General features: G+C 72.4%; 50 protein-coding genes and 1 pseudogene (2 of these 51 only partly in view). 36 read left to right on the top strand and 15 right to left on the bottom strand.

What is annotated here, in order from left to right; all coding sequences use genetic code 11:
• Positions 1–389: the end of a 4-hydroxy-3-methylbut-2-enyl diphosphate reductase gene (locus tag P3T27_RS09735; protein WP_280676446.1), read on the top strand. The gene continues 586 nt to the left of window position 1, outside the view; 389 of the gene's 975 nt are visible here — the last part of the coding sequence; the start codon falls outside the window, past its left edge; the stop codon is at positions 387–389.
• 131 nt (positions 390–520) lie between these two features.
• Positions 521–1,267 carry a polyphosphate--glucose phosphotransferase gene (gene ppgK / locus P3T27_RS09730; protein ID WP_280676443.1) on the top strand — a complete coding sequence of 249 codons (747 nt, stop codon included), beginning with the start codon at positions 521–523 and terminating at the stop codon, positions 1,265–1,267.
• Positions 1,268–1,289: 22 nt separating this feature from the next.
• Here ppgK and P3T27_RS09725 read toward each other — a convergent pair whose 3' ends face one another.
• Positions 1,290–1,916, bottom strand: coding sequence for a DUF6542 domain-containing protein (locus P3T27_RS09725; RefSeq protein WP_280676442.1), 627 nt, complete (start codon positions 1,914–1,916; stop codon positions 1,290–1,292).
• Between the two features lie 161 nt (positions 1,917–2,077).
• Here P3T27_RS09725 and P3T27_RS09720 point away from each other — a divergent pair, with 161 nt between their 5' ends.
• The 4 genes from P3T27_RS09720 (at position 2,078) to P3T27_RS09705 (ending at position 4,348) form a co-directional block, all read left to right on the top strand.
• A complete protein-coding gene (locus P3T27_RS09720) occupies positions 2,078–2,470 on the top strand; it encodes a VOC family protein (RefSeq protein WP_280676440.1) in 393 nt (130 codons plus the stop codon).
• 75 nt (positions 2,471–2,545) lie between these two features.
• A complete protein-coding gene (ychF, locus tag P3T27_RS09715) occupies positions 2,546–3,619 on the top strand; it encodes a redox-regulated ATPase YchF (protein WP_280676438.1) in 1,074 nt (357 codons plus the stop codon).
• A gap of 196 nt (positions 3,620–3,815) precedes the next feature.
• Positions 3,816–4,097, top strand: a complete 282-nt coding sequence (locus tag P3T27_RS09710; protein WP_280676436.1) for a type II toxin-antitoxin system prevent-host-death family antitoxin — start codon at positions 3,816–3,818, stop codon at positions 4,095–4,097.
• A complete protein-coding gene (locus P3T27_RS09705) occupies positions 4,094–4,348 on the top strand; it encodes a Txe/YoeB family addiction module toxin (protein ID WP_280676434.1) in 255 nt (84 codons plus the stop codon). The genes P3T27_RS09710 and P3T27_RS09705 overlap by 4 nt, the downstream gene beginning before the upstream one ends.
• A 304-nt stretch (positions 4,349–4,652) precedes the next feature.
• On the opposite strand, the gene P3T27_RS09700 is transcribed toward P3T27_RS09705, so the two are convergent.
• Together P3T27_RS09700 and P3T27_RS09695 are read right to left on the bottom strand one after the other, a co-directional pair.
• Positions 4,653–5,318: an HAD-IA family hydrolase gene (locus P3T27_RS09700; protein ID WP_280676432.1), complete on the bottom strand. Its 666-nt coding sequence runs from the start codon at positions 5,316–5,318 to the stop codon at positions 4,653–4,655.
• A gap of 73 nt (positions 5,319–5,391) precedes the next feature.
• A pseudogene (locus P3T27_RS09695) lies at positions 5,392–6,521 on the bottom strand (dihydrofolate reductase family protein).
• A 157-nt stretch (positions 6,522–6,678) separates the two neighbouring features.
• Here P3T27_RS09695 and P3T27_RS09690 point away from each other — a divergent pair.
• The 19 genes from P3T27_RS09690 (at position 6,679) to P3T27_RS09600 (ending at position 33,278) form a co-directional block, all read left to right on the top strand.
• Positions 6,679–7,494 carry a methyltransferase domain-containing protein gene (locus tag P3T27_RS09690; RefSeq protein ID WP_280676430.1) on the top strand — a complete coding sequence of 272 codons (816 nt, stop codon included), beginning with the start codon at positions 6,679–6,681 and terminating at the stop codon, positions 7,492–7,494.
• 194 nt (positions 7,495–7,688) lie between these two features.
• Positions 7,689–9,044 (top strand): DUF4190 domain-containing protein, encoded by a 1,356-nt coding sequence (locus P3T27_RS09685; RefSeq protein ID WP_280676429.1) that lies wholly within the window; start codon positions 7,689–7,691, stop codon positions 9,042–9,044.
• 160 nt (positions 9,045–9,204) lie between these two features.
• A complete protein-coding gene (locus P3T27_RS09680; protein WP_280676428.1) occupies positions 9,205–9,402 on the top strand; it encodes an SPOR domain-containing protein in 198 nt (65 codons plus the stop codon).
• A gap of 26 nt (positions 9,403–9,428) precedes the next feature.
• On the top strand, positions 9,429–9,869 hold the full coding sequence (locus P3T27_RS09675; RefSeq protein ID WP_280676427.1) for an NUDIX domain-containing protein: 441 nt from the start codon (positions 9,429–9,431) through the stop codon (positions 9,867–9,869).
• 245 nt (positions 9,870–10,114) lie between these two features.
• Positions 10,115–12,865, top strand: a complete 2,751-nt coding sequence (locus P3T27_RS09670; protein ID WP_280676426.1) for a SpoIIE family protein phosphatase — start codon at positions 10,115–10,117, stop codon at positions 12,863–12,865.
• 382 nt (positions 12,866–13,247) lie between these two features.
• On the top strand, positions 13,248–15,722 hold the full coding sequence (locus P3T27_RS09665; protein WP_280676636.1) for a SpoIIE family protein phosphatase: 2,475 nt from the start codon (positions 13,248–13,250) through the stop codon (positions 15,720–15,722).
• Between the two features lie 106 nt (positions 15,723–15,828).
• Positions 15,829–17,637, top strand: coding sequence for an ABC transporter family substrate-binding protein (locus tag P3T27_RS09660; protein ID WP_280676425.1), 1,809 nt, complete (start codon positions 15,829–15,831; stop codon positions 17,635–17,637).
• 273 nt (positions 17,638–17,910) lie between these two features.
• Entirely contained in the window at positions 17,911–19,779 is a 1,869-nt protein-coding gene (gene typA / locus P3T27_RS09655) for a translational GTPase TypA (protein WP_280676424.1), read from the top strand.
• 430 nt (positions 19,780–20,209) lie between these two features.
• The gene (locus P3T27_RS09650) at positions 20,210–21,847 is read left to right on the top strand and encodes an ABC transporter substrate-binding protein (protein WP_280676423.1); all 1,638 of its coding nucleotides are present in this window, start codon (positions 20,210–20,212) and stop codon (positions 21,845–21,847) included.
• 141 nt (positions 21,848–21,988) lie between these two features.
• Positions 21,989–22,915, top strand: coding sequence for an ABC transporter permease (locus P3T27_RS09645; RefSeq protein ID WP_280676422.1), 927 nt, complete (start codon positions 21,989–21,991; stop codon positions 22,913–22,915).
• Entirely contained in the window at positions 22,908–23,852 is a 945-nt protein-coding gene (locus P3T27_RS09640) for an ABC transporter permease (RefSeq protein ID WP_280676421.1), read from the top strand. Before P3T27_RS09645 ends, P3T27_RS09640 begins: the two co-directional genes overlap by 8 nt.
• Positions 23,853–23,871: 19 nt before the next feature.
• A complete protein-coding gene (locus P3T27_RS09635; protein ID WP_280676420.1) occupies positions 23,872–24,921 on the top strand; it encodes an ABC transporter ATP-binding protein in 1,050 nt (349 codons plus the stop codon).
• The gene (locus tag P3T27_RS09630; protein ID WP_280676419.1) at positions 24,914–25,930 is read left to right on the top strand and encodes a dipeptide ABC transporter ATP-binding protein; all 1,017 of its coding nucleotides are present in this window, start codon (positions 24,914–24,916) and stop codon (positions 25,928–25,930) included. Before P3T27_RS09635 ends, P3T27_RS09630 begins: the two co-directional genes overlap by 8 nt.
• Positions 25,931–26,103: 173 nt before the next feature.
• The gene (locus P3T27_RS09625; protein ID WP_280676418.1) at positions 26,104–27,723 is read left to right on the top strand and encodes an ABC transporter substrate-binding protein; all 1,620 of its coding nucleotides are present in this window, start codon (positions 26,104–26,106) and stop codon (positions 27,721–27,723) included.
• 114 nt (positions 27,724–27,837) lie between these two features.
• Positions 27,838–28,764 (top strand): ABC transporter permease, encoded by a 927-nt coding sequence (locus P3T27_RS09620; protein ID WP_280676417.1) that lies wholly within the window; start codon positions 27,838–27,840, stop codon positions 28,762–28,764.
• A gap of 76 nt (positions 28,765–28,840) precedes the next feature.
• The gene (locus P3T27_RS09615) at positions 28,841–29,755 is read left to right on the top strand and encodes an ABC transporter permease (RefSeq protein ID WP_280676634.1); all 915 of its coding nucleotides are present in this window, start codon (positions 28,841–28,843) and stop codon (positions 29,753–29,755) included.
• 17 nt (positions 29,756–29,772) lie between these two features.
• Positions 29,773–30,825, top strand: coding sequence for an ABC transporter ATP-binding protein (locus P3T27_RS09610; protein ID WP_280676416.1), 1,053 nt, complete (start codon positions 29,773–29,775; stop codon positions 30,823–30,825).
• The gene (locus tag P3T27_RS09605) at positions 30,815–31,999 is read left to right on the top strand and encodes a dipeptide ABC transporter ATP-binding protein (protein WP_280676415.1); all 1,185 of its coding nucleotides are present in this window, start codon (positions 30,815–30,817) and stop codon (positions 31,997–31,999) included. Before P3T27_RS09610 ends, P3T27_RS09605 begins: the two co-directional genes overlap by 11 nt.
• 181 nt (positions 32,000–32,180) lie before the next feature.
• Positions 32,181–33,278 (top strand): ABC transporter ATP-binding protein, encoded by a 1,098-nt coding sequence (locus tag P3T27_RS09600; protein WP_280676414.1) that lies wholly within the window; start codon positions 32,181–32,183, stop codon positions 33,276–33,278.
• Between the two features lie 23 nt (positions 33,279–33,301).
• On the opposite strand, the gene P3T27_RS09595 is transcribed toward P3T27_RS09600, so the two are convergent.
• The 5 genes from P3T27_RS09595 to P3T27_RS09575 form a co-directional block, all read right to left on the bottom strand.
• A complete protein-coding gene (locus P3T27_RS09595) occupies positions 33,302–35,014 on the bottom strand; it encodes an ABC transporter family substrate-binding protein (RefSeq protein WP_280676413.1) in 1,713 nt (570 codons plus the stop codon).
• Positions 35,015–35,135: 121 nt separating this feature from the next.
• Positions 35,136–37,436 (bottom strand): peptidoglycan binding domain-containing protein, encoded by a 2,301-nt coding sequence (locus P3T27_RS09590; RefSeq protein ID WP_280676412.1) that lies wholly within the window; start codon positions 37,434–37,436, stop codon positions 35,136–35,138.
• Positions 37,437–37,674: 238 nt separating this feature from the next.
• On the bottom strand, positions 37,675–38,136 hold the full coding sequence (locus P3T27_RS09585) for a DUF6113 family protein (RefSeq protein WP_280676411.1): 462 nt from the start codon (positions 38,134–38,136) through the stop codon (positions 37,675–37,677).
• A complete protein-coding gene (mshB, locus tag P3T27_RS09580) occupies positions 38,133–39,053 on the bottom strand; it encodes an N-acetyl-1-D-myo-inositol-2-amino-2-deoxy-alpha-D-glucopyranoside deacetylase (RefSeq protein ID WP_280676410.1) in 921 nt (306 codons plus the stop codon). Before mshB ends, P3T27_RS09585 begins: the two co-directional genes overlap by 4 nt.
• A gap of 49 nt (positions 39,054–39,102) precedes the next feature.
• Positions 39,103–39,297: a DUF2304 family protein gene (locus tag P3T27_RS09575; RefSeq protein WP_280676409.1), complete on the bottom strand. Its 195-nt coding sequence runs from the start codon at positions 39,295–39,297 to the stop codon at positions 39,103–39,105.
• Positions 39,298–39,606: 309 nt separating this feature from the next.
• Here P3T27_RS09575 and P3T27_RS09570 point away from each other — a divergent pair, with 309 nt between their 5' ends.
• The 4 genes from P3T27_RS09570 to P3T27_RS09555 all read left to right on the top strand — a co-directional run bounded on the left by P3T27_RS09570 (position 39,607) and on the right by P3T27_RS09555 (position 44,904).
• Complete coding sequence (locus P3T27_RS09570) at positions 39,607–41,760, top strand: prolyl oligopeptidase family serine peptidase (protein ID WP_280676408.1); 2,154 nt, start codon at positions 39,607–39,609, stop codon at positions 41,758–41,760.
• 206 nt (positions 41,761–41,966) lie between these two features.
• The gene (locus P3T27_RS09565; protein ID WP_280676407.1) at positions 41,967–42,914 is read left to right on the top strand and encodes an ABC transporter ATP-binding protein; all 948 of its coding nucleotides are present in this window, start codon (positions 41,967–41,969) and stop codon (positions 42,912–42,914) included.
• Positions 42,911–43,633, top strand: a complete 723-nt coding sequence (locus tag P3T27_RS09560; RefSeq protein ID WP_280676406.1) for an ABC transporter permease — start codon at positions 42,911–42,913, stop codon at positions 43,631–43,633. The genes P3T27_RS09565 and P3T27_RS09560 overlap by 4 nt, the downstream gene beginning before the upstream one ends.
• Before the next feature lie 8 nt (positions 43,634–43,641).
• Positions 43,642–44,904: a histidine kinase gene (locus P3T27_RS09555; RefSeq protein ID WP_280676405.1), complete on the top strand. Its 1,263-nt coding sequence runs from the start codon at positions 43,642–43,644 to the stop codon at positions 44,902–44,904.
• 96 nt (positions 44,905–45,000) lie between these two features.
• Here P3T27_RS09555 and P3T27_RS09550 read toward each other — a convergent pair whose 3' ends face one another.
• Complete coding sequence (locus P3T27_RS09550; protein WP_280676404.1) at positions 45,001–45,492, bottom strand: GNAT family N-acetyltransferase; 492 nt, start codon at positions 45,490–45,492, stop codon at positions 45,001–45,003.
• Positions 45,486–46,430 (bottom strand): MerR family transcriptional regulator, encoded by a 945-nt coding sequence (locus P3T27_RS09545; RefSeq protein WP_280676403.1) that lies wholly within the window; start codon positions 46,428–46,430, stop codon positions 45,486–45,488. The genes P3T27_RS09550 and P3T27_RS09545 overlap by 7 nt, the downstream gene beginning before the upstream one ends.
• A gap of 66 nt (positions 46,431–46,496) precedes the next feature.
• Here P3T27_RS09545 and P3T27_RS09540 point away from each other — a divergent pair, with 66 nt between their 5' ends.
• Positions 46,497–47,126, top strand: coding sequence for a response regulator transcription factor (locus tag P3T27_RS09540; RefSeq protein ID WP_280676402.1), 630 nt, complete (start codon positions 46,497–46,499; stop codon positions 47,124–47,126).
• A 7-nt stretch (positions 47,127–47,133) separates the two neighbouring features.
• Here P3T27_RS09540 and P3T27_RS09535 read toward each other — a convergent pair whose 3' ends face one another.
• Both P3T27_RS09535 and P3T27_RS09530 read right to left on the bottom strand, forming a co-directional pair.
• Entirely contained in the window at positions 47,134–48,042 is a 909-nt protein-coding gene (locus P3T27_RS09535; protein ID WP_280676401.1) for a transglutaminase-like domain-containing protein, read from the bottom strand.
• Between the two features lie 52 nt (positions 48,043–48,094).
• A complete protein-coding gene (locus P3T27_RS09530) occupies positions 48,095–49,039 on the bottom strand; it encodes a GNAT family N-acetyltransferase (protein WP_348534076.1) in 945 nt (314 codons plus the stop codon).
• Positions 49,040–49,239: 200 nt separating this feature from the next.
• On the opposite strand from P3T27_RS09530, the gene fdxA reads away from it, so the two are divergent.
• Both fdxA and dapC read left to right on the top strand, forming a co-directional pair.
• Positions 49,240–49,566 (top strand): ferredoxin, encoded by a 327-nt coding sequence (gene fdxA, locus P3T27_RS09525; RefSeq protein WP_030061559.1) that lies wholly within the window; start codon positions 49,240–49,242, stop codon positions 49,564–49,566.
• Positions 49,567–49,586: 20 nt separating this feature from the next.
• Positions 49,587–50,735, top strand: a complete 1,149-nt coding sequence (dapC, locus tag P3T27_RS09520; protein ID WP_280676398.1) for a succinyldiaminopimelate transaminase — start codon at positions 49,587–49,589, stop codon at positions 50,733–50,735.
• An 81-nt stretch (positions 50,736–50,816) separates the two neighbouring features.
• On the opposite strand, the gene P3T27_RS09515 is transcribed toward dapC, so the two are convergent.
• Both P3T27_RS09515 and P3T27_RS09510 read right to left on the bottom strand, forming a co-directional pair.
• Positions 50,817–51,584: a hypothetical protein gene (locus P3T27_RS09515; RefSeq protein ID WP_280676649.1), complete on the bottom strand. Its 768-nt coding sequence runs from the start codon at positions 51,582–51,584 to the stop codon at positions 50,817–50,819.
• 289 nt (positions 51,585–51,873) lie between these two features.
• The gene (locus P3T27_RS09510) at positions 51,874–52,896 is read right to left on the bottom strand and encodes a hypothetical protein (RefSeq protein WP_280676396.1); all 1,023 of its coding nucleotides are present in this window, start codon (positions 52,894–52,896) and stop codon (positions 51,874–51,876) included.
• Positions 52,897–53,041: 145 nt separating this feature from the next.
• Here P3T27_RS09510 and dapE point away from each other — a divergent pair, with 145 nt between their 5' ends.
• Complete coding sequence (gene dapE / locus P3T27_RS09505) at positions 53,042–54,118, top strand: succinyl-diaminopimelate desuccinylase (RefSeq protein WP_280676394.1); 1,077 nt, start codon at positions 53,042–53,044, stop codon at positions 54,116–54,118.
• A gap of 123 nt (positions 54,119–54,241) precedes the next feature.
• Complete coding sequence (locus P3T27_RS09500) at positions 54,242–55,051, top strand: TIGR00730 family Rossman fold protein (RefSeq protein WP_280676391.1); 810 nt, start codon at positions 54,242–54,244, stop codon at positions 55,049–55,051.
• Between the two features lie 33 nt (positions 55,052–55,084).
• On the opposite strand, the gene folP is transcribed toward P3T27_RS09500, so the two are convergent.
• Positions 55,085–55,897, bottom strand: coding sequence for a dihydropteroate synthase (folP, locus tag P3T27_RS09495; RefSeq protein ID WP_280676632.1), 813 nt, complete (start codon positions 55,895–55,897; stop codon positions 55,085–55,087).
• 178 nt (positions 55,898–56,075) lie between these two features.
• Between folP and P3T27_RS09490 the strand changes: the two genes are divergently transcribed.
• Together P3T27_RS09490 and P3T27_RS09485 are read left to right on the top strand one after the other, a co-directional pair.
• Positions 56,076–56,498 (top strand): DivIVA domain-containing protein, encoded by a 423-nt coding sequence (locus tag P3T27_RS09490; RefSeq protein ID WP_280676390.1) that lies wholly within the window; start codon positions 56,076–56,078, stop codon positions 56,496–56,498.
• Between the two features lie 73 nt (positions 56,499–56,571).
• Positions 56,572–57,068 carry the 5' portion of a DNA-3-methyladenine glycosylase I gene (locus tag P3T27_RS09485; protein WP_280676388.1) on the top strand. The gene runs 109 nt beyond the window's last position, so 497 of the gene's 606 nt are visible here — the first part of the coding sequence; it begins with the start codon at positions 56,572–56,574; the stop codon falls past the right edge of the window.

Here is a 57,068-nt window from a genome sequence, read left to right as displayed (position 1 = left end):
GCGACGACATCTGCTACGCCACCCAGAACCGCCAGGTCGCGGTCAAGCAGATGGCCCCCGAGACCGACCTGCTGATCGTCGTCGGCTCCAAGAACTCCTCCAACTCCGTCCGCCTGGTCGAGGTCGGCCTGGAGTACGGCGCCAAGGCCGCCCACCTGGTGGACTTCGCCGAGGAGATCCAGGAGGCCTGGCTGGAGGGCGTCACCACGGTCGGCCTGACCAGCGGCGCCTCGGTGCCGGAGATCCTGGTCGAGGGCGTGCTGGAGTGGCTGGCCGCGCGCGGCTACGAGACGGTCGAGACGGTCAAGACCGCCGAGGAGCACCTGACCTTCTCGCTGCCCAAGGAGCTGCGCCGCGACCTGCGCGCCGAGGCGGCGGGCAAGCTGTAGTCCCGTTCGGGAGGACCCGGTGCCCGGACGGGGTACCGGGTCCTTTGCTGTGCGGGCGCGTTCGGGCTCTCGTACTTTTGTGCACAGGCTGTGGACAAGAGGGTCCGCAGCCTCGGCGGAGGGTGGTCGTGATGACGGCGGTATTCGGCGTGGACATCGGCGGTTCGGGCATCAAGGGCGCTCCGGTCGACCTCGGCCGGGGGGCGCCGGCCCAGGAGCGGTACAAGGTGCTCACCCCGCAGCCGTCCGCCCCCGAGGCCGTGGTCGAGGCCGTCTGCGAGGTGGTCCGCCACTTCGACCACCGGGGCCCGGTCGGGCTCACCTTCCCCGGTGTGGTGGTCGGCGGCCGGACCAGAACCGCGGCCAACGTGGACAAGGGCTGGATCGGCCTGGACGCCGCGGGCCTGTTCCGCGAGGCGCTGGACCTGCCCGCGACCGTGCTCAACGACGCGGACGCGGCCGGACTCGCCGAGACCGCGCACGGCGCCGGACGCGACCAGCCCGGCGTGGTGCTGGTGCTCACCTTCGGCACCGGCATCGGCAGCGCGCTCTTCGTGGACGGCGCGCTGGTGCCCAACACCGAGCTGGGCCACCTGGAACTGCGCGGCAAGGACGCCGAGCGCCGGGCCTCCTCGGCCGCCAAGGAGCGGCACGGGCTGGACTGGGAGCAGTGGAGCGAGCGGGTCGACGAGTACCTGGACCTGGTCGAGATGCTGTTCTCGCCGCAGCTGATCGTGATCGGCGGCGGGGTGAGCCGCAAGCACGAGAAGTTCCTGCCGCTGCTGCGCGAGCGCGAGGCGCGGGTGGTCCCGGCCGAGCTGCGCAACGACGCGGGCATCGTCGGCGCGGCCATGGCGGCGGCCCGGGCGGCGGGCTGAGGCCGCCCGCCCGTGGCGCTGCTCAGCGGGAGCGGTGGATCCGGCGCTGGGCCACGAACCGGGCGAGCACGATCAGCGCGGCCAGCCCGGTGCCGGAGAACAGCCAGCCGGCCCGCAGTGCCAGCCCGGTCGCCAGCGCCACCACGTGGGCGGTGACGCCCGAGGAGGTGGCCGGCGCGAGCACCAGCAGCGCCAGCGCGAAGGCGATCGGGCCGCTGATCGGTGCGGCCAGCAGGTCGGCGTAGCGCACCCGGACGGCCAGCTGGAAGCAGACCACGACGTAGCCGAGGCCGAACAGCCAGCCGAGGCCGTCGAACAGCAGCCGGTCCAGGCCCGCCACCGCGAGCGTCGCCAGCACGGCGACCACGCCGGTGCCGACGGCGGTCAGCCGGGTCGGCCGGCCGGTGCGGCGCCGCCCGTACAGCGGGGCCTCGGACCGCCCGCGCAGCGGCAGCCGAAGCCGCGGCCCGGGGGCGGCCGGGCGGTCGGCGGCGGGCGGGCCGGCTGCCGGCCGTAGTCGGGCGGGCGGGGCGGCGGGGGCTCCGGCGGACTCGGGAGCCCGGCCGGGCCCGGGGACGGCGGCCCCGGCCGCGCCGTTCGGCGGTCGGCGTCTGGGCCCTGGCGGCTGGGTTCGGATGCTCTGCTCCACCCGCCCAACGTACGGTCCGATCATCGCCACACTGTGTAATGGACCGTTCAGGTCTTGCTCCGTGTCTCCGTGCGGAGTACTGATGTGATCGTCGCTCAAGGGCCTGACCTGTCCGGCCCATTCGACGCTCCATGATCATCCGACCGTCTACGGGGGACCCGATGACCAGCGGTTTCAGCTTCGAACGGCTTCACCACGTCCAGCTCGACATCCCGGCCGGCGCGGAGGACCGGTGCCGCGCCTTCTGGGCCGGTGTCCTCGGCATGGCGGAACTGGAGAAGCCGCCGGTGCTCGCCGCCCGCGGCGGCTGCTGGTTCCGCGGCGGCGGGGTCGAGGTGCACCTCGGTGTCACCCCGGACTTCCGCCCGGCCCGCAAGGGGCACCCGGGCATCCAGGTGGGCTCGCTGGACGCGCTCGCCGAACGGCTCACCGCGCACGGCCACGAGGTGGTCTGGGACGACGACCTGCCCGGCCACCGTCGCTTCCACGCCGCCGACAACCTGGGCAACCGGCTGGAGTTCCTGGAGCCCCTCCCGGCGCCGACCGAGGCGTGAGGCGCTGCCCGTAGACTTGGGGGTCGGCCCGCACGGTGCCGACCCAACTCCTCCAAGCCCCCGGGACTGCGCTTCATGTCGCTCACGATCGGAATCGTCGGCCTGCCGAACGTCGGCAAGTCGACCCTGTTCAACGCCCTGACCAAGAACGACGTGCTGGCGGCCAACTACCCGTTCGCCACCATCGAGCCGAACGTCGGCGTCGTCGGCGTCCCGGACGCGCGGCTGGCCAAGCTCGCCGAGATCTTCGGCTCCCAGCGCATCCTCCCGGCCACCGTCGACTTCGTCGACATCGCCGGCATCGTGCGCGGCGCCAGCGAGGGCGAGGGCCTGGGCAACAAGTTCCTCGCCAACATCCGCGAGTCGGACGCGATCTGCCAGGTCGTGCGCGCCTTCACCGACCCGGACGTGGTGCACGTGGACGGCAAGGTGTCGCCCAAGGACGACATCGAGACCATCCACACCGAGCTGATCCTGGCCGACCTGCAGACCATCGAGAAGGTCCTGCCGCGGCTCCAGAAGGAGGCGCGCCTCAAGAAGGACACCGCCCCCGTGCTGGCCGCCGCCGAGGCCGCGCAGGCGGTCCTGGAGACCGGCAAGACCCTCTTCGAGGCCGGCTTCGACACCACCCCGATCCGCGACCTCCACCTGCTGACCGCCAAGCCCTTCCTCTACGTCTTCAACGTGGACGAGGCCGAGCTGGCCGACGAGGACTTCAAGAACGCCCAGCGCGAGCTGGTCGCCCCGGCCGAGGCGATCTTCCTCAACGCCAAGATCGAGTCCGAGCTGATCGAGCTCGACGACGACGAGGCCCTGGAGCTGCTCCAGTCGATGGGCCAGGAGGAGCCCGGCCTCGCCACCCTCGCCCGCGTCGGCTTCGACACCCTGGGCCTGCAGACCTACCTCACCGCAGGCCCCAAGGAGACCCGCGCCTGGACCATCAAGAAGGGTGCCACCGCCCCCGAGGCCGCCGGAGTCATCCACACCGACTTCCAGAAGGGCTTCATCAAGGCCGAGGTGATCTCCTTCGCCGACCTGGTCGAGACCGGCTCCATCGCCGAGGCCCGCTCCAAGGGCAAGGCCCGCATCGAGGGCAAGGAATACATCATGCAGGACGGCGACGTGGTGGAGTTCCGCTTCAATGTGTGAGGGTGGCTAACTTTTCGTTAGCTGATCTGTCAACTGTGCAGGTCGAATGGGGTCCACTCTCTCGGGTGTGGGCCCCTGACGTGTTCCCGTGCTGACTTGGTGCTGACTTCTCCGGGTCGACATCGCGCTGAATGCCCCGCCGGTCATCGCCGTGAGTGGTACGTTATCCGGTACCACTCCCGAAGGGTTTCCTGCCATGTCCATCACCGCGAGCGAGGCCCGCAAGGATCTCTTCCCGCTCATCAAGAAAGTCAATGACGACCACGAGGCCATCGAGATCGTCTCCAGGCACGGGAATGCCGTCCTCGTATCCGCCGAGGACTACGCCGCCCTGCGCGAGGGCTCCTATCTGCTGCGCTCGCCCGCCAATGCCCGCCGCCTGCTCAAGGCGTACGAAAACGCCCTCGGCCGTGTCGGCCTCGCCGAGCGCGAGCTGATCGACCCCGATGCGGCGGATGCGGGGCAGGGCGCCGCGTGAGGCTCGTCTTCGAGGATCAGGGCTGGGAGGACTACGCGTCCTGGCTCAAGAGCGACCGCAAGATGCTCGCCCGGATCAACAAGCTCATCGAGGACGCCCGCCGTGATCCCTTCGCCGGGACCGGCAAGCCCGAGCCGCTGAAGTACCACCTGGCCGGCGCCTGGTCACGGCGGATCGATGACGAGCACCGCCTCGTCTACCTGGTCACGGATGAGGAGATCATCATCCTCGCCGCCCGCTATCACTACTGATCGTCCTCTGCCGAACGTCGTCCCACCGTGCTGACTCTGTACTGACTTGGGCCGCTGGAATCGACGTTTCCGCAGGTCAGGGCAGAGCTATTGACGTTCCGCTGCAACGTGTGACCGGTGCCGGGCGGGACGGGCCTGGCCTTTCGGGGCCGGGTCCGTCGTGTTGCGGTGGAGCCGGGGGAGTGGTACCTGGCGGCCGGGGAGCGGGGTGACGTGCTGGTCGTCCAACTGCCGGACGGTGTCCGGGGGTTGCTGCTCGATGCCACCTGCATTGAGCGTGACGGCGACCAGGCGGCCGCCCCGGTCACGGGTGGACGGTGACGGTGATGACGCCGTCCGGGGCGGCGGTCACGGTGACACCGTCGAGGGTGTCGGTGTGGGCGTCCGGGTGGTGGGCGGCGGCGCGGGGGCCGATGCCGATGACGCGGATGCCGGCTGCCCGGGCGGCCGCGATCCCGGCGTCGGAGTCCTCGAAGGCGAGGCAGTCGGCGGGGGCGAAGCCGAGGGCGGCGGCGCCCTTGAGGAAGCCCTCCGGGTCGGGCTTGCTGGCGCCGACGGACTCGGCGGTCACCAGGACGGGCGGCAGCGGCAGGTCGGCGGCGGCCATCCGGACCCGGGCGAGCGGCTGGTCGGCGGAGGTGACCAGGGCGTGCGGCAGGGCGGCCAGGGTGGCGAGGAAGGCGGCGGCGCCGGGGACGGGGACGACGCCGTCGGTGTCGGCGCGCTCGGTGGCGAGCATCCGCTCGTTGTCGGCGAGGTTGAGCTCCACCGGGCGGTCGGGCAGCAGTGCGGCCATGGTCGCGTGGCCCTGGCGGCCGTGGGCGACGGCCAGGACGGCGGCCGGGTCGAGGCCCTGCTGCTCGGCCCAGCGGTGCCAGCAGCGCTCGACCACGGCGTCGGAGTTGACCAGGGTGCCGTCCATGTCGAGAAGGAAGGCGCGCGTGGTCAGCTGGATGGGGGTGGCGGGCATGGAGCGGCTCCTCGCGGGCGCGGCGAATGGACGACGCAGAGCTGAGTCGTTTGTTCCATAAGGATACAAAAGATCAGCCGAGCAGGTGGGCGTTGACCGCGCGGGCCTCCTCGGCGAGCTCCGGCAGCTCCACCACCTCGACTCCGGCCGCCGCGAGCAGGGCCGTGCCCTGGCAGTCGGCGACGAACAGGTCCGGCTCGCGCCAGGCCACCACCACCCGTGGCACACCCGCCGCGATGAGCAGCCGGGCGCACGGCACCGGCCGCGAGGCGCGCTGTCCGCAGGGTTCCAGCGAGCTGTAGACGGTCGCCCCGCGCAGTCGCGGGTCGCCGGCCGGGAGCTTGCCGAGGGCCGCCTCCTCGGCGTGGTCGTGCGCGTCGGCCTCCCGGCTGTAGCCCTCCGCCAGCACCTCGCCGTCGGCGCCGACGATCACCGCGCCGACCGAGAAGGCCGTCCCGGACGGCGGGCAGCGGCGGGAGAGTTCGACGGCCCGGCGCAGGTGGTCGAGGTCGGTGGTCACGGGGCGGGCTCCTTCGGGGCGTACCTGAGCAGGACGACGTCGCCCACCGTACGTGCCTCCAGCAGGCGCATCCGCCGGGCCGGGCCGCCCGGGAACGCGGCGGGCCGGACGAACCGCGGCGCCTCGACCTGGCCGACCAGCAACGGGGCGACCACCAGCTGGAGCTCGTCCGCCAGGCCCTGGGCCAGGAACTGGGTGTGCACGCCGCCGCCGCCCTCGACCATCAGTCGGCGCACCCCGCGCGCGCCCAGGTCGTCCAGCACCGCACCGGGGTCCACCGCGCCGCCGAGCGTGACCACCTCGGCCAGCCCGTCCAGGCGGGGTCGCAGCACCGCCGCGCCGGTGTCCGTGGTGTAGGCGAGCTTGGCGCCGCCGGTGTGCCAGAAGCGCAGGCTCGCGTCGAGCGCGCCGCTCGCGCTGAGCGTCACCTTCAGTGGGTACTCGGTGTGGCCGGCCGCGAGTCGGGCGGCCCGGCGGGCGGGGTCGTTGACCAGCAGGCGCGGGTTGTCGGCGCGCAGCGTGTTGCCGCCGACCAGGATCGCGTCGGCGGCCGCGCGCTCCGCGTCGACCCGGTCGAAGTCGGCCTGGTTGGAGAGCAGCAGGCGGTCGGGGGAGGCGTCGTCGAGGTGGCCGTCGAGGGACATCGCGGCGCTCAGCAGGACGAAGGGGCGCTGGCCGGGCATGGCGGGGACCGTTCTGTCGGGGGCGCCTCCACGGTACGGCCGGCGGGGGTGGCGCGACCGGCAGGTGGTCGACATGTGAGACGAATCTTCTCGGCATTCGGAACGTCCGGTAGCGTCGAAGACGTCGCGGAAACCGACCACGCCCCAGGGGGATCCCATGACCGGACAGCAGTCCGCCGTCTACACGCACGGCCACCAGGAGGCCGTACTGCGCTCGCACCGCTCCCGGACGGCCGCCGACTCGGCCGCCTACCTGCTGCCCGAACTGCGGTCCGGGCAGGCGCTGTTGGACATCGGCTGCGGGCCCGGCACGATCACCGCCGACCTGGCCGAGCTGGTCGGCCCGGGCGGGCGGGTGGTGGCCGTGGACACCTCCGCCGAGGTGCTGGAGCTGGCCGCCGCGTACGTGGCCGGGCGCGGCCTGTCGAACGTCGTGTTCGAGGTCGCCGACGTCCACGGACTGCCCTACGCGGACGGCGAGTTCGACGTGGTGCACGCCCATCAGGTGCTGCAGCACGTGGCCGACCCGGTGGCCGCGCTGCGCGAGATGCGCCGGGTGGTGGCGCCGGGCGGCGTGGTCGCGGTGCGGGACGTCGACTACGCGTCGATGACCTGGTTCCCCGAAGTGCCCTCGCTGGACAGCTGGTTGGAGCTGTACGAGCGGATCGCCCGGGCCAACGGCGGCGAGCCGGACGCCGGGCGGCGGCTGCTGTCCTGGGCGCGGGCGGCGGGCTTCGCCGACATCGCGGCGACCGCCACCACCTGGACGTACGCGACGCCCGAGCAGCGCGCCTGGTGGGGTGGGATGTGGGCGGACCGGGTCACCGGTTCCACGATCGGCCGGGCGGCGGTGGAGCGGGGCTTCGCGGACCGGGCCGAACTGGAGCGGATCGCGGCCGGCTGGCAGGAGTGGAGTGCCGCCGGGGACGGCTGGTTCTCCATGCTGCACGGCGAGATCCTGGCACGCGGCTGACCGGGGGCCGGGGACGACCGGCGGCGAGGCGGGGGCGGGCGAAACGGTCGCGCGGGCGTTCGGAAAGATCAGGTAAAGTCGCGCGTCCGCTCGTACCGGGTCCGTTCGGGCCCGTCCGGCCCGCTGCTGGAGGGGCGAGCGGACGAGTCGAACTGCCGAGTTGATGCCCGTACCGGCGGGCCGGGGGAGTGCACGTGTCCAAGCCTGAGTCCGCGCCGCCCGTGCCGTCCGTGCCGTCCGTGCCGCCCGCGCCGGGGCCGGAGTCGCCCGCGGTCGATCTCCACAAGCCGGCCCACGAGGCCGAGCCGGCGGACCAGGCCGAGCAAGTCGAGCAGGCCACGGCACCCGTCGCACCCGCCGCACCCGCACCCGCCAACCCCTGGTCCGCGCCCACCCCGTCGCTGGCGCCGCCCCAGCCGCCGCCCCCGCCGCTGCCCGCCGGCGGCTGGGCGTCGGTGCCCCCCGCCGTGCAGGCCGGCTTCCAGCCCGGCTTCTACGCCCCGGCCGCCGCCACCGTCACCAACGGCTTCGCCGTCGCCGCCCTGGTGACCGGCCTGGTCGCGGCGGCGCCGGTGGCCCTGGTCCTCGGCATCGTCGCGCTGGTCCAGATCAACCGCCGCAAGGAGCGCGGCTTCGGGATGGCCGTGACCGGCCTGGTCCTCGGCGTGGTCGGCACGCTGCTGTTCTCCCTCGCGCTGGCCGGATCGACCTTCGAGCCCGACGGGAGCGGCCGGCTCGCCCTGCCCCCGAAGGCTCCGGCCGGCTCGGTCGCCTGGGCCGCGCTGAAGTCCGGGGACTGCTACAACACCCCCGAGAACGGCAGCCGGACCGACCCCGAGGGCGGCGACGAGACGCTGTACTGGGTCCGCCGGGTGCCGTGCTCGGTACCGCACCACGGCGAGGTGGCCGGCACCGTCCGGATCCCGGCGAGCGAGGGTCCGTCCTACCCGGGCGAGGCCAGGGTCCGCGAGCTGGCCGCCGAGCTGTGCCGCAAGGTGCTCGACGACTACGCCCTCGACCAGTGGGCGATCCCGGACGGCATGGACGACGTCTACCTCTACCCGACCCGGGGCAACTGGAGGTCCGGCGACCGGAGCGTCACCTGCGCGTTCGAGGACGGCGACGCCGAGCACCGGGGGACGGTCCGCACCGACCGGGGCAGCCTGAACTCCGCCCAGCTGACGTACCTGGAGGCGGTGCGAGGCTTCAACGACACCTACGGGAGCCAGCCGAGCAAGGGCTTCGCCGAGGCGTCGTCCGAGTACCGGGACTGGGCCCGGCGGATGGCCGCCGCCTCTCACGCGGAGGCCGCGGCGCTGAACAAGGAGCCGGCGGTGTGGCCGGCCGAGGTCAAGCCGACGATCGGCAAGCTGGCGGCGGCCCAGGAGACGGCCGCCGCCGCGTGGGACGCCGCGGCCGCCGGCGCCGACCTGGAGGGCGACGTCCGGCGGGCCCGGGCACTGGTGACCAGGACGGTGCCGCTCAGCGTCGAGATCCGGCGCGGGCTCGGGCTCTCCACCGGCGAGCAGGTGCCCGACCTCCAGGTCTGATCCGCCGACGGCTTCGGTGCGCCGGCGGGCTCACCCCGCCTCCGCACCGGGTTACCCGCCGTTAACCGCGCCCGTACCTGCCGGTAGCGAGCCGCGCGTAGCGTCGCGAGGGCGGATCCCCGGCCCGACCCCCACGCAGGCCGGGGATACGCTCCCCGCCATGAGCGCCTATCGGGTGATGCGGCAGGACGACAACGGCAACCGCTTCCTGGTCGCCACCGGGCTGGAGCGCGCCGAGGCGCAGCGGCTGGCGGCCGAGTTCGAGGCCCGCGGCCACAAGCAGCTGTACTGGGTCGAGACCGACCCCGGCGAGGGCCCGGGTGCCGACGGCGGACGGCCGGGCACGCCGACGTCCTAGGGTCGCGGAGGCCATAGGGTCGGGCCATGGACAAGGCCGCCGAGACCCCCGCCGAGACCCCCGTCGAAACCCCCGCCGAGCCCCGGATCGTCGTCGGCGGCGCCCTCATCCACCGGGGCCGGGTGCTCGCCGCCCGGCGCAGCGCGCCTGCGGCCGTGGCGGGGCGCTGGGAGTTCCCGGGCGGGAAGGCCGAGCCCGGTGAGACCGAGGCGCAGGCGCTGGAGCGGGAGCTGCTGGAGGAGCTGGGCGTCCAGGCCCGGGCGCTGGAGCGGCTGCCGGGGGTGTGGAGCGTCCGGCCGGGCCTGGAGCTGCGGTTCTGGGCGGCGGAGCTGCTGGCCGGCGACCCCCGCCCGCTGGAGGACCACGACGAGCTGCGCTGGCTCGGCCCGGCCGAGCTGGACAGCGTCGACTGGATCGAGCACGACCGGGACGTCCTGCCGCACATCGCGCGGTTGCTCGGTGCCTGAAGCGCCTGAAGCCCCTCAAGTGCCTGAAGCGTCCGAAGCGCCCGAAGCCCCCGTGTGCCCGCATCGGGCCGCGCGTGCCGGTGTGCGACGCGCACCGTACGGGGTAGGTCAATCGGACAAGAGGACCTGACGGCCGGGATAGCCTGGGTCCTGCTGGGTATGTCGCGTTTCGGCACTATTCGTCACCATCGGTGAGCCGTCCCAGCCGGCTACGCCGATCCCGACCAGAGCCGGAGGCCCCGTCGGTGTCGAGTACCGGGAACGGCGGCGGGAGAGCACGGCGGACAGGTGCCGCGGGCGGCGCAGCCGCGCGCGCCCGGCTGCGCCGTGGCGCCCACCCGGCCGCCCCGCAGTCCTCGGCCGCCCCGCAGCCGGTCGGCCGCCGCCGGGACACCGCCGACGCCCCGCGGCCCGCCCCGCCGGCGCCGACCCCGGCCGCCCCGGACCCGGGCGCCCCGCCCGGCCTGCGCAGCCGTCCGGCCCGGCCGTTCCCCGGCGGGCCGTCCGACGCCGCGCACGGCCTCGGCGCGCCGCCCGAGGGCAGCCTGCTCGACCTGCTGAAGGTCGCCATCGCGATCCTGGACACCGCAGGCCGGGTGGTGCTCTGGAGCCCGGCCGCCGAGGAACTGCTCGGCTGGCCGAACGAGCTGCTGGTCGGCCGCCGGATCGACGACCTGATCCCCGACCAGGAGCAGGTCGCCCGGATCCGGGCCGCGATCCAGGACACCCTGCGCCACGGCCGCTGGGCGGGCAACGCCGAACTGCGCGACCGGAACGGCGTGCCGGTCGCGGTGGACGCCCGGGTCTCCCTCCTGGTGGACGGCGACGGCACCCCGTTCCTGCAGGTCAACATGGCCGAGGCGGCCGCCGTCCGGGCCGTTGAGCGCGACCTCGCCGTCCGCGACGCGCTGTTCGAGCAGTCCCCGCTGGGCATCGCTATCATGGACACCGACCTGCGCTACACCGCCGTCAACCAGACCCTGGCCGAGATGAACGGTGTCGCCCTGGCGGACCACGTCGGCCGGACCACCGGCGAGACCCTGCCCGAGCGGGCCGCCGACGAGATCACCGCCATCCAGCGCCAGGTGCTGGCCACCGGCGAGCCGGTCATCGACGTCACCCTCGCCTCCCCGGTCACCGCCCGCTCCGGCTACCGCTCGATCTCCTACAGCCGGATGACCGACCGCTCCGGCCGGGTGCTCGGCATCTCCGGCACCGTGATGGACGTGACCGAGCGCTACCGGGCCGTCGCCAAGGTCGAGCACGCCCGGCGCCGGCTCTCGCTGCTCAACGAGTTCGGCTCCCGGGTCGGCGACCTGCTCGACGCGTCCCGGATCGCCCAGGAACTCGCCAGCTCCGTCGTCCCCCGGCTCACCGACCACTCCGCGGTGATCCTGCTGCAGGCCGTCGCGCACGGCGACGACCTGCCCCGGCACGGCCACGACCGCCGCACCTCGCTGCTCCAGCTCGGCACCGCCTCCGTCCAGGACGGCCCCGAGGTCGAGGTGATGCTCCGCCGCGGCGCCCGGATCACCTTCGCCGAGGACTCCGCCTGCGGCCGGGTGCTGCGCACCGGCGTCCCCGAGCTGCTCTCCGGCGCCGACCAGCTCGACGACGTGACGTACTCCGGCGACCCGAAGATGCAGGCCGCCCACGACCTGGGCGTGCACTCCATGCTGGTCGTCCCGCTGCGCGCCCGCGGCATCGTGATCGGGCTGCTGCTGGTCAGCCGGGCCGGCTACCGGGAGGGCTTCGACCGGGACGACCTGGCCTTCACCGTCGAGCTGGCCGACCGGGCCGGCAGCTCGCTGGACAACGCCCGCCTCTACGCCCGCGAGCGCACCGCCGCGCTCACCCTCCAGCGCACCCTGCTCCCGCAGCAGGTCCCGCAGCCAACCGGCGTCGAGGTCGCCTACCGGTACGTGCCCGGCAGCAGCGGCACCGAGGTCGGCGGCGACTGGTTCGACGTCATCCCACTGCCCGGCGACCGCACCGCGCTGGTGGTCGGCGACGTGATGGGCCACGGTCTGCGGGCCGCCGCCACCATGGGACGGCTGCGCACCGCCGTCCGGGTGCTGGCCGCCCTCGACCTGCCGCCGGACGTCCTGCTGCGGCACGTCCACGAGCTGGCCGACGACCTGGCCCAGGGGCCGGACGAGGCGCTGCTCGCCACCTGCGTCTACGCGGTGTTCGACCCGGGGACGGCCAAGCTGACCGTCGCCAAGGCCGGGCACATCCCGCCGGTCCTGGTGGTGCCGGGCGGGGAGGACGGGGAGCCGACCCGGACCGGCGGCCCGCTGCCCGGCGGCGTCGGCCGGATCCTCGACCTGCCCTCGGGCGCCCCGCTGGGCGTCGGCGGCGTCCCGTTCGAGTCCGTCGAACTGAAGATCCCCGAGGGGAGCCTGCTCGCGCTCTGCACCGACGGACTGGTCGAGTCCCGGGACAAGGACCTCGACGTCGGCCTCGGCCGGCTGGTCACCGTGCTGCAGGACCCGCACGCCTCCATCCAGGCCGCCTGCGAGGCCGTGCTCGACACCATGGAGCAGGGCCGCGAGCCGGACGACGTCGCACTGCTGCTGGCCCGGCTCGGCCACGGCCAGGCCGGCACCCCGACGGCCGGCTGGACCCTGCCGGCCGAGCCCACCGCCGTGTCCCGGGCCCGCCGGCTGGTCCGCTCCACGCTCGCCGAGTGGAACATCGAGGAGCTCACCGACACCGCCGAGCTGCTGGTCAGCGAGCTGGTCACGAACGCCGTCCGGTACGCGAGCGCCCCCATCGGCGTCCGGCTGACGCTCGGTGAGACGCTGCTGGTCGAGATCTCCGACCCGCTGCCCGACCCGCCCCGGGAGCGGCACGCGGCCGAGGCCGACGAGGGCGGCCGGGGCCTGGAACTGGTCCGCCGCCTGGCGCTGCGCTGGGGCGCCCGGGCCGAGGGCATCGGCAAGGTGGTCTGGTTCGAGCAGGCGTTGCCGGGTAATGAGCCCGACGAACTGTGAGCGGGCGCATGAGCTGGACGGGAGGCGAGGGGGACGGGGCTGCACATGCCAGCAGGCGGTCAGGGGGAGCGCGCGCTCCGGAAGGGGGCGCGAGCGTGGCATTGTGGTTGCGCGGGCGGTAGGACAAAAACCTTCGCCCGATCTGATGTTGTGATGTTGAGGGCGTGTGAACGTACCCCTCGATGATGAATACTCGGTCTTCTCGACATCCGGACGGTCGCGGGTTGGAGGGGTCGGTCCGTTGAACAGCACCCCGGCGCGGAATGCGCCGAGTAGCAGCGGTCATGCCGCCGTGCCCGGGCAGGCCGGTTCACCGCACCTGCCCGGCCCGGCGTCGCCGCCGGGCGCCGACACCGCGGGCGGCGGCCGCACCGCCCAACCGCTGGCCGACGCCCACCCGTGGGGCGCCGGCGACCCCGGCTCGATCTACGACTACATCCGGGTCGCCACCTTCGCGATCGGCCCCGACGGCCGGATCAGCCAGTGGAGCGAGCGCGCCGCCGAGTTCTTCGGCGTCCCCGCCCCCGACGCCGTCGGCGCCGACCCGATCACCACCTTCGTCCCCCGTGAACTCTGGCAGCGCGGCCGCGCCCGGCTGGAACGCACCCTGGCCGGCGAGGAGTGGGTCGGCACCGCCCCCTACCGGGACGCCGCGGGCGGCGAGGGCCTCGCCGAGCTCTACCTGATGCCCGACAGCGCCCTGCCCACCGCCGGCGCCACCTGTCTGGCCGTCGACCTCGGCCGGCTGCGCCGGATCGAGACCGATCTCGCCGCCTCCGAGGCCGTCTTCGGGCAGACCCCCACCGGCTTCATCCTCTTCGACGACCGGCTGCGCCTGCAGCGGGTGAACGATGCCTTCGCCTCCGGCATGGGCCTGGTCCCCACCGACCTCGAAGGCCTCACCCCGCACGACCTCTTCCCGCCGTCCGAGGCCGACCGCCTCACCGCCGCCCTGCGCAAGGTCCTCGCCACCGGCGAACCCGTCTTCGACCTGCGCTTCCACGGCGCCGTCCCCACCCGCGAGGGCAACCGACTCTGGGCCGTCTCGCTGTACCGCCTCAACGGCGCGGCCGGACAGCCGATGGGCGTCGCCGGGCAGGTCTCCGACGTCACCAGCCGGCACGTCGCCGAGCGCGAGGCCGACGGCGTGCGCCGCAACCTCGCCCTGCTCAACGAGGCCAGCGCGCACATCGGCTCCACCCTCGACCTGGAGACCACCGCCAAGGAACTGCTCGACGTCGTCGTCCCGCCGTTCTGCGACCTCGCCACCGTCGACCTCTACACCGCGCTGCTCTCCGGCGAGACCGTCCCCAGCGCCGGCCGGCTCGGCGACACCGTGCTCACCGACGGCAGCGGCGAACTGCGCCGGGTCGCCGTCTCCAGCGTCATCGGCGGCGCCTCCTCGGTGCTCGGCTCGGTCACCGGCCTGCCCATCGCCGAAGCCGGCGGCACCCTCTGTTACCCGCGCCGCTCCCCGCACGCCCGGGCGCTGCGCACCGGCCGCAGCGTCATCCCCGAGCCCGGGCGCGACCCGCTGCTGCGCTCCACCCTGATCGTCCCGCTGGTCGCCCGCGACCAGGTGCTCGGCCTCGTCCAGCTCTCCCGTGCGATCGGCAGCGAGCCCTTCGACGCCCGCGACGTCGCCATCGCCGAGGAGCTCGTCGCCCGCGCCGCCGTCTGCATCGACAACGCCCGGCTCTACCGCCGCGAGCACGAGCGCGCCCTGATCCTCCAGCGCAGCCTGCTGCCCCCGGGCAACCCGGCCGCCAGCGGCCTGGAGATCGCCTGCCGCTACCTGCCCAGCAACAACAACACCGAGGTCGGCGGCGACTGGTTCGACGTCATCCCGCTGCCCGGCAACCGCACCGCCCTGGTCATCGGCGACGTGATGGGCCGCGGCCTGCGCGCCGCCGTCGCGATGGGCCAGCTGCGCACCGCCGTCCGCACCCTCGCCATGCTCGACCTGGAGCCCGGCGAGGTGCTCACCGCCCTCGACGAGATCGCCCGCGGCCTCGGCGGCGACACCGTGCCGGCCGGCCCGCCCACCCCGTACGGCCGGCTCACCTCGGCCGCCGACGAGGAGGCCCGTGAGGTCTACCTGGCCACCTGCGTCTACGCGGTCTACGACGCCGTCACCCGGCGCTGCTGGATCGCCAACGCCGGCCACCTGCCGCCCGTCCTGCTCGGCCCCGGCGAACCCGCCCGGATGCTCGACGTCCCGCCCGGCCTGCCGCTCGGCGTCGGCGGCGAGCCCTTCGAGGAGGTCGAGCTGACCCTCCCGGACGGCGCCGTCCTCGGCCTGTACACCGACGGCCTGGTGGAGAGCCGCAAGCACCAGCTGGACGAGGGCCTGCGTGCCTTCCGCACCGCGCTGTCCGCCGAGGGCAAGGGCCTCGAAGACCTCTGCGACCACGTCCTCGGCGAGCTCAACCCGCACCACGGCGAGGACGACATCGCCCTGCTGATGGCCAAGGTGCACGCCTTCCCCGAGGACGCCGTCGGGAACTGGTTCCTGCCGCCCGAGCCCACCTCCGTCGCCAAGGCCCGCGAGCTGGCCTGCAGCTGGCTGCTGACCCGCGGCCTGGACGAACTCGTCGACACCACCGAGCTGCTGGTCAGCGAACTGGTCACCAACGCGCTCAAGCACGGCCGGGGCGAGATCCGGCTGCGGCTGCTGCGCGAGCGCGGCCTGGTCTGCGAGGTCTGGGACGACGGCTACGCCCAGCCCCGGCAGCGGCGCGCCCAGGAGACCGACGAGGGCGGGCGCGGCCTGCAGCTGGTCAGCCTGCTGGCCGAGCGCTGGGGCAGCCGGCGCACGCCCAAGGGCAAGATCGTCTGGTTCGAGCTGGCGCTTTAGCCAGGGCCCGTCCCGAGCCCGCGGGATCGGCCGTCCGGGTGCAGTCGCCCGGCGGTCCGCCGTGTCGGGCCGGGCCCGGCGCCCCGGTCGGCGTTGCATGGCCGCCATGCGCGTCCGCCAGCTCACCACCGCAGCCGCCGCGCTGCTGCTCGCCGCCGGCCTCGGCGGCTGTTCCGACGACCCGGCCCCGGTCCGTCCCCCCGGGCCCGCCCCGGCCCCGGCCGACCCCACCGCCGGCACCGGGGACGTCCGGCCCGCCGACCGTGCCGCCGTACGGAGCGGCGGCACGCTGCGCTGGGCCGTGGACGGCCTCCCGACCACGTTCAACGTCTACCAGGGCGCCGCGACCGCCGACTCGGCGCTGCTCGCACACGCGCTCTACCCCTCGCTGTTCCGGCCGGACGACCACGGCCGGCTCGTCCCCGACCCGGACTACCTGGCCGGCGCCGAGTCCACCCCGCCCGGGCAGCAGCCCCAGGTCGTCACCTACCGGCTCAACCCGCACGCGGTCTGGAGCGACGGCACCCCGCTCTCGGCCGCCGATCTCACCGCCCAGCGGGCCGCCCTCTCCGGCCTCGACCCGGCCTACCAGGGCGGCCGCCCGGCCGGGTACGACGCCATCGACTCGATCGCCCAGGGCGCCGACCCGCACGAGGTCCGGGTGACCTTCCGACGCCCGTACGCCGAATGGCGCTCGCTGTTCGGCCCGCTCTACCCGGCGGCCGAGACGGCCACCCCGGACGCCTTCAACCAGGCGCTCACCGGCGGAGGCCACCTGAGCGCCGGGCCGTACACCGTCTCCGGGTACGACGCCGCGGCCGGGCGGGTCAGCCTCTCCCGCAACCCGCTGTGGTGGGGCGACCCGCCGAAGACCGACCGGATCGACTTCCTCGCCACGCCGCCCGAGCAGCGGCTGGACGCGCTCGACGAGGATCGGCTGGACATCGTCCCGCTCACCACGGCGGTGGACCGGGCGGTGCCCGCGCCCCCCACCAGCTCGCCGGCCGCCTCCGGCACACCGACCGCCGCCGCGGCGCCGCCGGCCGCCGCGCCCGAGGCCGCGACGGCGGCCCTGCAGCGGGCCGAGTCGTTGCACGGCGTCACCGTGCACCGGGCCGTCGGGGCCTCGCTCACCCAGCTCACCCTCAACGCCGCCCGCGCCCCGCTCACCGACCCGGCCCTGCGGCTCGCCCTCTCCCGCGCCGTCGACCGGCGGCGGATCGCCGACGCCGCGCTCACCCCGCTCGGCCTGCCCGGCGCCCCGATCGGCAGCCACCTGCTCGCCGGCGACCAGGACGGCTACCGCGACAACAGCGCGGCCGCCGGCCCGGCCGACGCCGACCGGCTGCTCGACGAGGCGGGCTGGAAGCGGCCCGCCGGCGGCGGCCCCCGGACCAAGGACGGCAAGGAGCTCAGCCTCACCCTGCTCGTCCCGGCCGACTCCGCGACCGCCAAGCGCACCGCCGACGCGCTCACCGCCAACCTCGCCGAGTCCGGCGTCGCGGTGAAGACGGCGACCGCGCCCACCGAGACCTTCGTCCAGGACCACCTGGCCGCCGGGGAGTACGACCTGGCCCTGTTCTCCTGGCCCGCCGGCACCAGCCCGGCGGGCGAACAGCGGCCCGTCTACGCCAAGCCCCGGCCCGACGCCGACGGCGTCCTCGACCACGGCACCAACTACGCCCGCAGCGGCACCGAGGAGATCGACCGGCTGTTCGACCGCGCCGGCGCCGAACTCGACCCGGGCGCCCGGCTCGGCCTGCTCCAGGAGGCGGACGTCCGGATCTGGCAGCTCGGGCACTCGGTGCCGCTCTACCAGCGGCCCGAGCTGGTCGGCGTCCGGGCGGGCGTCGCCGGTGCGGGGGTCTGGGGGTACGGCTGGCCGCGCTTCCAGGACGTGGGGTGGAACGCCTAGGGCCGTCCTCGAATCACCCGCCGAATCCCGGCGCAGGGGGAACGGCGGGTGACGAGCGGGTGACCGATCTGTGATCTTGATCCCGCCCGACCTGCTCGTTTCTGCTCACCTGGGCGCTTCCCCGTACGATAGGAGGAAGCCGAGGCATGTCCGTTGCCCGGCGGGTGGACCGGTAGTAGCAGGCGGAACGGGCGGCGGCGATCCAGTGGGATCGCAGGTCGGCGTCTCGCGGCCGGGCGCCGCAACCCACGATTCCGGGAGAATCCGCAAGGCATGCCCACGCGCAACGACATCCGTAACGTCGCTATCGTCGCCCACGTCGACCACGGCAAGACCACCCTGGTCGACGCCATGCTGAAGCAGGCCGGTGCCTTCGCCGCCCACCAGCACCTGGACGACCGGATGATGGACTCCAACGACCTGGAGCGCGAGAAGGGCATCACCATTCTCGCGAAGAACACCGCGGTCAAGTACCACCCCAAGGATGGTGGCGCGCCCATCACCATCAACATCATCGACACCCCGGGCCACGCCGACTTCGGTGGCGAGGTCGAGCGCGGTCTGTCGATGGTGGACGCGGTCGTCCTGCTGGTCGACGCCTCCGAGGGCCCGCTGCCGCAGACCCGCTTCGTGCTCCGCAAGGCGCTCACCGCCCGCCTGCCCGTCATCCTCTGCATCAACAAGACGGACCGCCCGGACTCCCGGATCGACGAGGTCATCAACGAGACCTACGACCTGTTCCTGGACCTGGACGCGGACGAGGACCAGATCGAGTTCCCGATCGTCTACGCCTGTGCCCGTGACGGCGTCGCCTCGCTGACCAAGCCGGAGAACGGCACCGTCCCGGCCGACAGCGACTCGCTGGAGCCGTTCTTCTCCACCATCCTGGAGCACGTCCCGGCTCCGACCTACGACGAGGACGCCCCGCTCCAGGCGCACGTCACCAACCTGGACGCCGACAACTTCCTCGGCCGTATCGCGCTCTGCCGAGTCGAGCAGGGCGAGCTGCGCAAGGGCCAGCAGGTCGCGTGGATGAAGCGTGACGGCTCGGTCCAGCAGGTCAAGATCACCGAGCTGCTGATGACCGAGGCGCTCACCCGCAAGCCGGCCGAGGTGGCGGGCCCCGGTGACATCTGCGCCGTCGCCGGTATCCCCGAGATCATGATCGGCGAGACCCTGGCGGACCTCGAGAACCCGATCGCGCTGCCGCTGATCACGGTCGACGAGCCGGCCATCTCCATGGTCATCGGTACCAACACCTCGCCGCTGGTCGGCAAGGGCGGCAAGGGCCACAAGGTCACCGCCCGCATGGTGAAGGACCGCCTGGACAAGGAGCTGATCGGTAACGTCTCGCTCCGCGTGCTGCCGACCGAGCGTCCGGACGCCTGGGAGGTCCAGGGCCGTGGCGAGCTGGCGCTGGCCATCCTGGTCGAGACCATGCGCCGGGAGCTCTTCGAGCTGACCGTCGGCAAGCCTCAGGTCGTCACCAAGGTCATCAACGGCAAGACCCACGAGCCGGTCGAGCGGATGACCATCGACAGCCCCGAGGAGTACCTCGGCGCGGTCACCCAGCTGATGGCGACCCGCAAGGGCCGCATGGAGACCATGACGAACCACGGCTCCGGCTGGGTCCGCATGGAGTTCATCGTCCCGTCGCGCGGCCTGATCGGCTTCCGGACGCAGTTCCTGACCGACACCCGCGGCACCGGCATCGCGCACTCCATCTTCGAGGGTCACGAGCCGTGGTTCGGCGAGCTCCGGATGCGCAACAACGGCTCGCTGGTGGCCGACCGCGCGGGCGTCGTGACGCCGTTCGCGATGATGGGCATCCAGGAGCGCGGCACGCTCTTCGTCGAGCCCACCACCGAGGTGTACGAGGGCATGATCGTCGGCGAGAACTCGCGCCAGGACGACATGGACATCAACATCACCAAGGAGAAGAAGCTCACCAACATGCGTGCGGCCTCCTCCGACACCACTGAGAACCTGGTGCCGCCGCGCAAGCTCTCGCTGGAGCAGTCGCTGGAGTTCTGCCGCGAGGACGAGTGCATCGAGGTGACTCCGGAGACGGTTCGCATCCGTAAGGTCGTCCTGGACCAGAAGGAGCGCGGCCGCACCGCCTCGCGCGCCAAGAAGGCATGATCCGGACGGATTGACCGGCCATTGGCCGGAATGCTTCGCCCCCCTTTCCCATGGAGAGGGGGGCGAACTTTTTCAACTACTCCAAGTTGTCGACGCGGGTATTAACGGAATAGCGCTCATCACGCCCAGGTGTCCGCTGAGCGAACGTGACAGTTCGTCATTCATGACGACTGTCCGTTTGGTGCCTGTCTGGCTATGTCTCATATGTCCGGTTTTCGAAACTTACCGACTGTTCATGTGACCTAATTGAGATCGTCACTGGTCACTTTCGTGTCCGTGCGTGACGGATAGTGGGTGCAGTCAGGCTCGGGTCAAGGGTGAACGCGCAGGGGTGCGCGCCGAAACCACGAGCGCGGACGGCATAGCGGGTCCGGTGACAACCGTCCGCGATGCCCTCCTCGTTGCAACGTCGAATTCAGGAGGCACACCGATGCGTGGTGGGAGCCAGGCCAAGTGGGTTGTCGCAGCTGTTGCTGTCGCCCTTGCCGCGACTGCTTGTAGCAGTGGCGGTTCCACCGGTGGGAGCAGCTCCGATGGCGCTGCGGTCAACGCCCAGGGCGTCTTCAGCTACCAGAGCGGCGAGCCGCAGCGCCCGCTGCAGCCGGCCAACGCCATGGAGAACCAGGGCGGCCGCATCGTCAAGCAGCTCTTCCAGGGCCTCGTCGACTACGACCCCGCCACCGGCGCCCTGCGCAACCAGGTGGCCGACAAGATCGAGACCACTGACGCCAAGAACTACACCGTCACCCTGAAGTCCGGCTGGACTTTCCACGACGGCACCCCGGTGACCGCCCAGTCCTTCGTGAAGTCCTGGAACTGGTCGGCCAACACCAAGAACAACCAGATCAACTCGGACTGGTTCTCCGACATCGTCGGCTACGACGCCGTGCACCCGGAGAAGGGTGACCCGACCGCCGACAGCATGTCCGGCCTGAAGGTCATCGACGACACGCACTTCACCATCGAGCTGAGCAACCCGGTCTCGTACTTCACGTACAAGCTCGGTTACTCGGCCTTCTACCCGCTGCCGGAGGGCTTCTTCGCCGACCCGGCGGGCTACGGCCAGAAGCCGATCGGCAACGGCCCCTACAAGTTCGTGTCGTGGGAGCACAACAAGGCCATCACCCTGGCCGCCTTCGACAAGTACGCGGGCACGAACAAGGCCAAGAACGGCGGCGTCGTCTTCCGGAACTACACCTCCGGTGAGGCCGCGTACAAGGACCTGATGTCGGACACCCTCGACGTCCTTGACCAGGTCGACTCGACCGACCTGCCCAAGTACAAGGACGACCTGGGCAAGCGCGCGGTCGACCAGCCGCAGGGCGCCATCCAGAACATCTCCTTCGCGCTGTACAACGCCGACTGGAGCGCGCCGGAGAAGGCCAAGGTCCGCCAGGGCCTGTCGATGGCCATCGACCGCGACACCATCACCAAGACCGTGCTGAACGGCACGCGTCAGCCTGCCGACGCGTTCGTGGCGCCCGGCGTCATGGGCTTCAAGGCCGGCAGCTGCGGCGACGCCTGCAAGTACGACCCGGCCAAGGCCAAGCAGCTGATCGCCGAGGGCAACGGCGTGCCCGGCAACAAGATCACCATCCTCTACAACTCCGACGGTGGTCACAAGGAGTGGGTCGACGCGGTCTGCAACTCGATCCGCCAGGCCACCGGCGTCGAGTGCCTCGGTGACCCGAAGCCGGACTTCAAGACCTCGCGCGACCTCGTGACCAAGCGTCAGGTCCCGAGCATGATGCGTACCGGCTGGGTGCAGGACTACCCGCTGAACGCCAACTTCCTGCGCGACGTCTACGGCACCGGTGCGGCGGCGAACGACGCCGGCTACTCCAGCCCGGAGTTCGACAAGCTCTCGAAGGAGGCCGACGCGGCCACCTCGGTCGAGAAGACCACCGAGCTCTACCAGCAGGCCGAGGCCGTCCTGGCCAAGGACATGCCGGCCATCCCGCTCTGGTACTACAAGACCAGCTCCGGCTGGTCCAACAACGTCCAGAACGTGAAGTTCGACTCCTTCGGCAACCCGGTCTACACCGACGTCGAGGTCAAGAAGAAGTAATCGGTCGGCACCGCCTGACCCGGTGACAACGGCCGGTGCCCGTCCCATCCCCACAAGGGCGAGGACTGGCACCGGCCGTTGGCACGCCGACTTATCTCTGGCCGGGATGACGGGCCCGGCAGAGTCATACATGGAGGCACGATGGGGCGCTTTGTCGCGAGGCGACTGCTCCAGATGATCCCGGTCTTCCTCGGAACGACCGCGCTCATCTTTTACATGGTGCACGCGCTGCCGGGTGACCCGGTGGCCGCGATGTGGGGCGACAAGGCGCCGGACCCGGTCCAGCTCGCCGCTCTGAGGCACCAGATGGGCTTCGACAAGCCGCTGGTCCAGCAGTACCTCGACTACATGGGGAACCTGCTCACCGGCGACTTCGGAACCACCCTGGCCGGACGGCCGGTGCTCGACGTGATCACCGAGGCGCTGCCGGTGACGGTCCGGCTGGCACTGCTGGCCTTCACCATCGAGATCGTGCTCGGCGTGTCCATCGGCCTCTTCGCCGGCCTGCGCCGCGGCAAGGCGTTCGACAAGGGCACCCTGGTCATGACCCTGCTGCTGATCTCGATCCCGGTCCCGGTGCTCGGCTTCATCTTCCAGACGATCTTCGCGGACAACCTGAAGTGGGTCACACCGACCGTCCAGGACTCGAACGACATCACCCAGCTCATGCTGCCGGCCATCGTGCTCGGCTCGCTGTCGCTGGCGTACGTGGCGCGTCTCACCCGTACTTCCATAGCCGAGAACATCAAGGCCGACTACGTCCGCACCGCGGTGGCCAAGGGCCTGCCCCGGCGCAAGGTGATCGGCACCCACCTGCTCCGCAACTCGATGATCCCGGTGGTCACCTTCCTCGGCACCGACCTCGGAGCCCTGATGGGCGGCGCGATCGTCACCGAGGGCATCTTCAACGTCAAGGGTGTCGGCAACGCGCTCTTCCACGCGATCAACCTGAAGGAGGGCTCGACGGTCTCCGGCTTCGTGGCCTTCCTGGTGCTCGTGTACCTGGCCGCCGGCCTGATCGTCGACCTGCTTTACGCGGTCCTGGACCCGAGGATCCGTTATGCCTGACCTGACCGAGAAGAAGACGGCCGAGGAGATCCCGGCCCAGCGCGGCGCCGACACCGCGGCGGCCAAGCCCGAGAAGGCCCGCAGCCTCGGCTCGGACGCCTGGCACGACCTGCGCCGCAAGCCGATCTTCGTGATCTCCGCGCTGCTGATCCTGCTGCTGATCGTCATCGCGATCGCCCCCGGGCTGTTCACCTCGGCGGACCCGCGCGCCGGCGACCTGCGTCTGCACTACCTGACCAAGCCGAACTACAGCCACTTCTTCCAGGCGGACTGGTTCGGCTACGACCTCCAGGGCCGCAGCATCTACGCCCGGGTGATCTACGGGGCCCGCGCCTCGGTCGTCGTCGGCATCTGCGTCACGGCGGGTGTGACCATCCTCGGTGGCATCACCGGCATGCTGGCCGGCTACTTCGGCGGCTGGATCGACACGATCATCTCCCGGGTCACCGACATCTTCTTCGGCATCCCGCTGCTGCTCGGCGCCCTGGTCATCCTCAACGCCTTCACCTCGCGCACCATCTGGAGCGTGGTCTTCGCACTGGTCGCCCTGGGCTGGACCCAGATGACCCGTGTCATGCGCGGTTCGGTCATCACGGTCAAGCAGGCCGACTTCGTGACGGCCGCCAAGGCGCTGGGCGCCGGCACCAGCCGGATCCTGTGGAAGCACATCCTGCCGAACGCGCTCGCCCCGGTGATCGTGGTCGCGACCATCGCGCTCGGCGGCTACATCGCCACCGAGGCGACGCTGAGCTTCCTCGGCATCGGTCTGCAGGACCCGACCATCTCCTGGGGCATCGACATCAACACCGCCCAGAAGGTGATCCGCACCGCGCCGTACGCGCTGTTCTTCCCCGCCGGAATGCTGAGCCTCACGGTTCTGGCCTTCATCATGCTCGGCGACGCGGTCCGCGACGCCCTCGACCCGAAGCTCCGCTGAGAGAAGAGGTGACGACCCGATGACCACCGTGATCGAGAACGACCAGAAGAGCGGCCGGCTCGAAGTTGGCACCCCGCTGCTGGAGGTCAAGGACCTCCACGTGGAGTTCCACACCCGGGACGGCGTGGCGAAGGCCGTGAACGGCGTCAACTACTCCGTCGCGGCCGGCGAGACGCTCGCCGTGCTCGGCGAGTCCGGCTCCGGCAAGTCCGTGACCGCCCAGACCATCATGGGCATCCTGGACATGCCGCCCGGCAAGGTGACCCAGGGCGAGATCCTGTACCGCGGTCAGGACATGCTCAAGATGGGCAACGAGGAGCGGCGGAAGATCCGCGGCCAGAAGATCGCGATGATCTTCCAGGACGCGCTGTCCTCGCTCAACCCCGTGCTCAGCGTGGGCTACCAGCTCGGCGAGATGTTCCGGGTGCACCAGGGCGCCTCCAAGAAGGAGGCCAAGGAGAAGGCCATCGAGCTGATGGACCGGGTGCGCATCCCGGCCGCCAGGCAGCGCGTCGGCGACTACCCGCACCAGTTCTCCGGCGGCATGCGCCAGCGCATCATGATCGCGATGGCGCTCTCCCTGGAGCCGGACCTGATCATCGCGGACGAGCCCACCACCGCCCTGGACGTCACCGTCCAGGCCCAGGTGATGGACCTGCTCGCGGAGCTCCAGGCCGAGTACAACATGGGTCTGATCCTGATCACCCACGACCTCGGCGTGGTCGCCGACGTCGCGGACAAGATCGCCGTGATGTACGCGGGCCGGATCGTCGAGACCGCCCCGGTGCACGAGCTGTACGCCAACCCGGCGCACCCGTACACCAAGGGCCTGCTCCGCTCGATCCCGCGCCTGGACCAGAAGGGCCAGGAGCTCTACGCGATCAAGGGCCTGCCCCCGAACCTGCTGAAGGTCCCGACCGGCTGCGCGTTCAACCCCCGCTGTGACGTCGCCACCGACCTGTGCCGCACGGAGACCCCGGAGCTGCACCACGTGACCGACAAGGACGGCAAGGAGCTCACCGGCCGCCGCAGCGCGTGCCACCTCTGGAAGGAGACCCTCCATGGCTGAGCCCATCCTGGAGGTCAAGGACCTGGTCAAGCACTACCCGCTGAGCCAGGGCATCCTCTTCAAGAAGCAGGTCGGCGCGGTCAAGGCGGTCGACGGCATCTCCTTCGACCTGGCCAAGGGCGAGACCCTCGGCATCGTCGGTGAGTCCGGCTGTGGCAAGTCCACGCTGGCCAAGGTGCTGATGAACCTGGAACGGGCCACCTCCGGCCAGGTGCTGTTCAAGGGCGAGGACATCTCCAAGCTGAGCGGCCAGGCCCTCAAGGCCGTCCGCCGCAACATCCAGATGGTGTTCCAGGACCCGTACACCTCGCTGAACCCGCGCATGACGGTCGGCGACATCATCGGGGAGCCGTACGAGATCCACCCCGAGGTGGCGCCCAAGGGCGACCGCCGCAAGGCCGTCCAGGACCTGCTGGACGTCGTGGGTCTGAACCCGGAGTACATCAACCGGTACCCGCACCAGTTCTCCGGCGGCCAGCGCCAGCGCATCGGCATCGCCCGCGGCCTCGCGCTCAAGCCCGAGATCATCATCTGCGACGAGCCGGTCTCCGCCCTGGACGTGTCCGTCCAGGCGCAGGTGATCAACCTGCTGGAGCAGCTGCAGAGCGAGTTCGAGCTCTCCTACATGTTCATCGCGCACGACCTCTCCATCGTCCGGCACATCTCCGACCGCGTCGGCGTGATGTACCTCGGCAAGATGGTCGAGATCGGCACCGACGAGCAGATCTACGACAACGCCACCCACCCGTACACCCAGGCGCTGCTCTCCGCGGTGCCGGTGCCGGACCCGACGGCGCGGGAGAACCGCGAGCGGATCATCCTGAGCGGCGACATCCCCTCGCCGGCCAACCCGCCGTCCGGCTGCCGCTTCCGCACCCGCTGCTGGAAGGCGGAGGACCGCTGCGCCGAGGAGATCCCGCTGCTCGCGGTGCCCTCGGTGCTGGAGGGCCCGGCCGCGCACGAGTCGGCCTGCCACTTCGCCGAGGTCCGGGAGTCGGCCGCCGCCTGATTCCCCGTGGCATCCCCGGAAGGGCCCGTGGCTTCCCGCCGCGGGCCCTTCCGTCGTTCCGTCAACCCGGCAGGCGGGTGACTGCACCCATCCGGGTGCACCCGACTCGCGCCGTCGCCGGGGCGCGCTTCTCATGGGGTGTGATGCGACACACACCATGAGGAGGGACCTCCATGCCCGTAGCCGCCCGTGCTCGTTGGGTCCTCGCCGCTGCGACATCCGTGGTCCTGGTGGCCACCGGGTGCAGCAGCGGCGGCGGAGGCAGCAGTTCGCCGGACGCCAGCAAGACCTTCAGCTACCAGAGCAGTGAGCCGCAGAACCCGCTGCAGCCCGCCAACGCGAACGAGGTCGGCGGTGGTCGCATCATCCAGAACCTCTTCAAGGGGCTGGTGGACTACGACCCCAGTACGGCGAAGATCCGGATGCAGGTCGCCGACAAGATCGACACCAGTGACTCCCAGACCTTCAACGTCACGCTGAAGGACGGCTGGAAGTTCCACGACGGCACGCCGGTGCACGCCAAGAACTTCGTGGACTCGTGGAACTGGAGCGCGACCACCAGCAACAACCAGATCAACAGCTCCTGGTTCTCCGACATCGAGGGCTACAAGGACGTCCACCCCGCCAGCGGCCAGCCGACCGCGACCAAGATGTCCGGGCTGACCGTCGTCGACGACCTGCACTTCACCGTCAAGCTGGCCAACAGGGTCTCGTACTTCGAGTACAAGCTCGGCTACATCGCCTTCTCGCCGCTGCCGGACGCCTTCTTCAACGACCCGGCCGGGTACGGGCAGAAGCCGGTGGGCAACGGCCCGTACCAGTTCGTCAGCTGGACGCACAACACCCAGGTGGTCACCAAGGCCTTCGCGGACTACCAGGGCGTGGACAAGCCGAAGAACGGCGGCATCGTCTTCAAGATGTACACCACGTCCGAGGCCGCCTACGCCGACCTGCAGTCCAGCAACCTGGACGTGATGGACCAGGTGCCGCCGTCCGCGCTGGCGACGTACAAGAGCGACCTCGGCGACCGGGCGATCGATGCCCCGCAGGGTGCCATCCAGAACATCGGCTTCACCCTCTACCAGGCCGACTGGGCCTCGCCCGACAAGGCCAAGGTGCGCCAGGGCCTGTCGATGGCGATCGACCGCGACACCATCACCAAGACGGTGCTGCAGGGCTCCCGCAAGCCGGCCACCGCCTGGGTGGCCGAGGGCGTCGAGGGCTACAAGAGCGGCGCCTGCGGGGACTTCTGCACGTTCGACCCCGCCAAGGCCAAGCAGCTGATCACCGAGGGCGGCGGCGTCCCCGGCAACAAGCTGACCATCACCTACAACGCGGACGGCGGCCACAAGGAGTGGGTCGACGCGGTCTGCAACTCGATCCGGCAGAACACCGGCGTCGACTGCCTCGGCGACCCGAAGCCCGACTTCAAGACGGCGCGCGCCGCGATCACCGGGCACCAGGTCAACGGAGCCTTCCGCACCGGCTGGGTGCAGGACTACCCGCTGAACGCCAACTTCCTGTCCGACGTGTACCGCACCGGCGCGGCCTCCAACGACTTCGGTTACAGCAGCCCGCAGTTCGACCAGGCGGCCACCAAGGCCGACGAGGCCTCCAGCGTCGCGGACACGGTGGCCGGCTACCAGCAGGCCGAGGCGGTGCTGCCGAGCGGGATGCCGGCGATCCCGCTCTGGTACTACCGCACCAACTCGGGCTACTCGTCCAAGGTGCAGAACGTGGCGTTCGACTCCTTCGGCAACCCGGCCTGGACCCAAGTCGAGGTCAAGGGCTGATCTCCTGGGGGCGTCGGCCCCTCGCGCCGGCCCCGCCCTTCCCGCACGGAGGGCGGGGCCCGGCCTCTCGGCCGACCGGCCGCGGCCGGTCGGGTACCTAGGAAGGAGGCTCGGATGGGCAGTTACGTGCTGCGGCGGGTGCTGCAGATGATCCCGGTGTTCTTCGGCACCACGCTGCTGATCTTCCTGATGGTCTACACGCTGCCGGGTGACCCGGTGACGGCGCTGTTCGGCGAGAAGGCCGCCGACCCGGCCGTGGTGGCCAGCATCAAGCATCAGTACTACCTGGACCAGCCGGTCTGGAAGCAGTACCTGCACTACATGGGGAACCTCTTCCAGGGGGACTTCGGGACCAGTTTCACCGGCCGTCCCGTCTCCGACATCATGGCGAACGCCTTCCCGGTCACCATCCGGCTCGCGCTGCTGGCCTTCGTCTTCGAGCTGGTCCTCGGCCTGGCCCTGGGCCTGGTCTCCGGCCTCAGGCGCGGCAGCATCCAGGACACCCTGGTGCTCGTCCTGACCCTGGTGGTGATCTCGATCCCGGTCTTCGTGCTGGCCTACATCGCGCAGACGATCTTCGCCACCAACCTCGGCTGGGTCACCCCGACGGTGCAGGACTCCCGGGACCTTTCCCAGCTGATCCTGCCCGCGATCGTGCTGGGCTCGCTCTCGCTCGCGTACGTCGCCCGGCTCACCCGGACGTCCATCGGCGAGAACCTGCGGGCCGACTACATCCGCACGGCGGTCGCCAAGGGCCTGCCCCGGCGGACCATCGTCTCCCGGCACCTGCTGCGCAACTCGCTGATCCCGGTGGTCACCTTCCTCGGCACCGACCTCGGCGCGCTGATGGGCGGGGCGATCGTCACCGAGGGCATCTTCAACGTGCAGGGCGTCGGCAACGTCCTGTACCGGGCCATCAACCAGAAGGAAGGCCCGACCGTGGTCGGCATCGTGACCGTCCTGGTGATCGTCTACCTGGTCGCCAGCCTGCTCGTCGACCTGCTCTACGCGGTCCTGGACCCGAGGATCCGCTATGCCTGACGTCCACGACGAGAACTCGTACGAGCCGCACCCCAAGCCCGGCGTCTCGCACCTCGACTACGCGGGGGAGCAGGGCATGGCGGTCGAGCAGGGCACCCTGGTCGAGGCCGACCCGGTCAAGCGGGAGGAGGCCCGCAGCCTGTGGGGCGACGCCTGGCGGGACCTGCGCAGGCGGCCGATCTTCCTGATCTCGGCCGTGCTGATCCTGCTGCTGGTCGTGATGGCGATCTTCCCGTGGGCGTTCACCGACGCCGACCCGCGCAAGGCCGACCTGGTGCACAACTACCTCAGGCGGCCGGACTGGACCGACTTCTTCGGCGCCGGCTGGTTCGGCTACGACGGGCAGGGCCGGTCGATCTACGCCCGGGTGGTGTACGGCGCCCGCGCCTCGATCACCGTCGGCATCTGCGTCACCCTGGCGGTCACCGTGCTCGGCGGGCTGACCGGCATGGTCGCCGGCTACTTCGGCGGCGGCATCGACGCGGTGATCTCCCGGATCATCGACATCTTCTTCGGCATCCCGCTGCTGCTCGGCGCCCTGGTGCTGCTGAACGCCTTCACCACCCGCACGGTGTGGAGCGTGGTCATCGCCCTGGGCGTCCTCGGCTGGACCCAGATCGCCCGCGTCATGCGCGGTGCGGTGCTGACCGTCAAACAGGCCGACTACGTGGTGGCCGGCCGGGCGCTCGGCGCCGGGACGGGGCGGCTGATGTTCCGGCACATCCTGCCGAACGCGATCGCCCCGGTGATCGTGGTCGCCACCATCGCGCTCGGCGGCTACATCGCCACCGAGGCGACGCTGAGCTTCCTCGGCATCGGTCTGCAGGACCCGACCATCTCCTGGGGCATCGACATCTCCTCCGCCCAGAAGGTGATCCGCACGGCGCCGTTCGCGCTGTTCTTCCCGGCCGCGGCGCTCTCCGTCACCGTGCTGGCCTTCATCATGCTGGGCGACGCGGTCCGCGACGCCCTCGACCCGAAGCTTCGCTGAGCGAGGGGGAACGCATCGTGACCACAGCTGTGGACTCCACCAGGTCCAAGCGGGACGCACCGTACGAGGGGCCGCTGCTCGACGTCCGCGACCTGCACGTCGAGTTCGTCACCCGGGACGGCGTCGCCAAGGCGGTCAACGGGGTCGACTACAGCGTCCGGGCGGGGGAGACGCTCGCGGTGCTGGGCGAGTCCGGCTCCGGCAAGTCGGTGACCGCGCAGGCGATCATGGGCATCCTGGACATGCCGCCGGCCCGGATCCCGCGCGGCGAGATCCGCTTCCGAGGCCGGGACATGCTGAAGATGGGCAAGGAGGAGCGGCGGAAGATCCGCGGCCAGGAGATCGCGATGATCTTCCAGGACGCGCTGTCCTCGCTCAACCCCGTGCTCAGCGTGGGCTTCCAACTCGGCGAGATGTTCCGCGCCCACCAGGGGGCGTCCCGCAAGGAGGCCAGGGACAAGGCCGTCGAGCTGATGGACCGGGTGCGCATCCCCGCGGCCAAGCAGCGGGTGAACGACTACCCGCACCAGTTCTCCGGCGGCATGCGTCAGCGCATCATGATCGCGATGGCGCTGGCCCTGGAACCGGACCTGATCATCGCGGACGAGCCCACCACCGCCCTGGACGTCACCGTCCAGGCCCAGGTGATGGACCTGCTCGCGGAGCTCCAGGCCGAGTACAACATGGGCCTGATCCTGATCACCCACGACCTCGGCGTGGTCGCCGACGTCGCGGACAAGATCGCGGTGATGTACGCGGGCCGGATCGTCGAGACCGCCCCGGTGCACGAGCTCTACGCGCGCCCCGCCCACCCGTACACCCGCGGCCTGCTCGACTCCATCCCGCGGCTGGACCAGAAGGGCCAGGAGCTCTACGCCATCAAGGGCCTGCCGCCCAACCTGCTGCGGATCCCCAAGGGATGCGCCTTCAACCCGCGCTGCCCGCGGGCCCAGGACCGTTGCCGGGCCGAGGTGCCGGAGCTGTACCCGGTCACCGAGGACGACGGTGCCCCGCTGGCCGGGCGGGGCAGCGCCTGCTTCTTCTGGAAGGAGACCCTCCATGACCGCTAACGGGTCCAGCGCACTGGGCGCGACCGTGCCGGAGGAGGTCGCCTTCGCCCAGGAGGTGCCGCGCGGCGAGCCGATCCTCGAAGTCCGGGACCTGGTCAAGCACTTCCCGCTGACCAAGGGCATCCTGCTGAAGAAGCAGGTCGGCGCCGTGAAGGCGGTCGACGGGGTCACCTTCGACCTGATGCAGGGCGAGACGCTGGGCATCGTCGGCGAGTCGGGCTGTGGCAAGTCCACGCTGGCCAAGGTGCTGATGAACCTGGAGCCGGCCACCGCGGGCTCCGTCCGGTACAAGGGCCAGGAGATCTCCCGGCTCTCCGGGGCGGCGCTGAAGGCCGTCCGCCGCAACATCCAGATGGTGTTCCAGGACCCGTACACCTCGCTGAACCCGCGCATGACGGTCGGCGACATCATCGGGGAGCCGTACGAGATCCACCCCGAGGTGGCACCCAGGGGCGATCGCCGCAAGGCCGTCCAGGACCTGCTGGACGTGGTCGGGCTCAACCCCGAGTACATCAACCGCTATCCGCACCAGTTCTCCGGCGGGCAGCGCCAGCGCATCGGCATCGCGCGGGGGTTGGCGCTCAAGCCGGAGGTCATCATCTGCGACGAACCGGTCTCGGCGCTGGACGTGTCGGTGCAGGCGCAGGTGATCAACCTGCTGGAGCAGCTGCAGAGCGAGTTCGAGCTCTCGTACATGTTCATCGCGCACGACCTCTCCATCGTCCGGCACATCTCGGACCGGGTCGGCGTGATGTACCTCGGCAAGATGGTCGAGATCGGCACCGACGCGGAGATCTACGACCACGCGACCCATCCGTACACCCAGGCGCTGCTCTCGGCCGTCCCCGTGCCGGACCCGACGGCCCGCGAGTCGCGGGACCGGATCGTGCTCACCGGGGACGTGCCCTCGCCGGCCAACCCCCCGTCCGGCTGCCGCTTCCGCACCCGCTGCTGGAAGGCGCAGGACCGCTGCGCCGCCGAGGTCCCGCTGCTCGCCGCGCCCTTCTGGCTGGGCGGGGCGGCCCGGCACGACTCGGCGTGTCACTTCGCGGCGGAGCGCGAGGTTGGGCAGAGCGCGGCGGAGCGCGAGGTTGGGCAGAGTGCGGCGGAGCGCGAGGTTGGGCAGAGTGCGGCGGAGCGCGAGGCCGGGAAGGCCGGCTCCGGGGCCGACTGACCACCCGGTGGACGCCGCCCGACGCGGCTCCACTGCCCAGGGCGCGTCCTCGCATCGAGGGCGCGCCCTTTCCCGTGATGCAAAAGAGACGTCCCGGCGGATTCCGCAAAGGCCTTCCGGTCGTTGATAGTTGCTCTGCGCCAATCGGCGGTCACTGCTGCGCTGGGGAGGGCTGCTCACCATGGCTGACCTGACGAACTCGTCCCGGAGCAGGGGCGGTGAGCCGCGGACGGACGCGGTGGAAGTGATCGGCGGCGGTCGGGAGAACCTGGTGCCCGGCACCCCGCTGCTGGAGGTCGACGACCTGCACGTCGAGTTCGTCACCCGGGACGGCGTCGCCAAGGCCGTCAACGGGGTGAGTTACTCGGTGTCGGCCGGTGAGACGCTCGCGGTGCTGGGTGAGTCCGGCTCCGGCAAGTCGGTGACCGCGCAGGCGATCATGGGCATCCTGGACATGCCGCCCGGTCGGATCACCGCCGGTCGGATCCTCTACCGCGGCGAGGACCTGCTGACCATGGGCTCCAGGGCCCGGCGGGCCGTCCGCGGCCAGAAGATCGCGATGATCTTCCAGGACGCGCTGTCCGCACTCAACCCGGTGCTCAGCGTGGGCTACCAGCTCGGCGAGATGTTCCAGGTGCACCACGGCGTCAGCCGCAAGGAGGCCAGGGAGAAGGCCGTCGAGCTGATGGACCGGGTGCGCATCCCGGCCGCCAGGCAGCGCGTCGGCGACTACCCGCACCAGTTCTCCGGCGGCATGCGCCAGCGCATCATGATCGCGATGGCGCTCTCCCTGGAGCCGGACCTGATCATCGCGGACGAGCCCACCACCGCCCTGGACGTCACCGTGCAGGCCCAGGTGATGGACCTGCTGGCCGAGTTGCAGCACGAGTTCCACATGGGGCTGATCCTGATCACCCACGACCTCGGGGTGGTCGCCGACGTCGCGGACACGATCGCGGTGATGTACGCGGGTCGGATCGTCGAGACGGCGCCGGTGCGCGAGCTGTACGCGCGCCCGGCCCACCCGTACACCCGCGGCCTGCTGGACTCGATCCCCCGGCTGGACCAGAAGGGGCAGAACCTCCACGCCATCAAGGGCCTGCCGCCCAGCCTGCTGCGGATCCCGCAGGGCTGCGCGTTCAACCCTCGCTGCGACCGGGTGCAGGACCGCTGCCTGACCGAACTCCCGCCGCTGGTACCGGTGGTGGCCGCGGACGGGGCCGAGCTGCCGGGCCGCCGCAGCGCCTGCCACTTCTGGCGGGAGACCCTCGACGGCTGAGGGTGCCGGAGGGCCGCCGTCGCCTACCGCTCGAAGCCGACGTTCTCCCAGACGATGTCGGACAGCCCCTGCGCGCCGATGTTGGCGAGGTTGGCACGGGCGCCGTACAGCTGGGGACGCTGGTAGAGCGGCAGCACGCCGGCCACCTTCCACAGCTCGCCGTCGGCCTGGTTGATCGCCTCCGAGGCGGTCGCCGCATCGGGCGCGGCGGCGGCCCGGTCGAGGGCGGTGTCCACCGCCGGGCTGCCCGCGCCGACGTGGTTGGTGCCGCCGTTCTGGACGAAGTTGGCGCGGTTGCCGCTGGCCGGGAAGGGCGTGCCGAGCAGCGAGTAGGCGGCGATGTCGAAGTCGTTGCGGTTGACGTACCGGTCGAAGAACTCGTTCGCGGCGGCGGTGACCGTGGTGACCTCGATACCGACGTCCTTGAGCATCCGGGTGGTGCTGGCGGCCTCGTTCTGGGCCTGTGTGACGCCGGCCGGGACGATCATCCGCAGGTTGAGCTCGCGGCCGTCCTTCTTCCGGACGTCGCCGTCGAGCTTCCACCCGGCCGCGTCCAGCTTGCGGGCGGCCTCGGCGGGGTCGTAGCGGCTGAGGCCGAGGGAGTTGTCCCGGTAGGCGTTCTGGTTGGCGACCAGCAGGTGGTTGTTGAGCGGGACGGCGGGCCAGTCCAGGCCGTTCAGGTCGGAGCGGATGACGGCGTCCCGGTTGATGGCCTGGAAGACGGCCTGGCGGACGGTCGCGTCGCTGAGCGCCGGTGTACGGGCGTTCAGGGTGAGCTGGCGGAAGTCCGGCCCGCCGGCCCGGCGGACGGCGGCGCCCTTGGTGTTCTTGATGGTCTGGTACCCGGCCACGTCCGGGCCGTTGTTGAAGAGGTCGATCTCGCCCTTGGCGAAGGCGGCGGCCATGGCGTTGGGCAGCATGGCGTGGAAGACGATCCGGTCCAGCATCGGCTTGTCGCCCCACCACGAGGGGTCGGCGACCAGGGTGACGGTCTGGGCGGCGCGGTCCAGCCGCTCGACCTTGAACGGGCCGGCGGTGACCGGGATCGCGTCCAGGTAGGCGGAGTTGAACAGCTCCGGGGTGGCGATCCGGCTGGCGGGCAGCAGCGGGGCGTTGGCGGCGCCGTTGAACATCGACTGCCACTCGGAGAACGGCCGGTCGAAGGTCATCACCGCCTGGAAGTCGTCCTTGCCCCGCTCGACCGAGGAGACCTGTTCGAAGCCGGTGCTGCTGGAGGGCCGGTAGGCCGGGTCCTTCCCGTTCAGGGCCCGCCAGTTGGCCTCGATGTCGCGCCAGGTGATCGGGGTGCCGTCGGACCAGTGGGCCTTCGGGTTGAGCGTCCAGACGACCACCTGCCGGCCGTCCCGCAGCTCCGCGTGGGCGTCCTGCAGGTAGGCGGGGTTGACGGTCTGGGTGCCGGCCGCGTCGGAGCGGAAGAAGGTCGGCAGCAGCGGCTTGGTGACGCTGATCGTCGAGGACTCGCTGCCGTCGTTCTGGATCGGCGACCACTGGCGGGAGAACTGGGCGATCGCCAGGTGCAGGGTGCCGCCCTGGCGCAGCCGGGAGCGGTCGAGCGGGTTGATGTCGATCGAGGTGAACTTGGGGATCTCAGCGGCCGCCGGCCCGTTCGCGCCGCCGTCGCCCTGACCGGAGGCGCACGAACAGAGCGTCAGCGAGAGCGAGAGTGCGGTGAGGCCGGCGAGCAGAGCCGGCCGGTACTGGAGGCGGCGGCTCATCGGCGTGCTCCCCGAGGTGGCTGTGGCGGAAGGTGTGGCGTCACATCTTGCTGACCGGAGGGGGGAGTTGTCGAGGGGCGGGCCGGGATCCGGCCCGCCCCCCGATCGGCGCGGTCGTCGCTCAGACGACGGTGAACTTGAAGGTGCGGTCCTTCTCGCCGGTCTTGTCGAGCAGCGGGGTGATGGCGTCCGCGACGTCCTGCGGGGTGATCGCGGCGGTCTGGCCGTTCTTCTTGACCTTCACCTTGTCGAACACGCCGTTCAGCTGGCCGTTCAGCGCGTCGAGGTCCCACTTGGGCACGATCTTGCCGGAGGCGTCCGGGGCGAGCGTGAGCGTCTTGGCGGCGACCAGCTTGCCGAAGCCCCACTTCTTGGCACCGGCCACGAGGTACACGTTGCCGTTGACCGCGGACTTGCCGAGGCTGTCCGCGGCGGCCTGCAGGGCCTGCGGGGAGACCTTGGGCTGGGCGGCCGTGACGGCGAGCGCGATCGGCTGGTCGGGCTTGCCGGCGGCGCGGTCGCGGTAGGCCTGCTCGACCACGTCGAGGGCGCTCGCCGAGTCGATGGCCTGACCGGCCCGGCCGGGCACCACGAGCGGGTCGCCGTTGTCGCCGAACTTGACGTAGCCCTCCTGCAGGCCCTGACCCGAGCCGGAGGCCAGGGTGTCCAGGGCGGCCTTGAGCTTGGCCCGGTCGACCTTGACGTCCGGTGCGACCGCCTTGGTGCCGCCCTTCAGCGACTTGATGACGTCGACCGGGTTGTAGCTGTGCTGGGCGAGGCCGTCCACGGTGCCCGTGGTGTCGAAGCCCAGCCCGGCGACGGTCGGGTCGAGGTTCAGCGTCTGGTCGCCGACCTTCAGCTTGAGCGGCTGCTGGCCGGCCTTGCCGACGGTCTCGTCGAGCTGGTGGATCGCCTGGTCGCGGCTGTTGCCGCCGATGTCGGTGCCGAGCACCACGGTGCCCTTGGGGACGTCGGACTGGTTGAGCATCAGGCCGGTGCCGTACGCGGCGGCGCCGAGGAACAGCACCCCGCCGATGCCGTAGACGCCCAGTTTGACGAGCTTCTTGCCGGCGCCGCCGCGCTTGGCCTTGCCGGGCGCGGCCTTGGCCTTGGCCGGCTGCGGTGCGGGCGGGACCGGCGCGGACTGGGCGTCCTCGGGCCGGGGGCCGGGGCCGGGGGTCGGCAGCGGGGTGAGCTCGGTGGCCTCCGGGTCCCGCCCGGGCTGCTGCGGCTGGCCGGGGGCGGCGCCGGGGGCGCCCGGGAAGAGGCCGCCGGGGGGCGGGGTGGCGAAGGCGTCCTGGCCGGGCGCGGCGGGGCGCTGGGTGGCGAACGGGTCGGCGCCGGCCGGGGCCGAGGCGAACAGGCCCGGCTGCGGGCGGGCTTCGCCGCCGTGCGGGGCGCCGCGCTGCGGCAGACCGGGTATGGCGGCGGGCGGCGGGGTGCCCTCGCGGATCGGCTCGAAGCCGTCGACCGAGGTGTCCTCGGGGTCGGCCGCGCCGGCCGCCGGGCCCGGCGGGCGGGCGCCCGGGCGCGGTCCCTGCTGGGGCCGGCCGTTGGGCTGCCGGCCGTTCGGCTGGGCGCCGTTCGGCGGGGTGCCCTGCTGCGGGCGGGCGTCGCGCCGGCCGCGGGCTTCGGCCTCGGGCGCCATCGGGGCGAACGGGTCGGCGACGGGCGGGACGAAGGGGGCGGCGGCCTCGTACACGCCGGGCTCCTCCGCCGGGGGCTGCGCGCCGGGGCCGGCGGGGAACGGTGCGGCGGGTGCGCCGTTCGGGTTCGGCCCCTTGGTCTGGGCGGGCACCGGGCGGCCGTTCGGACGGGCCGCGCCCGGGGTGGGGCGGGTGCCGTTCTGGCGGGCACCGGTGGCCGGGGCGGCCGGGGCGGCCGTCGGCCGGGGCTCGGCGGCGGCGGGCGCGGCCGGGGTCTCCGGTGCGCCGGCCGACTCGGGGCCCTTCTTCTGCCGGGGCCGGAACCAGGCGCCGGTGGACTCCGACTCGGAGGTCGCCGGCGGGATCGGCGGGACCTGCCACTCCGGCGGCAGGTTCGGCGGGGTGGCCGTCTGGGCGCCGCCGTCCATCACCCCGAGGACGGGGGAGGCGGGCGCGGAACGGTGCCGCGGGCCGCCCGGCTCGGGGGCGGGCGCCGGGGCCTCGTCACCCGGGCCGTCCTCGTTCTTGACGGTGCTGCGGACCACGACCGGCGGGATCGGGCGCGACCCGGGGATGTTGATCCGGACCCGGGTGGTCAGGGTGGTCTCGGTCTTCGGGCCGTCGTCCTCGCCGCCTGACGCGGCGCCCTGGGCGGCACCGGTCCGGTCGCCGTCCGGGAGCCCCGGTGTGCCGTAGGGCGGGGTGCCCGACGGGTAGGCGTCCGGGCCCGTACGCCGGGGCGTCGGGTGGGCGTTGTCAGATTCGCGGCTGCTCAATGCTGCTCTGCTCCGGGTTCGCGGGCGGGCCGTGCGGCGCGACCGCGGTTCGTGGTCGCCGGGCCTGGGCGGGCGGCGGTCGGGTACGGCGTTCTGCGGGACCACCATACTGGGAAGAACTGAGCGGCGAACGGCTTCGGACAGATCCTGATACGTCCGGTTCCTCCGGTATGAGAGTACGGCCGTGTGCTCCTGACTGCGCGTCGTGCACGGTGCCGTACGCGCCCCGGGGGTGGGGTCAGCGCGGCGGTCCGGGCACGCCCGGGAACCAGCTGCCGCGGGTCGGCAGGGTGGCGCAGATCACGCCCAGGACCGAGCCGGCGAACAGCCAGCCGAGCGAGGTGGCGTTGGACCACAGCACGTTGTCGCCCTCCGGCCGGGGCACGATCACCAGCAGCATCGCCAGGAACCAGCCGGCCGCGGGCAGCGCCGCACCCAGCCGGGTGCCGGTGACCCGCAGGCCTGCGTAGAAGGTGGCGCCGGTCGCGGCGAGCGACAGCAGGACCCCCACGGGCGGCCACAAGGCCTGCACAAAGGATCCGCAGACCGACACCGCGATGCCCAGCAGGAAGAACAGGACGTAGGCCGCGATCCGGGCCGCGCGTGGGGGCTGGGACTCGGCCAGCCGCTCCTCGCGGGTGCCGAGGACGGTCGCCGGGAACGAGCGGCGCGGCGGCCGGGCGGCGGCGGGCTCGGTCATCGGACGCTCTCCTCGGCGGGGGTGTGCAGCGGGTCGGGGTCGGGCGCCAGGCCCGCGAACAGGTCCTCCTCGGGCCGGTCCGGTCCGGCCTGGCCGCGTACCAGCTGGTAGTACTCGGTGGCGAGCAGCGGCTGGCCGAGGTGGTTGGAGAGCGCGAAGGCGGCGCCGTCCACGGTGATCTGGGTGACGTGCGCGGCCATCGCGGCCGCCTTGTGCCCGGCGTACGCGGAGCCGTCCAGCACGGTGGTGACCACCCCGTCGGCCACCACGCCGGGGACGTCGGCCGGTTGGGCCACCCCGGGGAAGGACGCCCTGGCGGCGGTCTCGGCGAGCCCGGCCTCGATCACCGAGCGGGGCACCCGGTTCCAGTACACCTTGGCGATCCGCCAGGCCGGGCCCAGCTCCGGGCGGTGCACCGGATCGGCGGCCAGCTCGTACGCGCGCATCGCGACCCGGTGCGCCTGGATGTGGTCCGGGTGCCCGTAGCCGCCGTTCTCGTCGTAGGTGACCAGTACCTGCGGCCGGACCTCGCGGATCACCGCGACCAGGTGACCGGCCGCCTCGTTCACGTCGGCCCGCCAGAAGCAGCCGGGCACGTCGTTGTCGGGCACGCCCATCATCCCGGAGTCGCGGTAGCGACCCGGGCCGCCGAGGAAACGCAGGTCGGTGACGCCGAGCGCGCGCATCGCCTCGGTCAGCTCGCCGATCCGGTACGCGCCGAGGGTGCCGTCCCGATCGGCCGTCAGATGGGCCAGCCCGGGCGGGATCACCTCGCCGCCCTCGCCGAGGGTGCAGGTCACCAGGGTGACGTGGGCGCCCTCGGCGGCGTACCGGGCCATGGTGGCGCCGTTGCCGATCGACTCGTCGTCGGGGTGGGCGTGCACCAGGAGCAGGCGGCGGCCGGTAGTCGCGGTCATGGGGGAAAGCCTAGAGCCTGTCGTCACGATGGCGGCCGTGGTGGCGGGGTCAGAGCTTCAGGCCGTTGATCATCCCCGCGAGGTTGCTGGTGACCTGGCTGATCGACGGGGCGATCGAGCTGGAGGCCAGGTAGAAGCCGAGCAGTGCGCAGATGATCGCGTGCCCGAGCTTCAGGCTGGAGCGGCGGATCAGCACCACCACGATGACCAGCATCAGCATGGCTGCGGAGACGGACAAAGCCATGTCGGCTCACACCCCTTCTCGGGTGCGCCACCCGGGAGGGTGGCGGTGGGACCGTGCGGGACCTGCGGTCGGGTGACCGGGGCCCGGGACGGGACCCGACGATCACCGCCCGACCAGTCATACCCGATGGGTGAGGGGAGCATTACACGCGGTGAGTCTCCGCACGTCGGGGCGCTGCGGCACTCGTGGGGCGCATGGGCCGGTCGGAGGGGGTATGAGCCCCTTTGGGGGGTACTTGGGAACGATGCTCCGAACGAGTGATCACCAGGCTCCCGACAGTGGGAGCGGGGCGTCGTAGGGTCTGGTGCCATGACCTCCCACACCCCTGCGGACACCTTCCCCCGGCAGTACGCGCGTACCCTGCGCTACACCGTTGGCGCGCCCCGCTCGTTCTCCGTCTCACCGGACGGCTCGCGGGTCGTCTTCCTGCGCTCCCGGTCGGGCGGCGACCGGGCCAACCTGCTCTGGACCCTCGACACCGCCACCGGCGAGGAGCGGATCGCCGCCGACCCGGCCGTGCTGCTCGGCGGCGGCGAGGAGGACCTCTCGCCCGCCGAGAAGGCCCGCCGCGAGCGCAGCCGCGAAGGCTCGGCCGGCATCGTCGGCTACGCCCTGGACACGGCCGGCCGGCTGGCCGCCTTCGCCCTCTCCGGCCGGCTGTTCACCGCCGACCTGGCCTCCGGCGCCACCGCCGAACTGCCCGCCCGGGGGCCGCTGTTGGACCCGCGGGTCGCCCCGGACGGCAGCCACGTCGCCTACGCCAACACCGCCGGCGAGCTGCGGCTCACCCGCACCGACGGCACCGCCGACCGGGCGCTCGCCGAGCCCGACGGCCCGAACGTCACCTGGGGGCAGGCCGAGTTCCTCGCCCAGGAGGAGATGGGCCGCGACCGCGGCTTCTGGTGGTCCCCGGACGGCGAGCGGCTGCTGGTCGAGCGCGCCGACGACTCCCCGGTGCGCCGCTGGTGGATCGCCGACCCGGCCAACCCGCAGCGCGAGCCCGCCGAGATCGCCTACCCGGCCGCCGGCACCGCCGACGCCGAGGTCGGCCTCTGGGTGTTCGACCTGGACGGCGGCCGCACCGAGGTGGTCTGGGACCGGGCGGCCTTCCCCTACCTCGCCCGGGTGCACTGGTCCACCGGCGGCGTGCCGCTGCTGCTCGTCCAGGCCCGCGACCAGCGCAGCCAGCGGATCCTCGGCCTCGACGTGGCCACCGGCGCCACCGAGGTGCTGTTCGAGGAGCGCGACGAGGTCTGGCTGGAGCTGTTCCAGGGCGTCCCGGCCTGGACCCCGGACGGCAGGCTGGTCCGGATCTCGGACGACGCGGGGGTGCGCGCGCTGGTGATCGGTGACCAGGCCGTCACCGGGGCCGACCTGCACCTGCGGTCGGTGGTCGCCGTCACCGACGACGAGGTGTTCTTCAGCGCCTCCGGCGGCGCCGGGGAGACCGACCCCGAGCCCGGCTGGATCGCGGTGGGCCGGATCAGCCACGACGGCAAGCGGCTGGCCTGGGAGTCTTCCAACGGCCGTCCGTTCACCTCCGTCACCAGCGCCGTGCACGCGGGCGGGATCACCGTGCGCGCCACCGCCGAGCCGGACCTGCCCGGCACCCTCGTCCAGGTCGCCCGCGACCTGCCCGAAGGCGTGGTCGTCGACGACGTCGCCACCATCGCCTCGTACGCCGAGACCCCGGTCATCACCGCCCGCCCGGTGTTCCGCTTCGCCGGCGAGCGCCGCATCCCGGCCGCCGTCTTCCTGCCCACCGGCTACGACCGCGAGCGGGACGGCCTGCTGCCCGTCCTGATGGACCCGTACGGCGGCCCGCACGGCCAGCGCGTCGTCCAGGCGCACAACCCGCACCTCAACTCGCAGTGGTTCGCCGACCAGGGCTTCGCGGTGGTCGTCGCCGACGGGCGCGGCACCCCCGGCCGCAACCCGGCCTGGGAGAAGTCCATCGCCTTCGACTTCGCCGGGGCCACCCTCGACGACCAGGTCGAGGCGCTGCAGGCGCTCGCCGAGGAGTTCCCGCTGGACCTCGGCCGGGTCGCCATCCGCGGCTGGTCGTACGGCGGCTACCTCGCCGCGCTCGCCGTGCTGCGCCGCCCGGACGTCTTCCACGCGGCCGTCGCCGGGGCGCCGGTGACCGACTGGGAGCTGTACGACACCCACTACACCGAGCGCTACCTCGGCCACCCGGCCGAGCGGCCCGAGGTGTACGCGGCCAACTCGCTGACCGGGTACGCCGCCGGGCTGGAGCGGCCGCTGATGATCATCCACGGCCTGGCGGACGACAACGTGGTCGCCGCGCACACCCTGCGGCTGTCCTCCGCGCTGCTCGCGGCCGGGCGTCCGCACACCGTGCTGCCGCTGTCGGGCGTCACCCACATGACGCCGCAGGAGGAGGTCGCGGAGAACCTGCTGCTGCTCCAGGTCGACTTCGTGAAGCGCGCGCTGGGGGCGTGAAGCCCGACAGGTAGCCCCTGACCGGCGGATGCGGCGGCCGGGCCCCGTCACGCGTACCGGCGTGACGCGGGTACCGGCCGCCGGCATGACATCCGTCATGCCGAAGGCACGACGGCGGACACTGCCGCCGCATCCCGCCCGCACGGGACCCTGACGTGGTGCGGACGACACCGGACGCGACACCACCAGGGCAGAGGAGCGGGGCGATGGGGACCGAAGTGGCGGCCTTCCGCGGCGTCGGCAAGAGCTACGGGCGGGTGCGCGCCGTGGACGATCTCAACCTCGTGCTGCGGCCGGGCGAGACCGTCGCCCTGCTCGGCCCGAACGGCGCCGGCAAGTCCAGCAGCCTGGACCTGCTGCTCGGCCTGCGCGAGCCCGACCAGGGCAGCGTCACGCTGTTCGGCGGCACGCCGCGGGAGGCGATCGCGGCCGGCCGGGTCGGCGCGATGCTGCAGAGCGGCGGGCTGATGGCCGACGTCAAGGTCCGCGAGCTGGTCCGGCTCGCCTGCGACGTGCATCCGCGCGGTCGGTCGGTCACGGGGGTACTGACCGACGCCGGGATCACCGAACTGGCCGAGCGCCGGGTCGACAAGCTGTCCGGCGGCCAGGAGCAGCGGGTCCGCTTCGCGCTCGCGATCGCCGGCGAGAGCGACCTGATCGTGTTGGACGAGCCCACCACCGGCATGGACGTCAGCGTCCGGCAGGCGTTCTGGGCGAGCATGCGGGCGCAGGCCGACGCCGGTCGCACGGTGCTGTTCGCCACCCACTACCTGGAGGAGGCGGACTCGATCGCCGACCGCGTCCTGGTCCTGCACCGGGGCCGGCTGATCGCCGACGGCAGCTCCGCCGAGATCAAGGCGCGCGCCGGGGCCCGCCGGGTCGCCTTCGAACTCCACGACGCGGACGGCGAGTTCGAGGAGAGCGTGCTGCGGATGCTGCCGGGCGTGCAGTCGTTGGACGTCACCGCCCGGGTGCCGGGGGTGCGGACGGTCCGGATCCGGACCGCGGACGCCGACGCGAGCGTCGCCGGGCTCTACCGGGCGGGCCTGTACCCGCGCGGGCTGGAGGTCACCGGCCTCGGCCTGGAACAGGCCTTCCTGACCATCACCGGCGAGCAGGACCAGTACGAGGCGGCGAAGGAGAGCGCGCGATGACCACCCTGATCCGGCTGGAGATCCTGCGGACCCTCCGCAACCGGCGCTACCTGCTCTTCACCATCGCCTACCCGGCGCTGATGTACTTCTTCTTCATCCACGCCTACGACTCCTCCAAGCTGGCCGGCGGCCTGCCGGTGAAGACCTACTTCATGGTCACGATGGCCACCTTCGGCGCGGTCGGCGCGGTGCTCACCGGCAGCGCGCAGCGGATCTCGCTGGAGCGCAAGAGCGGCTGGGTGCGCCAGCTGCGGCTCACCGCGCTGCCCGGGCGGGCGTACACCTTCGGCAAGATCGCCGCGAGCGCGGTGACCACGCTGCCGGCGATCCTGGTGGTCTTCGCGGTCGGCGCGAGCCAGGGCGTGTCGCTGAGCGCCCCGCAGTGGATCGGCCTGACGGCGGCGCTGTGGCTGGGCAGCTTCGTGTTCGCGGCGCTCGGGGTGGCGCTCGGGTACGCGGCGGCGCCGGACTCGGTGCAGACCATCGTGATGATCACCTACATGGTGATGGCGCTGTTCGGCGGGACGTGGTTCCCGGTGAGTGGTTCGCTGGAGAAGTTCGCCCGGTTCAACCCGGTGTACCTGTACAACAAGCTGGCCACCTTCACCCAGCCCGGGCACTCCCTGGACACCGTCGCGGTCGCCGGACTGGCCGCCTTCCTCGCGGTGTTCGTCGTCGCCGCGGCGGCGCTGTACCGCCGCGACACCCGCCAGGCATGATGACCTCCATGAATGACGCGCGCCGGGCCCACCCCTTCGACGAGCAGCGGGAGGCGGGCCCGGCGCGCGCGTCGTTCATGAACGTCCCCGGCTCCCCGGTGGAGACCCGTCGGCAGATGCTGGTCAAGATCGCCTGGATGCTGCTCTGGATGATCTACCTGGCCTACCCGGTGGGGAACCTGCTGCACGGGGGCCACAGCCTGGCCGGCGAGGTGCTCGGCTGGGCCTGCCTGGCGTTCTTCGTGGGCGGCTACGTCCTGCTGGTGATCTTCCGCTCGACGGCGGGGATGCGGCCGCGAGCCTGCCAAGCCGTCGTGGCGGCCATGGTGGTGTTCGCGATCGCGTCCGCCTGCGTGCTCGGCGGAGCCTTCCTGACCCTCTTCATCTACGCCTCGGTGTGCGTCGCGATCATCACGCCGGCCCGGTACGCGCTCCGCGCGCTCGGCGGCATGGCGGCCCTCACCGCCACGGTCGGCCTGCTCATCCACGCCGGCGGGGACGACATCGCGACCTTCACGCTCAGCGCCTTCCTCTCCGGCATCGCGATGACCGGCCTGCAGCGGTTGGTCGCCACCATGAAGGAACTGCGCGAGGCCCGCGCCGCGGTCGCGCACCTGGCCGCCTCCGAGGAACGGCTGCGCCTCGCCCGCGACCTGCACGACCTGCTCGGGCACTCGCTGTCGCTGATCACGCTGAAGAGCGAACTGGCCGGGCGGTTCATGGACGCCGGCAAGGACGAGGCGGCGCGGGCGCAGGTCGCCGACATCGAGCAGGTCGCCCGGCAGTCGCTGATCGACGTCCGGGAGGCGGTGACCGGCTTCCGCCGCCCCACCCTGCCGGTCGAACTCGCCGCCGCCCGTACCGCGTTGGCCGCCGCGCAGGTGCGGCTGGAGGCCGCGCCGGAACTGGCCGAGGCCTGGCCGGGGCTCGCCAACGAGGAGTCGGGCGCGCTGGCCTGGGCACTGCGCGAGGCCGTCACCAACATCGTCCGGCACGGCGAGGGCGCCACCGTCTGCACCGTCACGGCCGACGAGAGCTGGGAGGCGAGCGGCGAGCGCTACGCCGTCCTGGAGATCGCCGACAACGGGCACGGGCCGGGCAAGTCCCAGCCGGGGAACGGGCTCTCGGGCCTGCAGGAGCGGCTGGCGCTGGTCGGCGGGCGGCTGGACAGCGGGCCGGGGGAGCGGGGCCGGGGCTTCCGCCTCCGGGCCTCGGTGCCCCTGCGGACGGTCGCCGCACCGGTGGCCCCGCAGCCGTCCGAGAAGTCCTAGACCGTCCGGGGCCGAACCGGCTGACAGCCGGGGCACCGGCCGACCCGTCGGGTGCGGGACGGCCGTCCGGGTGCCGCGACCCGGTGGCCGGGGCGGTCAGCCGCCGTCGGCGAGGTGGCGGCGGAAGCGGAGGGCGGGGCGGTCGTCGATGGTGAGCCTCCCGACGACGGTGAAGGCGTTGCGGGTGAGGACGGCCGCGGAGGCGGCGTTGTCCAGCGTGGTGACGGCGGTCAGCGAGGTCAGGCCGTAGCCGGTGGCGGCGAGGCGGCAGGCCTCGCCGACGGCGGCGGTGGCGACGCCCCGGCCGGCCGCGGCTTCACCGACGCGGTAGCCGAGCTCGGCGCCGCCGCCCTCGACGTCGACCAGGTTGAGGCGGCCGAGCAGGGTGCCGGCCGGGTCGAGGATGAGGTGGAAGTGGCAGGTGCCGGCGGCCTGTTCGGCGAGGAGGGCGGCATGGCGGGCCGGGAAGTCGGCGAAGTAGGCGTCACCCCGGTCGGGGACGGTGCGCGCGAAGTAGGCGCGGTTGGCCTCCTCGAAGGCGAGGAGCGCCTCGGCGTGGTCGGGTCGGAGTCGTTCCAGGCTCAGCATGCCGCCAGTCTGGCCCGCAGGGCGGCGGTGAACCACTCGAATACCTCCCGCAGGCTGTCCGGGGCGGGCCAGCCGTTGATCGCCGCGAGCAGGTGCCAGTAGCGCTCCGCGCGCGGGTCGTTGGCGGTTTCCAGGCGGGTGAGCAGCCACTGGCGGAGGGCGGCGTCGTCCGGGCGGCCGAAGGTCTCGGCGTACGCGGCGGTCAAGCCGGCGAGGACGGCGTCGGCCTCCGGGGCGGACGGCGCGATGCCGTCGGCCAGCGCGGCGCCGACCAGCGAGCGCACCGTCGCGGTGAGGTCGTGGTGCAGCCCGGTGGTGTCGCCGTCGGCCCGTTCGGCGGCCTGGTGTTCGGCCATCGCGCGGATCGCCGCGCGGAAGTCCGGGTCCTGGACGAGTTCGCCGAGCTCGACCCACGCCTCGACCTGCTCCGCGCTGGGCTCGTCGGGTAGTTCGGGCATCGCGGAGCGGAGCATCGCGACGAACGCCGGGTTGGCGTCCAGTCCGCCGAAGGTGTCGTCGATGAAGTCGTGGACGAGGCGCCGGCGTTCGGCGTCGGAGAGCTTGGCGAGCTTGTGCATGAGTGTCGTCTCCTCTGGTGTGGACGCGCGTTGGGCGACGGCCCGTAGGACGGCGCGGCGCAGTCGCAGGGTGCGGATCTGGACGTCGATCGCCTCGGCGTGCGCGGCGGCGACCTCGTGCAGCGGGGTCTCCCGTTCCAGGACGCGGCGGATGGCGGCCAGGTCGAGGCCGAGTTCGCGCAGCGTGCGGACGAGGTCGAGCCGGGCGAGGGCGTGGACGTCGTAGCGCCGGTAGCCGGCGGTGGTGCGGTCGGTGGGCGGCACGAGGCCGGTGTCGGCGTAGAAGCGGATGGTCTTCACGGTGAGCCCGGTGCGCCGGGCGAGGTCGCCGATCGAGTAGTGGGCGTCGTTGCCGTCCATGGGGTCCAGCCTGGCGTCTCCCCCTACGGGAGACGCAAGCTGCGGGGGACACCTAAGGTCGTGGCCATGAGCGACACACAGAACGGGGCCCTGATCCGCGTCCTCCTCGCCGAGGATCAGGGGATGGTCCGGGAGGCGCTGGCGGCGCTGCTCGGGCTGGAGGGCGACATCGACGTCGTCGCGCAGGTGGGACGCGGCGACGAGGTGGTGGCGGCGGTGCTGGCGCACGGGGTGCAGGTGGCCGTGCTGGACATCGAGATGCCGGGGATGACGGGCATCGAGGCGGCCGCGGAGCTGCGCCGCCATGCACCGGGGACGAGGGTGGTGATCGCGACGACCTTCGGCCGGCCGGGGTACCTGCGGCGGGCGATGGAGTCGGGTGCGGACGCCTTCCTGGTGAAGGACGCGCCGGCCTCGGAGCTGGCGGAGGCGATCCGCCGGGTGTTGCGCGGGGAGCGGGTGATCGATCCGGCGCTGGCGGCGGCCGCGCTGGCGGAGGGCGCGAACCCGCTGACGGCGCGCGAGCGGGACGTGCTGGGCGCGGCGGCCGACGGCGCGGTGAACGCGGACATCGCGAGGCGGCTGCACCTGTCGGAGGGGACGGTCCGCAACTACCTGTCGATGGCGATCCAGAAGACCGAGGCCCGCAACCGCACCGAGGCGGTGCGGATCGCCCGCGAGAAGGGTTGGCTGTAGGGGGCCGTCAGTTGAGGCGGTGCCGGGCGGCCCGGGCCTCCTGGCGGACCTTGGCGGCGGTGTCCGGGTCGAAGGCGTCGAGGATCTGCGCGTAGGCGTCCATCTCGGCCGAGCCGCCGAGGAAGTCGCCGGTGCGCACGAGGAGTTCGGCTCGTTCGAGGCGGAGCTGGGCGGGGTGGCGGGGCAGCAGGAGGGAGAGTTCGGCGGCCCAGAGCTGGGTGCGGGCGTGTTCGGGGCGGTCAGCGGCCCAGGCGCGGATGTTGCCGAGCACGCGCAGCACGATGTCGAGCGGCTGGGCCGGGGTGAGCAGGTCGGGGGTGAACTCCTGCCCGGCGGTGTGGACCAGGCGTTCCGCGTCGTCCGGGTCGAGCAGCCGTCCGCCGTGGAAGGGGTCGGCGAGCACGTACTCCTCGCCGCCGGCCGGGCCGCCGACGGCGACGATGAAGTGGCCGGGCAGCGCGATGCCGTGGACGGTGAGCCCGGCCCGCCGCCCGACCGCCATCCACACCAGGGACAGCATGATCGGCAGTCCGCGCCGGCGCCGCAGCACGTCGGGCAGCAGCGAGGATTCGAGCCGCCGGTAGTCGGACTGCTGCCCGTGGAACCGCTCCCGCCCGCCGAGGACGGCGGCGAGCAGGGCGGCGGTCTCCTCCGGCCCGGCGGGGGCGCGTTCGGCGACGGCGAGCCGGACGGCGCTCGCGTGCCGCTCCAGGGCGGCCTCGCAGGCGGCGAGCAGGGCGTCCACGCTGGGCGGTTCGCCCGGGTCGTCCGGGTCCAGGACCGGGCCGTGTTCGGCGGCGGCGAGCAGGCAGAGCAGCACCGGGTCGGCGGGCTCGGCGCGGGCGGCGGTCCGGAAGCGGTCTCTGCTCTGCTCGGTCACGGTGACGGCGACGGCTTTCGTACGGCGGGCGGGCAAGCGGACGAGTCGGGTGGGCGGGCGGCTCGGGCGGGCGGGTCGGACGGCGGTGCTACCCCTGGGGGAGAAGGGCGTAGTGGTAAGTGTGACTGGTCGTGAAGCCGAGTCCGTCATAGAGCGCGATCGCACCGGCATTGTCCGCCTCGACCTGCAGGTATCCGCCGGTCGCCCCCTCCTCGGCGGCCCGGGCGGCGAGCACCGCCATGACGGTCGTGGCCAGTCCGGCCCGTCGGGCGTACGGCACGACCTCGATCGCACCGAAGCAGGCCCAGGACCCGTCGATGACACAGCGTCCGATCGCCAGCGGCGGCTGCCCGGGGGCGCCGGGCACGGTGGCGAACCAGACCGACGGCCCGCCGTGCACCACCTGCCGGGCGGCCTCCTCCAGCGCCTCGTCCTCGCCGACCCGCCGGTAGAGCGAGAGCCAGGCCGCGTCCGCCGTCCGCGCGAGCCGGACCCGGTCGTGCCCGGAGCCGATCCGGGTGAGCCCGGCCAGCGGGGCCGTCCGGACCAGGGTGGGCGCGTAGCCGGCGCCCAGCCGGTCGAGCTCGGCCCGCAGGTCCGCCGGCGAACCGGGGGTGAGCACCTCGACGTACGCGGGCAGGTCGCGGGCCGTGTACCAGGCGCGGACGGCCGCGAGCGCGTCGGGCAGCGCGAGCCCGGGGTCGCCGAGCGCCTGCACCGAGTTGGCCCGCCGGGTGAAGCCGGCCGAGGCGCGCAGCGTCCACTCGCCGAGCGGTTCCTGTTCGACGGCGGGCCAGCCGCGGGCCGCGATCCGCTGGAGTTCGACGGGCGTGGCGGCGGGCAGGGGAGCGCGGCGGGCCGGGAAGAGCGGTACGACCTTGCCCGCGACCAGCAGCTTCTCGGCGAAGGAGACCGGCTCGCCGCTGCGCGGGGCGACCGTCAACCCATGATCGTCCCACGATGTGAGCACGCCGATCGCATCCCGGAACACCGGCCGGTCGCCCACGAACTCCGAGATGCGCCGGACGGACACGCGTCGTCCCACGTCAGAGCGATCTATCCGGACCTCCGGACGGTCCTGAACCGGCCCGCCTGCCGTCATCTGGGCACCTCCTGTGCATTTGCGGTCTCCGACCCGCGATACTAGGGGCGGGCATCGACGACGCCGCGCTCACCGCGCACGCGAGTAGAACAGAACGGGCCGCCACGGCCCTTCCGAGGAGGAACGACAGCGTGACCTACGTCATCGCGCAGCCTTGTGTCGACGTGAAGGACAAGGCGTGCATCGAAGAGTGCCCGGTTGACTGCATCTACGAGGGCGAGCGATCGCTCTACATCCACCCGGATGAGTGTGTCGACTGTGGCGCTTGCGAGCCGGTCTGCCCGGTCGAGGCGATCTTCTACGAGGACGACACTCCTGAGGAGTGGAAGGACTACTACAAGGCGAACGTCGAGTTCTTCGACGACCTGGGTTCTCCCGGCGGCGCCTCGAAGCTGGGCCTGATCGAGCGTGACCACCCGTTCATCGCCGCTCTGCCGCCGCAGAACGCCGACCACTGACGATCGGTGGAAACTGAGCTGTGAGCACCAACAGCACGCGCGCGCCGTTCCCGGGCCACCCGGGGGCGGCGCGCCGCGTTTCCGACCTCCTGCCGGTCTTCCCCTGGGACAAGCTGGAGCCGTACAAGGCGACCGCGCTGGCCCACCCGGGAGGTCTCTGCGACTTCTCGGTGGGCACCCCGGTGGACCCGGTCCCCGAGGTGATCCAGAAGGCGCTGGCCGCCGCCACCGACACGCCGGGCTACCCGACGGTCTGGGGCCCGGTGGAGCTGCGCGAGGCGGTCGCCGGCTGGCTGCACCGCCGCTGCGGCGCCGAGATCGGCCCGCAGGCCGTGCTGCCGACCGTCGGCTCCAAGGAGCTGGTGGCCTGGCTGCCGACCCAGCTCGGCCTCGGTCCGGGCGACCAGGTCGCCTACCCGCGGCTGGCCTACCCGACCTACGAGGTGGGCGCGCGGCTGTGCGGCGCGGAGCCGGTCGAGTACGACTCGGTGGACGAGCTGGACGGCTCCCGCGTCCGCCTGCTCTGGGTGAACTCGCCGTCCAACCCGACCGGCCGGGTGCTCGGCGAGGACGAGCTGCGCCGTACCGTCGCCTGGGCCCGGGAGCACGGGGCGCTGCTGGTCAGCGACGAGTGCTACCTGGAGCTGGGCTGGACGGCCGAGCCGGTCTCGGTCCTGCACCCGGACGTCTGCGGGGGCGGCCACGAGGGCCTGCTGGCCGTCCACTCGCTCTCCAAGCGCTCCAACCTGGCCGGCTACCGCGCCTCCTTCGTGGCGGGCGACCCGGTGGTGGTCAAGGAGCTGCTGGAGGTGCGCAAGCACGGCGGCATGATCGTGCCCGCGCCGGTCCAGGCGGCGACGATCGCGGCGCTGTCGGACGACGCGCACGTGGCGGAGCAGCGGGAGCGGTACGCGGCCCGGCGCTCGGCGCTGCGGACGGCGCTGGAGGCGTACGGCTTCCGGGTCGAGCACTCGGAGGCGAGCCTCTACCTGTGGGCGACGCAGGACCGCCCGTGCTGGGAGACCGTGGCCGAGCTGGCCGGGCTGGGCATCCTGGTGGCGCCCGGCGACTTCTACGGGCCGGCCGGCGAGCGCTTCGTCCGGGTCGCGTTCACCGCGACCGACGAGCGGGTGGCCGCGGCCGTGGAGCGGCTGAACGCGGCCCGCTAGCGGGGAGCGCGAGAGGGGCCGGTGTCCACCGACACCGGCCCCTTCGTCATGCCCTGCGATACCGCGCGATGCCGCGGACGGTTACAGCGGCAGGCCGCTGATGCTGCCGCCGTTCACACCGTGCAGCAGGCCGCCGACCGGGCCGAGCGCGCCGGTGAGGCCGGACAGCGGGTTGTTCGGGCCGAGGTCGGCGCCGCCGAGGCGGTTGGCCGAGCCGTGCTCGGCCAGGCCCAGGACGTCGGTGCCGGGCAGGGCCGGCAGCGCGCGCTGGACGGCGCCGAGCGGCAGCGCGTCGGTGACGGCGTTGGTGCCGGGGACGGCGCCGGCGAGCTTGTCGGCGCCGGGCAGGCCCTGGGCGACGGAGCCGGCCTGGGAGAGCCCGCCGACCGGGCTGGCGGCGGCGCTGCGGGTGCCGACGCCCTTGCCGGTGACGGCCTCGCCGAGCTTGTCGGCCAGCGCGGAGGCGACCTTCGGGGTGACGGCGGAGAGCTGGCCGGTGGTGGCGGCGGTCTGGTCGACCGGGGCGGTCAGCGAGCCGGCCTTCTCGTTCGCCTCGGGGAGCTGGTGGGCGACGATGGTGCCGGCGGCGTCGGCGGAGGCCGGTACGCCCGCGGCGACGGTGGCGGCGCCGGTGCTGCCGGCGGCCTGGCCCAGCTGGTGGGTGGTGTGCTGGAGGGTGGAACCGGTGTCGGTGTTGGTCAGCTGGCCCAGCGGCGCGGCCAGGTCGCTCTTGGGCAGCAGGGCGTCGCCGCCCAGGGCGGACGCGGAGCCGGCCGCGACCAGCGGGGTCGCTCCGGCCGCCACGAGCAGCGCGGCGCTGGCGATCCGGCGCGTGAGGGGGTGAGACATGGGGCTCCTCGAAGGGTCTGGGTCCGTCCCGTCCGCCGGGCGGACGACGTTGTTACCGCTTGAGAAGCCAGAAGGTTTCGGCCTGAGCAAGGAAAGTTTCTGACCGACCATCGGATCGTATGACCATGGCGACGTCGCCCGGCGGGGCCCGTCCGACCCGGTGGACCCGGCTCCGGGCAAGGGGAGTGACGGTTCTCCACCGGGGGTCGCCGGAGCGGGCGCCGCGTCCACCGAGGTTGACCGGGTTCACCCGTACGGCGGCAACCCGTACGTCAGTGCATCAGCCCTTTCAGGACGCGGCGAGGGTGACCTGAACGAGTTTGGTCGACGTCCCGGAGGTCTGCGGCTGCCAGCCGTCCTCCGACTTGGTCTTGCGCCAGATCTTCCCGTCGTAGGCGACCGTCGCGATGCCCAGCTGCTGGGCCTGGGCGACCGCCCAGTGGGCGACCTCCCAGCCGCTCGCCAGCTCGGCGCTCACCCCGGCGTCGGCCCCGGCGTCGGACGAGGAGGTCAGCGCGGCGGCGGACGGGTCCGGGGTCAGCGCGATCGCGTTCTCGGCGCCCTTGATGGTCGAGGTGTACCCGGTCTCCGGGGTCACCGTGCGGCCGAACTCCCGGCGCACCCGGTCGGACAGCACCTGGGCCCGGTCCGGCGCGGCGGTCGGGGAGGCCGAGGCGCCCGCGGCGGGCGCGGCCGCGTCCGCCGGGTCCGGCTTGGTGTAGTCGTGCACCACGCAGCTGAACGAGCCCGGTACCCGGCCGGCCAGCGCCGAGGAGAGCAGCGTCGCCTTGGTCTCGTGCTTGGCGTACGCCTGCGGGTAGCCGCTCTTCTGCACCGCCTGGGCCGCGTCGGTCAGCGGCAGCCGGGTGTAGCCGGGGACCTTGACCAGGCCGTCCAGGAACTTGTTGGTCGCGTAGACCGGGTCCTGGATCTGCTGCGGGGTGCCCCAGCCCATCGAGGGCCGCTGCTGGAACAGGCCGAGCGAGTCCCGGTCGCCGCCCGCGAGGTTGCGCAGCTTGGACTCCTGCATCGCGGTGGCCAGCGAGATGGTGGTCGCCCGGTCCGGCAGCCCGCGCGAGCGCGCCACCGCGGCGATCGTCGCGGCGTTGGCCGCCTGCGGGATCTCCAGGGTGCCCTCGCCGGCCGGGGTCTTCACCGAGCAGCCCTCGGGCTCGGTCTTCCCCTCGCGCAGCCACCACAGGCCGACCGCGATCACCGCCAGGACCAGCAGCACGATCAGTACCGCGCGCAGCGGCCTGCGACGGCGGGGCGCCGACTCCTCGCCCAGCTCATCGCTCTTTCTCCTGGCCACCGTCGCCCCTCTCGCGCCTGCTTCTTGATCCGACACCGTACCCACTCGGACGGGTGAGCGGCGCCACCCGGTTGCCGTTGGCCGTCACGTTCCGTGTCACAGAACAGCCACACGGGCCACACAACGCGACGACTAGGCTGGCGCCATGAGCAGCCCGAACACGACGCCCCTGGACCTCACTCTCGACGGCGGCGCGCTGACCGCCCGGCTCGTCGACTTCCCGTCGGTGAGCGGCGACGAGCAGGCGCTCGCCGACGCCGTGGAGGCCGCCCTGCGCGGCTACCCGCACCTGACCGTCGACCGGTACGGCAACAACGTGGTCGCCCGCACCACCCTCGGCCGCCCCGAGCGGGTCCTGCTCGCCGGCCACCTGGACACCGTGCCGATCGCCGACAACCTGCCCTCCCGCGTCGAGGGGGACCTGCTCTACGGCTGCGGCACCTCGGACATGAAGTCCGGCGTCGCCGTCCAGCTGCGGCTCGCCGCCACCCTGCCCGAACCCAACCGCGACCTCACCTTCGTGTTCTACGACTGCGAGGAGGTGGAGGCCCACCGCAACGGCCTCGGCCACCTCGCCGCGGAGCACCCGGAGTGGCTGGCCGGCGACTTCGCGGTCCTGATGGAGCCGAGCGGCGCGGTCGTCGAGGGCGGCTGCCAGGGCACCCTGCGGGCGCAGATCCGGCTCACCGGCGTGCGCGCGCACGCGGCCCGCAGCTGGCTCGGCGACAACGCCATCCACCACGCCGCCGAGGTGCTCACCCGGCTCGCGGACTACCGGCCGCGCCAGGTGGAGATCGACGGCCTGGAGTACCGCGAGGGCCTGAACGCGGTCCGGATCGACGGTGGCGTGGCCGGCAACGTCATCCCGGACGAGTGCGTCGTCACGGTCAACTTCCGCTACGCGCCGGACCGCAGCGAGGAGGACGCGGAGAAGCACGTGCGCGAGGTCTTCAACGGCTTCGAGCTGACCGTCACCGACTTCGCCCCGGGCGCGCTGCCCGGGCTCTCCCAGCCGGCCGCGCAGGCCTTCCTGGCGGCCACCGGCGGCCAGGCCCGGGCGAAGTTCGGCTGGACCGACGTCGCCCGGTTCAGCGCGCTGGGCGTCCCGGCGGTCAACTACGGCCCCGGCGACCCGAACCTCGCGCACAAGCGGGACGAGCACTGCTCGCTGAGCGCCATCACCGAGACCGAGGACCGGCTGCGGACCTGGCTGACCAGCTGAGGCGCCGGGCCGACGGGCGGCCGGCCCAACCGGCCGCCCATCGGCTGAACGCCATCTTCCGGTCGTCCAACCGACCTTCTCCTGTTGCCTGAAATCGGGGATCGCCAGGCGTAGGGTTTCGTCATGACAGGCACAGGAGACGAAAAGCACTACGGACACGGCCCCGAGCAGGTCGGCGTGCCGCGGAAGACGAAGGCCTGGCCCGAGAAGCAGAAGGGCCCGGTGCTGGTGCGCCGGGACCAGGTCGGCACGAGCACCACGGACCAGCGACTGCTGGACACCACCGGCCCGACCGACTGGCTGCACACCGATCCGTGGCGGGTGCTGCGGATCACCTCCGAGTTCGTCGAGGGCTTCGGCGCCCTCGCCGAACTCCCCGCCGCGATCAGCGTCTTCGGCTCCGCCCGGACCCCGGTCGACTCGCCCGAGTACGAGGCCGGCGTGGCCATCGGCCGGGCCCTCGCCGAGGCCGGCTACGCGGTGATCACCGGCGGCGGACCGGGCGCCATGGAGGCCGCCAACCGCGGCGCCTCCGAGGCCGGCGGCCTCAGTGTCGGGCTCGGCATCGAGCTGCCCTTCGAGCAGGGCCTCAACGAGTTCGTCGACCTCGGGCTGAACTTCCGTTATTTCTTCGTCCGCAAGACGATGTTCGTGAAGTACTCCCAGGGCTTCGTGGTCCTGCCCGGCGGGCTCGGCACGCTGGACGAGCTGTTCGAGGCGCTCACCCTGGTGCAGACGAAGAAGGTCACCCGCTTCCCGGTGATCCTCTTCGGCAGCGCGTACTGGGGCGGCCTCTACGAGTGGCTGAAGCACACCCTGGTCGCGCAGGGCAAGGCGGCCCAGCACGACCTGGAGCTGTTCCACATCACCGACGAGATCGACGAGGTCATGAAGATCCTCGCCGACGCCCGCCGGCCGGTGAACGAGATCTAGGACCGAGAGCCAGGACCGTAGGGCCGGCAGGCCCTACGCCAGCCCCCGGCGGGCGACCGCCGGGGGGCGGGTGCCCCGGATCGAGGCGACCATGTCCAGCACCTGGCGGGTCTCCGCGACCTGGTGCACCCGGTAGACCTGCGCGCCCAGCCAGGCCGAGACCGCCGTGGTGGCCAGGGTGCCGAGCAACCGCTCGTTCACCGGCCGGTCCAGCGTCTCGCCGACGAAGTCCTTGTTGGACAGCGAGACCAGCACCGGGAAGCCGGTCGCGGTCATCTCCGGCAGCCGCCGGGTGGCCTCCAGCGAGTGCCGGGTGTTCTTGCCGAAGTCGTGCCCGGGGTCGATGATCACCGCGTCCCGCCGCACGCCCAGCCCCACCGCCCGCTCGGCCAGGCCGATGGTCACCCGCAGGATGTCCGCCATCACGTCCTGGTAGCCGACCCGGTGCGGCCGGGTGCGCGGCTCGGCGCCGCCCGCGTGCGTGCAGACCAGCCCGACGTCGTGGCGCGCGGCCACCTCGGCGAGCTTCGGGTCCACCCCGCCCCAGGCGTCGTTCAGCAGGTCGGCGCCCGCCGCGCAGACCGCCTCGCCGACCTCGTGCCGCCAGGTGTCCACGCTGATCACGGCCTCCGGGTGGCGCTTGCGCAGCTCGGCCACGAACGGCACGGTGCGTCGCAGCTCCTCCTCCACCGTGACCTCGTCGCCGGGCCCGGCCTTCACCCCGCCGATGTCCAGGATCGCCGCACCCTCGGCCATCGCGCGGTCGGCGGCGGCGAACGCGGCCTCGTCCGCGAAGGTGGCACCCTTGTCGAAGAACGAGTCCGGTGTCCGGTTGACGATCGCCATGATCACCAGCTCGTCGTCGCCGAATTCCCGCGGTCCCAGGCGCAGTGCCACCGATGTCTCCTCCACAGCTGCTGCGGGTGCGATGATGGCCCCCGGCCTCACAGGGACCATGCTGTCATGATCAGTTTGGTCGTGGGCACTTCGCAGCAGGCCGGCCGGGAGTTCGGGAGGACAGCTCGTGTTCTGGGTGATCGTGGTCGCCATGGCCGTCGTGGTGGGCGGCGCCGCGCTGGTGGCGCTCGGCGGGGGCGGCTCGATGCCGGAGGCGGTGCAGGACCGCATCGCCGCCCGGCTGCCGCAGGACCGTCCGTTGAGCAAGGCGGACGTGGACGACCTGCGGCTGCCGATGGCCGTCCGCGGCTACCGGATGGACGAGGTCGACGACGTCCTGGACCGCCTCGGCGCCGAACTCGCCTACCGCGACTCGCGGATCGCCGAACTGGAGGCCGCCGCCCACCTGCGCGGCGCGGTCGAGGCGACCAACGGCCCGGACGCCGGCGCCGAACCGCTGCCCGGCCTGGAGGAGTTCGCGAAGGTGGTCGAGCCGGCCGTCGCGCTCACCAAGCAGCCCGAGGACGCGAAGCCGGTGGGGGACCAGTGAGCGAACGGGGTGGGCTCGTCATCGTGAGGTGCGTGTGGGCGATTGCCCCTGCCGAGCGCAGCGAGGTGGGCGCATGAGTGTTCCGGTCGAGGGCGCGGTGCTCGGCGCGGACGGCCTGCGCCGCTGCGCCTGGGGCGAGTCGACGGACGACTACCGGCTCTACCACGACACCGAGTGGGGCCGCCCGGTGCACGGCGACGACGCCCTGTTCGAGCGGGTCTGCCTGGAGGCCTTCCAGTCCGGACTGTCCTGGCTGACCATCCTGCGCCGCCGGGAGGGCTTCCGGTCCGCGTTCGCCGGCTTCGAGATCGCCAAGGTCGCCGAGTTCGGCGAGGCGGACGTGGAGCGGCTGCTCGCCGACGCCGGCATCATCCGCAACCGGGCCAAGATCGAGGCGTCGATCGCCAACGCCAAGGTCGCCCGCGACCTGGACGGCGGCCTGGACGCGCTGATCTGGCGGTTCGCCGCCGCCCCGGACCGGCCGGCCCCCCGCACGCTGGGGGAGGTGCCGGCCGTCACGCCCGAGTCGACCGCGCTCGCGAAGGCCCTGAAGAAGGAGGGCTTCCGCTT

Origin of the sequence: Kitasatospora sp. MAA19 (assembly GCF_029894125.1) — a bacterium.
Taxonomy (GTDB): Bacteria; Actinomycetota; Actinomycetes; order Streptomycetales; family Streptomycetaceae; genus Kitasatospora.
This window is presented reverse-complemented; position numbering and strand designations above follow the sequence as displayed.

What these genes read in the sequence shown, in the direction of transcription:
- ppgK (WP_280676443.1), top strand. Translation starts at nt 521, where the DNA reads ATGACGGCGGTATTCGGCGTGGACATCGGCGGTTCGGGCATCAAGGGC.
- P3T27_RS09720 (WP_280676440.1), top strand. Translation starts at nt 2,078, where the DNA reads ATGACCAGCGGTTTCAGCTTCGAACGGCTTCACCACGTCCAGCTCGAC.
- ychF (WP_280676438.1), top strand. Translation starts at nt 2,546, where the DNA reads ATGTCGCTCACGATCGGAATCGTCGGCCTGCCGAACGTCGGCAAGTCG.
- P3T27_RS09710 (WP_280676436.1), top strand. Translation starts at nt 3,816, where the DNA reads ATGTCCATCACCGCGAGCGAGGCCCGCAAGGATCTCTTCCCGCTCATC.
- P3T27_RS09700 (WP_280676432.1), bottom strand. Translation starts at nt 5,318, where the DNA reads ATGCCCGCCACCCCCATCCAGCTGACCACGCGCGCCTTCCTTCTCGAC.
- P3T27_RS09690 (WP_280676430.1), top strand. Translation starts at nt 6,679, where the DNA reads ATGACCGGACAGCAGTCCGCCGTCTACACGCACGGCCACCAGGAGGCC.
- P3T27_RS09680 (WP_280676428.1), top strand. Translation starts at nt 9,205, where the DNA reads ATGAGCGCCTATCGGGTGATGCGGCAGGACGACAACGGCAACCGCTTC.
- P3T27_RS09675 (WP_280676427.1), top strand. Translation starts at nt 9,429, where the DNA reads ATGGACAAGGCCGCCGAGACCCCCGCCGAGACCCCCGTCGAAACCCCC.
- P3T27_RS09660 (WP_280676425.1), top strand. Translation starts at nt 15,829, where the DNA reads ATGCGCGTCCGCCAGCTCACCACCGCAGCCGCCGCGCTGCTGCTCGCC.
- typA (WP_280676424.1), top strand. Translation starts at nt 17,911, where the DNA reads ATGCCCACGCGCAACGACATCCGTAACGTCGCTATCGTCGCCCACGTC.
- P3T27_RS09650 (WP_280676423.1), top strand. Translation starts at nt 20,210, where the DNA reads ATGCGTGGTGGGAGCCAGGCCAAGTGGGTTGTCGCAGCTGTTGCTGTC.
- P3T27_RS09645 (WP_280676422.1), top strand. Translation starts at nt 21,989, where the DNA reads ATGGGGCGCTTTGTCGCGAGGCGACTGCTCCAGATGATCCCGGTCTTC.
- P3T27_RS09640 (WP_280676421.1), top strand. Translation starts at nt 22,908, where the DNA reads ATGCCTGACCTGACCGAGAAGAAGACGGCCGAGGAGATCCCGGCCCAG.
- P3T27_RS09635 (WP_280676420.1), top strand. Translation starts at nt 23,872, where the DNA reads ATGACCACCGTGATCGAGAACGACCAGAAGAGCGGCCGGCTCGAAGTT.
- P3T27_RS09630 (WP_280676419.1), top strand. Translation starts at nt 24,914, where the DNA reads ATGGCTGAGCCCATCCTGGAGGTCAAGGACCTGGTCAAGCACTACCCG.
- P3T27_RS09625 (WP_280676418.1), top strand. Translation starts at nt 26,104, where the DNA reads ATGCCCGTAGCCGCCCGTGCTCGTTGGGTCCTCGCCGCTGCGACATCC.
- P3T27_RS09620 (WP_280676417.1), top strand. Translation starts at nt 27,838, where the DNA reads ATGGGCAGTTACGTGCTGCGGCGGGTGCTGCAGATGATCCCGGTGTTC.
- P3T27_RS09615 (WP_280676634.1), top strand. Translation starts at nt 28,841, where the DNA reads ATGGCGGTCGAGCAGGGCACCCTGGTCGAGGCCGACCCGGTCAAGCGG.
- P3T27_RS09605 (WP_280676415.1), top strand. Translation starts at nt 30,815, where the DNA reads ATGACCGCTAACGGGTCCAGCGCACTGGGCGCGACCGTGCCGGAGGAG.
- P3T27_RS09600 (WP_280676414.1), top strand. Translation starts at nt 32,181, where the DNA reads ATGGCTGACCTGACGAACTCGTCCCGGAGCAGGGGCGGTGAGCCGCGG.
- P3T27_RS09595 (WP_280676413.1), bottom strand. Translation starts at nt 35,014, where the DNA reads ATGAGCCGCCGCCTCCAGTACCGGCCGGCTCTGCTCGCCGGCCTCACC.
- P3T27_RS09585 (WP_280676411.1), bottom strand. Translation starts at nt 38,136, where the DNA reads ATGACCGAGCCCGCCGCCGCCCGGCCGCCGCGCCGCTCGTTCCCGGCG.
- mshB (WP_280676410.1), bottom strand. Translation starts at nt 39,053, where the DNA reads ATGACCGCGACTACCGGCCGCCGCCTGCTCCTGGTGCACGCCCACCCC.
- P3T27_RS09575 (WP_280676409.1), bottom strand. Translation starts at nt 39,297, where the DNA reads ATGGCTTTGTCCGTCTCCGCAGCCATGCTGATGCTGGTCATCGTGGTG.
- P3T27_RS09570 (WP_280676408.1), top strand. Translation starts at nt 39,607, where the DNA reads ATGACCTCCCACACCCCTGCGGACACCTTCCCCCGGCAGTACGCGCGT.
- P3T27_RS09565 (WP_280676407.1), top strand. Translation starts at nt 41,967, where the DNA reads ATGGGGACCGAAGTGGCGGCCTTCCGCGGCGTCGGCAAGAGCTACGGG.
- P3T27_RS09560 (WP_280676406.1), top strand. Translation starts at nt 42,911, where the DNA reads ATGACCACCCTGATCCGGCTGGAGATCCTGCGGACCCTCCGCAACCGG.
- P3T27_RS09555 (WP_280676405.1), top strand. Translation starts at nt 43,642, where the DNA reads ATGAATGACGCGCGCCGGGCCCACCCCTTCGACGAGCAGCGGGAGGCG.
- P3T27_RS09550 (WP_280676404.1), bottom strand. Translation starts at nt 45,492, where the DNA reads ATGCTGAGCCTGGAACGACTCCGACCCGACCACGCCGAGGCGCTCCTC.
- P3T27_RS09545 (WP_280676403.1), bottom strand. Translation starts at nt 46,430, where the DNA reads ATGGACGGCAACGACGCCCACTACTCGATCGGCGACCTCGCCCGGCGC.
- P3T27_RS09540 (WP_280676402.1), top strand. Translation starts at nt 46,497, where the DNA reads ATGAGCGACACACAGAACGGGGCCCTGATCCGCGTCCTCCTCGCCGAG.
- P3T27_RS09515 (WP_280676649.1), bottom strand. Translation starts at nt 51,584, where the DNA reads ATGTCTCACCCCCTCACGCGCCGGATCGCCAGCGCCGCGCTGCTCGTG.
- dapE (WP_280676394.1), top strand. Translation starts at nt 53,042, where the DNA reads ATGAGCAGCCCGAACACGACGCCCCTGGACCTCACTCTCGACGGCGGC.
- P3T27_RS09500 (WP_280676391.1), top strand. Translation starts at nt 54,242, where the DNA reads ATGACAGGCACAGGAGACGAAAAGCACTACGGACACGGCCCCGAGCAG.
- folP (WP_280676632.1), bottom strand. Translation starts at nt 55,897, where the DNA reads ATGGCGATCGTCAACCGGACACCGGACTCGTTCTTCGACAAGGGTGCC.